The organism is Paenisporosarcina sp. P4_D4 (assembly GCF_056401835.1).
Window position 1 is genome coordinate 1 of sequence record NZ_JBFUIO010000014.1, and the last position, 48,306, is coordinate 48,306.

Consider the following 48,306-nt stretch of genomic DNA (forward strand, 5'->3'; position numbering starts at 1 on the left):
CGTGAAATACATGACGGTCCCGCCCAGATGATGGCCAATGTTTTAGTTCGATCAGATTTGATAGAACGGACTTACCGTGAAAAAGGTGTCGATCAAGCACTTGTGGAAATTTCAAGTTTAAAATTGATGGTACGAAATGCTCTGTCGGAAGTAAGACGAATTATTTATGACTTGCGACCAATGGCATTGGACGATTTAGGTTTAGTCCCTACCCTCAAAAAATACTTAATGACTATCGAAGAATATAATATGGGGTGCAAAATACACTTCCATTCAAATGGAGAACAGCGTCGACTTTTACCGAATTATGAAGTAGCGCTATTTCGCCTGATTCAGGAATCTGTGACGAATGCGACAAAACATGGCAAATGCCAAACAATTTGGGTAGAAGTTGTATGGAATAAGAACAAAGTAGCCGTTACGGTGAAAGATAACGGAATTGGTTTTGATCAGCGCCTTGTTCGGGATAGTTCATTTGGTTTACTTGGAATGCAAGAACGTGTCGATCTATTAAAAGGTGAAATGGTTGTGAAATCCTCACCTGGCAAAGGAACAACAATGATGTTTCGAATTCCTTTAATTGAGGAAAAAGAGAGATAAGGTCTGCTTATATTTAGGAGGAAATGACGATGACGAAAATTGTAATTATAGACGATCACCAATTATTCCGTGAAGGGGTAAAACGAATTCTAGACTTTGAAGATTCATTTGATGTAATTGCTGAAGGCGATGATGGAAGCGACGCTTTAAATTTGTACGAGCAATATGCACCGGAAGTTATATTGATGGATATCAACATGCCACGTAAAAATGGAGTAGAAGCAACAGGTGAGCTAATGGCGAAATATCCAGAAGCCAAAGTAATCATGTTATCTATCCACGACGATGAATCTTACGTTACGCACGCTCTGAAAACAGGTGCTCTTGGGTACATGTTGAAAGAAATGGATGCTGACGCAATTGTACAAGCCATTAAAGTGGTTGCAGCAGGTGGATCTTACTTACATCCAAAAGTAACACGTAATTTAGTGGCGGAATTCCGTCGTTTAAGTGAACGTGAAAATAAAGGAACGTTCCACCAATCTGAAATTCGTCGTCCTTTCCATTTACTAACAAAACGTGAATGTGAAGTTCTTCAATTATTAACAGATGGCCAAAGTAACCGCATGATCGGTGAAACATTGTTCATTTCTGAAAAAACAGTGAAAAATCACGTTTCAAGCATTCTTCAAAAAATGAACGTAAACGACCGTACACAAGCCGTCGTAACAGCTATTAAAAATGGCTGGGTTGAAGTACGCTAATTGACTAATTGGACCCCTCACAAATGTGAGGGGTTTTTTGATTTTTAGTGAGATGATTATGGGTCGAGTGTGTAGTTTAGTGTTCCAGGTAGACAGTTTTGGGTTCCAGGTTGACAGAATGGCCTTCCAGGTTGCACAAAATGATAAGTACCATGATATTCTCAAGTGAAACTGGTCCAGGTAGACAGAATGAGGATCCAGGTAGACAGTTTTGAATTCCAGGTAGTCAGAATGGCCATCCAGGTTGCACAAGATGAAAAGTATCATGATATTCTCAAGTGAAACTTGTCCAGGTAGACAGTTTTGGATTCCAGGTAGACAGAACTGGGTTCCAGGTTGCACAAAATGAAAATTTGACATGGTATTTTCATGTGAAACTTGTCATGGGACAGAATAGACGTCCAAGAAGCACAAACTCCTATTTTTTTTCAAGTGCTTCAGCTCGAATTGAAAAAGAACCCTCATAGTCATCATCAAATAATTTATAAAATCTATAGCGACCATTGTTTTTAGGTATCAATTTAGCTCTATTTAAAATATGTGATGCAGATGTTTTATCCCTTAGTTGCAAAAAATCCAGACATTCTCTTGTAGTAATAGTGCTTTTCATTAAATAGAACCAATCCTCGAGAGCATTCGCAATGATTACTTTCCTCGTAATTTTGCAAGTAGGACATTTATAAAGAGAGCCAATATTCATAGAGCATTGCGGGCAAAGTAATCCTTTGACAATTTCTGAATCTAGAATTGGGACAGTATTTACTAGTGGGGTGGGGGAATAATTCGTTTTAGCCTGTTGCAGGGAGTCGATTAATGAATTGAATTCTTTTTCTGTAAGTGCGGGAGGGAGATCAAATAGGTCTTCAATATAAGAACCGACATCACAGCCCATCACTATGTTGGAATACCTGGGCGGCAAATCTACAAGGGTGCTAGAAAATGCGAAAACAATAGCACTTCGTATGGGTAGATTTATTTGATTTGTATTCAACCATTTAACCAATCTTCTTTCATGACGTTTCAGTTGCTCCTCTGGACATTTCATTGAAGTTTTAACTCCGTCGACTTCTTTGACTAATTGGGCAGGAGTCTTTTGGAAAGAGATTCGACCTTTCAATGCTTTTATTTCTAATATACATACAAACTTTGGTGTAATGATTAATGTATCAAACTGGGCTTTTGTGTTTGCTGAAGTTTGAACATTAATGTCTTTAAAGATGACATATGGACATGGGAAATCAATATTCTTTAAAAAATTGTCCACATACGTTTCACCGCTGTACCCAGCACGAATCCGATTGATTCTCGATTCGATTTCCTTATAAAGCGGATGTTCTTTGGGTACTCTACTTAGTAAGCGAAGATAAACCGTTAACGATTTAGGTGTTTCTCGATTTCCGACAATAAAATATCACTCCTTCTAGTCTTTGGGATAATGTAAAAATAGCATTTTTATCCATCTAGTTGCAACTGAATTACTAGAAAAGATTTCCAAGTAGACAGAATGCCCATCCAGGTTGACAGTTTTGGATTCCAGGTTGACAGATTGGAGTTCCAGGTAGACAGTTTAGCCTTCTAGGTTGCACAAAATGGAAATAGCCCACTATAATCCGAAGCCATCCAACAATCCTACGCTTTAATACACGAAACTTTCACATGATGGGTGTCGTCTCTATTCTGATTGCGGCTATAATTATTGTAAGGGCAATCATTTTATGACAAAATAGCCGAGTAGGAGGGACGAATTATAATGAAATTCAAATATATGATAGTGTTAGCGCTAATTTCAATATTACTGTCTGCTTGTGCAAGTGAAGAAGATCGAGGCGGTGCAGGTTCCGTTTCCGATGGGGAAACTTCAAGTGAAAATAATGCATTGGAACATGGTGTGAAGAATCAGGATCAGGAACAATCTGATGTTGGCTTTGAGATGTCGGGTTCTGATATTGAAGAGGCACAAGATGTGCCAGCAGATGAAAAGAAGGCAATATTGGCTGCGTTTGATACCTATATGACTTCTTTTAATAACGAAGACTTTGAGACGTATATGTCTGTCATCGCTAAAGAACCTGAAGGGTTTGATTACAAGGAAGAAGAAGAGATGATTAAAAAAACGTTTAAAGAATATAAAGTTAAACGTACAGCTGAAGATGTGACGGTCATTAAGTATGACAAAAGCCAAGCTCAGGTCTTTGCGTCACTTGCGATCTCGCTTGAACAGGAGTCAACAGGTGCTAAACTTGACCGAACAGGTCGACAAGTAACCGTTTTTGCCAAAGAGGATGGAAACTGGCGTGTCAGCAGTGTCTACTTCATCGGTGATGTAGCGGAATAAAGAAGATGAGAACCTCGCATAAGTGCGAGGTTCTTATTATTTAGGCTCAGTTACATTAAACTGTAAATCAACGTATTTGAGCTATCTTCAAGTTTCCGCCAAATCTAACTAGTATGAAATCCGCTTAACACATGCTTCAAGCACTTGCGGCATGTAAGGTGCAAATACACTTCTTCATAATATCAACTTCTTTGTTAAAAATTTTCCCTCTCCATACACCAATATGCCCATCTTAAATTGGCGAGTTCCACAATTGGGGATTATGATTAAATGGTAGGAATGAGATATCCGTATAGGAGGGATGCTCATGAAAGAGATACAAACATTTTTAAGTGGCCGATTATGGTTGAAGGAACAAACCCCATTTCCTTTATCCGACATAGAAGATTTAATTGAAAAAGGATTTATTACCCCTCATCAAGGCATTTCATCAACTCATTTTTCACCATTACTAAAAACCAATCAACACCAATGTCGTCGTTGCGGATTTAACCAATTGACCTCTTTCCACTGTGCAAAATGTAAAGGTGTTTGCCTTTACTGCAGGCATTGCATTCGTATGGGCAGAGTGAGCAGTTGCACGGAGTTGATAACATGGACTGGACCTGTGATTGAACTAGTCCAGTCACATCGGTTTTCATGGTCTGGAACATTGACATCCCAACAAGAACGAGCTTCAAATGAATTACTAGCCAGCGTCCGTCGAAATCAAAGTCATTTAGTTCATGCCGTATGCGGGGCTGGAAAAACGGAATTATTGTTTCCTGCTGTATTTGATTTGCTTGAGCGGGGACAACGTGTATGTGTGGCTACTCCAAGGACAGATGTTGTACTGGAGCTTGCGCCGAGATTCCAGCAAGTTTTTCCGCAAACAGTTATTCATGCTTTATATGGTGGCTCTCCGGGTTACACGGACTACGCACAGCTCATCATCGCAACAACACATCAATTGTACAGATTTGAAGAAGCTTTTGATGTCGTGTTTGTTGATGAAGCGGATGCTTTCCCATATACAGTGGATAAATCTCTGCAATATGCAGTGCAAAAAGCGAAAAAGAAAGAAGCTGTTGTACATACTATTACAGCTACACCATCTGATGAACTTTTAAGACAAGCTGTTAATAAATCGGTCATATCTGTAAGGTTTCATGGTTTTCCTCTACCGATACCACGTTTTGTCGGGTTGTGGAATTATCAAAAGCACATTCAGAAAGGTAAACTTTCCCCAAAATTAAAGATGTGGACAATAAATTGTTTGAACCACTCCCGACCTTTTTTAATTTTCTTCCCTACAATTGAACTCATGGAAAAAGCTTTGMCCTTATTTCAGCTGTTGCACCCGGAAATTTTGTCAGTCCATGCAGAAGACAGTGATAGAAAAGATAAGGTCATTAAATTGCGTCAGAAAAAAGTTTGTGGCTTGCTGACAACGACCATTTTGGAGCGAGGAATTACGATTCCCAATGTTCAAGTAGCAGTAGTTGGTGCTGATGAGAAGATTTTTACGAGCAGTGMATTAATCCAAATAGGTGGTCGTGTCGGTCGAGCGATAGATTATCCTGATGGGGATCTGGTGTTTTTTCATCATGGAATTTCGTCTGCCATGGATACAGCCAAAGCTACTATAGAAGCACACAAAAAGCAGGGTGGATACAGGCAATGACGTGTTTACTCTGTTCAACACCATTTTTAGAAAGTGCTTCTTGRCAAAAACTATTCTTCTTAAAACAATCGGATGTTCTTTGTCATGGTTGCAGAGCAAAATTTGAAAAAGTACAAAATAATCAGATTGAAAATGAATGGTCGGGGACAATATATGAAGGTGTACTGGATACCGTCAGATCCATATACACTTACAATGACTGGATGAAGCATGTGTTTCAACAATACAAATTCCAGTTGGACGTGGAGCTGGCAACGATTTTTGCTGAAGATTTCAAACCGTTAAGAAATGTTCAGAAGTTGATAGTCCCTATTCCTCTACATCCGGAAAAGTTACAGGAGAGAACCTTTTCACAAGTGGATCAATTGCTCATGGCTGCACATGTTCCTTATACGCATGTGTTGGACAAAACTGTAAATCGTTCACAAGTCGGAAAAACAAGAAAAGATCGGATGTCCTCCGAATTAATTTTTTCCGTGTCCAAGAGTGTTCAAAATCAACACATTATATTGGTCGACGATTTATATACAACAGGCACCACACTGCATCATGCCGCATTTGTTTTGAAAAAAGCGGGGGCTGAATCAGTAGATGCAATTACATTGATTCGAGCATGATGCGACAGAAAAAGGCATTTATTCGACAAAATCCAGAAAAGTTTTTGGTTTGTAGCAGGAGTTTATAGGGGATATGTAGAATAAGGTTTACATAGCCTTAATTAAAGGAGGAGTTTACATGTTAAATTTTAATATCCGTGGTGAAAACGTCGAGGTAACTCCTGCGATTCGTGAGCACGTTGAAAGCAAAATCAATAAGGTAGAGCGCTATTTCAACGAAGATCTCCAAGCGAACGCAAATGTCAATTTAAAAGTGTATAACGACAGTCAAACGAAAGTGGAAGTAACAATTCCTTTGAAGAGTTTAACGCTTCGAGCTGAAGAACGTCACAATGATATGTATGCAGCGGTCGATTTAATCGTCGATAAACTTGAGCGTCAAATTCGTAAATATAAAACGAAAGTAAACCGTAAGTTCCGTGAACGTGAAGGAGTAGGTGCATACTTCGCAAACGTTGTTTCTCCTGAGCAAGCGGCATATCAGGACGAGAGTGAAGAAGAATTACACATCGTCCGTACAAAACAATTTGAATTGAAACCAATGGATCAGGAAGAAGCGGTTCTTCAAATGGATATGCTTGGACATAATTTTTACGTATTCACTGATGCAGAATCTAATGGAACAAATATCGTCTACAAGCGTAGAGACGGTAAATATGGTTTAATCGAAACAAATTAATCTTAATCAATAAATGAGAAAGCCCAGAAAGAATTGGGCTTTCTTTTTTTATTTATTAAGCAAAATAAAGCTGTTGATAAGAAAGAGTGTATTTGCGCCTGCATTCCAGGGGAAGAAGGTTAAAAACGCCTTGTCCTGAGTCTCCGGTTACTCGTTGCAAAATGCAATGCGAGAAATTTTGTGGCAACACCTTCATGACCCACTTCATGTTGGCTCATGCGGCTAGCGCGAATGGCGATAAACATCAGCATCATTTAACAGCAGTAAAAATTATGATTTGTATAAATGCAGTTGATGTTAAAAAATGATTTGCGCCAGAATGCCTAGTACAAACGGACAAAAGCAACAGTATTGCTGAACATAGCCTTTAAAATTGATTTATTTGTCGATTGAGGAGGAATTCACTCGAATGAAGCGAATTATTACATTATTAATTGCTAGGTACTTCACTTAAATAGGGGAGGGGATTGGATGAAGAAAAGTCGATTTTGGAAAAGACTTGGATTTCGTGGGAAAGTGTTATTTGCCATGAGTGCAATTGTCATCCCAATCCTCTTTGTGATGGCCTCTTTTTCATACAATTATTCAAAAAACTTATTTGAATCACAAATGGAAGAAGAATTGGCCCTTGAAAACGAATTGGTGGTTCAGCAAATCTCCACGTTGTTAAGTAGTAAAAGTGAAATTACAAAACAACTTGGAGAACTTGAAGATGTACGGGAACTTATGGAATCTTCAATTGAACGGGAAAATGTAAAGGAGTCAAATATATATCAGCAAGCAAATCAGCTTATGACAAGAGTACAAGAAAATACAGATGGTGTAGGTTTGGTATGGATGGCCTTCCTTGAGCCGAATTTTTTACTTGCAGATAATGGATATATTACCGATGCCGMTTATGATATACATAAACGACCGTGGATTAAAAAAGCGAATGAAGCAGAAGGCTTATCATACTCAGATCTTTATGTCGATTACACAACTAAGGAATTAACCGTGAGTGTCATTTATCCAGTCGAATCAGAGGGGAGACGTCTCGGTTATTTTGGTTTGGACATGCACCTGGATACGATTCCTAAATTGATAGGCTCATATGAAACAAAGGAAAACAAGCATATTTTACTGACGGAGACAGGGCAAACGTTATTTGACTCTGACAACATTAATAGTGAATTCGAAAACATTGCACTCGCTGAAAATGTATTCGAGTTAGTTAAAACATCAAAAGGAAACTTTTATGTGGAAACACGAAAAATTGATAGTACTGGGTGGCAAATGATTAGTTATGCACCCGAAAAAACAGTTACCCAACCACTTGCAGTTTTTGGGCGAATCATCGGTATATCATGGATCATCGCAGCAATTCTTATTTTAATCACCTTATCCTGGTTGCTTCGCTCCATGTTAAAAGACTTACCGACCATTGTGAAGCATGTCCGTCAAATGGAACAAGGTAATTTAGTCGCTAAAATGGGGATCAAAAGTAAGGACGAAATTGGTGAAATTGCACAATCTATCGAGCAGATGGGCAATTTGCTAAACCTACAAGTACAAGAAATTGACTATCAGGCAAGATTTGACTCATTAACGAACTTGCCAAACCGTTTTTCGATTGAACGTGAACTTGCTGGATGGATTGAAGAATTAACCGATTCCGATCAGATGATAACCGTGGCATTTATTGACCTTGATCATTTTAAACAAATCAATGATTCGAAAGGACATGCTTACGGGGATTCTCTATTAGTACAAGTAGCACATCGGATAAAAGACTTATTGCCAGAAAACAGCTGCTTTGGTCGCTTCAGTGGGGATGAATTCATTGTCTTGCTACATTCCAAAAAAGACAAATTCCCGGGTGTCCGAGCAACCCTTACTGCAATACATACTTCATTCGCAAAAGCATTTTATTTGAATGAACAAGCGTTTTTTGTGACTTCTTCCATAGGAGTTTCACTTTATCCCACGGATGCTCAATCATGTGAGCAATTACTAATCAATGCAGATACCGCACTTTATAAAGCAAAAGCAGTAGGAAGAAACAGAGTCCTCTATTTCAATTATGAAATGAAGGAAGCATTCGAAAAACAGCATATGATGGAGCAAGGTTTACGTGAGGCCATCAAGTACAATCAACTTTCACTCGTTTACCAACCACAGTTCAACCTAAAAACAGGCAATACCGAAAGTCTGGAAGCATTGCTGCGGTGGCGACATCCAGAATGGGGAATGATTTCTCCTGCCGAGTTTATTCCCGTGGCGGAAGAGTCTGGGAAAATTCAGGAGATAGGTGATTGGGTACTTGAAACAGCCATTCGCGAAATTAAGAGTATTCATAAGGAATACCCACATGTGTCGTCTGTAGCGATCAATGTCAGTACGATTCAACTACGGGAAACATCCTTCATTCATCTCTTGAAAACGTTGTTGAATAAATATCATGTAGATCCTGGCCTCATCGAAATCGAGATAACTGAGTCCATCTTTATTGAGGGTGGAGAAGAAGTGTTGGAAACGCTCGAAAAAATTCGAGAAATGGGCATTTCCATTGCGCTTGATGATTTCGGAACAGGTTATTCCTCATTAAATTATTTGCGTATTTTACCGATAAACCGTGTAAAAATTGACCGTTCATTTGTTCAGAAAATGGAGAATGATTCGCGTGTGCAGGCGATTATTAAGTCCGTCATTGACTTGTCCCACGATTTAGGGTTCAACGTAGTTGCAGAAGGGGTGGAAACACAAAAACAGCTCTTCTTAATAAAGGCTTTGAATGCAGATGTCATTCAAGGGTTTTATGGCAGCAAACCTTTGAACTGGACACAACTGCATGATTTTCTAAAAGATAGACAAACACTGTAGAGATATAGCCGTCATTTGCACCCCTATAGTTGCAGTGGTAAAATAAACCTTGAGACTATATAAAAAAACCTTGAGACTATATGGGAAGTGAATTTAAATGCTTGGAGTATTAAATAAAGTATTTGACTTAAATAAGCGTGATTTAAAAAGATTAGAAAAAGTTGCCGATCAAGTAGAGGCGTTTGCAAAAGACATGGAAGCATTAACTGATGATCAGTTACGTGCTAAGACTGATGAATTTATAGGGCGATTGGAAAGTGGTTCCGATTTATCGGAAATTCAAGCGGAGGCATTCGCAGTAGTTCGGGAAGCAGCCAAACGAGTTCTTGGTATGTATCCTTTCCGCGTTCAAATTATGGGTGCGGCTGCACTTCATGAAGGCAATATTTCAGAGATGAAAACCGGTGAAGGGAAGACGTTGACGTCCACTATGGCTGTTTATTTAAATGCCATCACTGGAAAAGGAGTTCATGTGGTTACGGTCAATGAGTACTTGGCAAGCCGTGATGCTGCCGAAATGGGTCAGTTGTATAATTTCTTAGGATTAACTGTTGGATTGAATTTAAACAGTTTGAATAAGGACGAGAAACGTGAAGCGTATGCAGCTGATATTACGTATTCAACAAACAACGAACTTGKATTCGACTACTTACGTGACAATATGGTGTTGTACAAAGAAGAACATGTTCAGCGACCACTCTATTATGCAGTAATCGATGAAGTCGATTCCATTTTAATTGATGAAGCACGGACGCCATTGATTATTTCAGGACAAGCAGCAAAATCTGCTCAACTTTACCAACAATCAAATGCTCTTGTCCGTGTACTTCGTAAGGAAGAAGACTTTTCATATGATGAGTCGACTAAAGGTGTCGTATTAACAGAGGCAGGAATTGAAAAGGTTGAAAAAGCGTTTGGAATCGACAATTTATTCGATTTAACACATGTTCGCTTAAACCATGCCATTAACCAGTCCTTGAAGGCACATGCAAGTATGCATAACGATGTTGATTATGTGGTTCAAGAAGGCAACGTCGTAATTGTTGACTCCTTTACAGGACGTCTGATGAAAGGTCGCCGTTATTCGGATGGACTTCATCAAGCGATTGAAGCGAAAGAAGGCCTTGAGATTCAAAATGAATCGATGACCATGGCAACCATTACATTCCAGAACTATTTCCGTATGTACGAAAAACTTTCTGGGATGACGGGTACAGCCAAAACCGAAGAAGAAGAATTCCGCAATATATACAATATGAATGTCATTGCCATTCCAACGAATCGTGTCATTGGACGTGATGATCGTGCTGATTTAATTTACGCTTCAATGGAAGGTAAATATAAAGCCGTAGCGGAAGATATTGCACAACGACACAAAGCTGGTCAACCAGTTCTTGTTGGTACAGTGGCTATCGAAACTTCTGAAATTATTTCGAACTTGTTGACAAAACATGGAATTCGCCACAATGTACTGAATGCGAAAAATCATGAACGTGAAGCTGAAATCATCACAACTGCTGGCCATAAAGGATCTGTAACGATTGCTACGAACATGGCTGGACGTGGAACAGACATCAAACTTGGTGAAGGTGTCATCGAAGTTGGTGGATTAGCTGTCATAGGTACAGAACGACATGAATCCCGTCGTATTGACAACCAGCTTCGTGGACGCTCAGGACGCCAAGGCGATCCTGGTGTGACTCAGTTCTATTTATCAATGGAAGATGATTTGATGCGCCGTTTCGGTTCGGACAATATGCGTGCTATGATGTCTCGATTGGGTATGGATGATTCTCAGCCAATCCAGTCGAAAATGGTGACACGTGCGGTTGAATCAGCACAAAAACGTGTCGAAGGAAATAACTTTGATGCACGTAAACGATTGCTTCAATATGATGATGTTTTACGTCAACAACGTGAAATCATTTATAAAGAACGTTTGGAAGTGCTGGAAACCGATAACATGCGTGGATTGGTAGAAACGATGATCGACGAAGTTATTGAACGATCAGTTGCAGCTCATACTGCTTCAGACAAGCACGAAGATTGGAACTATAAAGGTCTGGAAGATACAATTCAAGCAAATTTACTATCTGAAGGTGCCATAACTCGTGAGCAGTTGGAAGGTAAATCTGCGGACGAAATCACAGAATTTATTAAAGCGGAAGTTTACAAACGCTATGATGAAAAAGAAGAGGAAATGTCTCCTGAACGTATGCGTGAATTTGAAAAAGTTGTCCTGTTGCGTTCAATTGATTCAAAATGGATTGATCACATTGATGCGATGGATCAACTGCGCCAAGGAATTCACTTGCGTGCTTACGGACAAATCGATCCACTTCGTGAGTATCAAAATGAAGGATTTGCGATGTTCGAAGCGATGGTTGAGTCTGTACAGGATGATGTTGCGAAATATGCCATGAAGGCAGAAATACGCAATAACCTGGAACGTGAAGAAGTAGCGAAGGGCCAAGCGGTTAATCCGAAAGAAGAAGGCGGATCTGTCAAGAAAAAGCCAGTTCGTACAGAAGCTTCAGTAGGAAGAAATGAAATGTGCCCATGCGGCAGTGGCAAGAAATTCAAAAATTGCCATGGTGCTGTTGAAAGATAACGGAGGAATTTAGACATGATGGAATTATCAGATGTACGTAATGAATTAGACAGAACAGCTTCAAAATTATCCGACTTTAGGGGGTCTCTTTGACTTAGAAAACAAAGAGGCAAGAATTGCTGAGTTGGATGAAAATATGTCGATGCCTGACTTTTGGAATGATCAACAAGCAGCGCAAGTGGTCATTGGTGAGGCAAATGGATTAAAAGAAATTGTGAACGAATATAACGAATTGCTTGATACCCAGGAAAACTTAGAAATGACATTGGAATTGTTACGCGAAGAACCTGACGAGGAATTGCAAGAAGAACTCAGCAGTGAGATGAAAGAGTTTACTGCGAAATTGGGCGATTTTGAACTGCAATTATTACTGAGCGAACCGTATGACAAAAACAATGCCATTCTTGAACTTCATCCTGGAGCAGGAGGAACGGAGTCTCAGGATTGGGGCTCCATGCTACTGCGCATGTATACACGTTGGGGCGAGAAGCGTGGATTCAAAGTGGAGACACTCGATTATTTACCTGGTGACGAAGCTGGAATTAAGTCCGTCACACTAGGATTTAAAGGCCACAATGCATACGGCTATTTGAAAGCTGAAAAAGGGGTTCATCGTTTAGTACGAATTTCTCCTTTCGATTCTTCTGGCCGACGTCATACTTCTTTCGTATCCTGTGAAGTTATGCCTGAATTTAATGATGAAATCGAAATTGACATTCGTACGGAAGATTTGAAAATCGATACGTACCGTGCCAGTGGTGCAGGTGGTCAGCATATCAATACGACTGACTCCGCTGTCCGTATCACTCATTTACCTACAGGTGCAGTTGTTACGTGTCAACAAGAACGTTCTCAAATCAAGAACCGTGAAAAAGCAATGACGATGTTAAAAGCGAAATTGTATCAATTGAAAATCGAAGAACAAGAAGCTCAGATGCTCGAAATTCGAGGGGAGCAAAAGGAAATCGGTTGGGGATCTCAAATTCGTTCATATGTCTTCCATCCTTATTCAATGGTAAAAGATCACCGTACAAATGCTGAAAGTGGCAATGTGCAAGGTGTAATGGACGGCGATATCGATTTGTTCATCAATTCCTACTTGCGATCAAAAATGAATTAAGGCAAAAACGGACATCCTACAGAGGTGTCCGTTTTTTTATGGTTCTGTAAACTCTTACGAAGGATAAAAAAGCTCAGTTAATTTTTGCTGTTTTGCTCCATATCCCTAAACAACAACAAAGAAATAATACATAGCTTACTAAAATTAAGGGAAAACAATTAAGTAGGTGGTTTTCATACTTGTTAGCTCATGCGGAACATGCGGCCAGCGCAAATGTACGATAAATCAACGTATATATGCCAATTGTTACTTTGAAAGAAAATTTTCATACAGGCTCACTTTAACATGATGAAGTTCACACACTATATATCCTCTGCTATACTTCATTAGGGAAAAATGGACATAATAGAAAGAAGGGAATTTTATGAATAGAAAAACACGGGTAGAGCCACATCCTATTTTGGCTTCCGTTTTAGAATATATGTATATCATCGCCGGTGCTGCTATTATCGCTGTAGGTTTTAACGTTTTCTTATTGCCGAACGAAGTGGCATCTGGCGGAGTTAGTGGAATCAGTACGATTTTAAAAGGATTGTTCAATTGGAATCCAGGATATGTGCAATACGCATTTAATATTCCTTTATTTATTGCAGGAGTAATTTTTCTTGGTAAACAATTCGGCGCACGTTCACTAGTCGGAACACTTACGCTTCCCATGTTTGTCCTACTAACTGCAGGATGGGAACCCGCAACATTAAATCCGTTACTCGGGGCACTATTTGGCGGGATTTCAGTAGGAGTTGGATTGGGTATTGTCTTCCGAGGACATGCATCAACTGGCGGAACAGATTTAGCGGCTCAAATTTTAGCGAAGTACACCGGATTTACCCTTGGAACTAGCGTTATGCTGATTGACGGACTGATTGTTCTTTCTGCAGCCCTAGTTTTCGATATTGAAAAAGGATTATATGCTCTGATTGGTCTATTTGTGACAACCAAAACCATTGATATTATTCAACTTGGATTCAGCCAATCGAAAATGGTTTACATTATTACGAATAAACAGGAAGAATTACGGGATGCTATTTATACCGAAATAAATCGTGGTGTAACCAAGCTTCCGGCAGTTGGTGGCTATACCGAACAAGAACGACCAATGCTACTTGTTGTGGTTTATCAAACCGAATTCACGAAATTGAAACAATTAGTTAAAATGGTTGATCCATCAGCATTTGTCATTGTTTCAGATGCCTACGAAGTACTCGGTGAGGGTTTCAAACGTCCATAATTTAGGTATACTTAAAAAGTATATATAAACTATTTTGAGGGAGGGAACAAGATGAACAAAAAATTTCTTGCAGCTATTTTTGGTTCTGCACTAATGCTTGCCGCATGTGGTGGTGGAAATGATGAAAAACCGACGCCAACCAATGATGAAAATGGCGGAGAAGTAACTGATACACAGGATGCTGAAAAAATTGTACAGGGTAATTGCACAAGCTGTCACGGTGGTAATTTAGAAGGGCAAGGCAACTTCCCAAATCTGACAGATGTGGGATCCCGCCTTACTGAAGAGGAAATTTTACAGGTAATTCAAAAAGGCCGTGGTCAAATGCCTCCGAACATTATTGAAGGCGCAGAAGCTGAAGTAGTTGCCGAATGGTTGGCTAATAAAAAATAATTTGTAATAAACAAAGACCAATGACTGTTTATGTCATTGGTCTTTGTTTTTGTCAAAAAAGTGTCGAACTAAAAGGAGGATTTCAGGAACCTAATGCCGAATTTTAGTATTTAATAGGTCGAAATATCGTGTTGATTTTTAGGGATAAAGAACTAATGAGGAGGTATCACAAGGTTTCTGTCTAAATTTTGTAATAGTACTGTAATAAAATTTTGTCGACAAACTTGATATAATGAGCTTGTCGGAAAAAATTTCGAACAGCTAGGAAAAAACATAGGTGGTTACAAAAATATGATTTCAATGAAAAATGTCTACAAAAAATATCCAAACGGCATTGTTGCTGCAAACGGAATTAATGTAGAAATCAAACAAGGTGAATTTGTATATGTTGTAGGTCCAAGTGGGGCTGGTAAATCTACATTTATCAAAATGATGTACAGAGAAGAGCGTCCTACGAGTGGAGATATACTAGTAAATGGCATAAACTTGGCGACATTGAAGTCGAAAAAAGTTCCATATTTAAGAAGACAAATAGGTGTTGTCTTTCAAGATTTTAAATTATTACCGAGATTGAATGTTTTTGAAAATGTAGCATTTGCTTTAGAAGTAATTGAAGAATCGCCAAAAGTGATTCGTAAACGTGTTATGGAAGTTTTGGATTTGGTAGGGCTTAAACATAAAGCTCGTATGTTCCCAACTGAGCTGTCTGGTGGAGAACAACAGCGAGTATCGATTGCCCGGTCCATTGTCAACATCCCAAAAGTGATGATTGCGGACGAGCCAACTGGAAACTTAGATCCTGAAACTTCTTGGGATATCATGAATTTGTTCGAGGAAATCAATCGTCGTGGGACAACCATTATAATGGCCACCCATAATAAAGAAATTGTTAATACAATCAAACATCGAGTAATTGCAGTTGAAGGCGGACTCGTCGTACGTGATGAAGTCGGAGGTGACTACGGTTATGAAAGCTAGGACTGTAGGACGTCATTTCCGTGAAAGTTTTAAAAGTCTCGGCCGAAATAGCTGGATGACTTTTGCATCTGCCAGTGCAGTGACTGTCACGTTGTTGCTTGTCGGCGTATTCGTAATGATCATGATGAATTTAAGTAAAGTGGCTGATGATTTAGAAAAAGATGTTGAAATAAAAGTGTTGCTTGAACTTACTGCAGATGACAAAGCTGCAACGCAATTAGAAAAAGATATTAAAGAATTAGATGGTGTTGCAACAGTCGTCTATTCAACAAAAGAAGCTGAATTAAAAGATTTGATAAAAGATTTCGGAGCGACAATGGGATTGTCCGATCAAAATAACCCGCTTCGTGCAGCCTACTACGTGAAGGCTGAAAACCCTCAGGAAACTGAGAAAGTTGCTCAACGAATAGATCGTCTTAAAAACACCTATTCTGTCGAATATGGTGAAGGAAAGATTGAGAAACTATTCAGTTTCCTGAATGTTGCTAGAAATATAGGTTTAGTATTAATCCTAGCGTTACTATTTACTGCGATGTTCCTAATTTCGAATACAATCCGTATCACAATTGTTGCACGTCGACGTGAAATTGAAATTATGAAACTGGTAGGAGCGTCAAATTGGTTTGTTCGTATACCGTTCGTTTTAGAAGGAATGTGGATCGGAATCCTTGGTGCAATATTGCCAATAACTCTCGTCACTTTACTTTATTACAACTTATATCACGCTGTTCAACCTTATTTGAAAGGCGAATTGTTTAATTTATTACCACTTACTCCATTTTTGTATCAAGTTAACGGCCTCATTTTATTGATGGGCATTTTCATTGGTGTGTGGGGAAGTTTTATGTCAGTACGTAAGTTTTTACGCGTTTAAACGCGAGCTTGAAAGGGGCAGAACATGAGAAAGAAACAATCTAAATGGATGGCAGTTTCCATTGCAACAGTATTGGGGTGTTCATTATTTATGACACAACCTGCGGATGCATTGGCTAACTCCTTGAACGATTTGAAAAATGAACAGAAACAATTGGATCATAAAAAATCACAATTGAATTCGACTATTAATCAGAAAAAAGGCGATATTTCAGAAAATCAATCGGACCAAGAAAAATTGCTTGCTCAAATTCAAKCTCTCGATAGCAAAATTATTGAGACAAATAGCGAAATAGATCGTGTGCTTGGAGACATTAAACGCACGAACTTAGAAATTGAAAAATTGCATGAAAGTATTACGGTTTTAGAAAAGAAAATCGCTGATCGTGACGAGTTAATTAAAGAGCGTCTTCGCTCCGTTCAGGAAAGTGGCGGTTCCGTCAATTATCTTGATGTGTTACTTGGAGCTAGTAGTTTCTCAGATTTCATTGACCGTTTCTCAGCTGTAAATACGCTAATGGATGCAGACCGCAAGATTTTGGAAGAACAGGCTGCAGATAAAAAGTCATTGGAAGCGCAGAAATCTTCGGTTGAAGAAAAATTGGCTCAACAAAAGACAAGCCGTGATAAATTAGTAAGTCTTAAAGCAAATCTTGATTCCCAAAAAGCTTCAAAAGGTAGATTAGTAGACCAACTAGAAGCGGAACAAGGAAAATTAATCCAACAAAAGAATTCACTTGAAAAAGAATATTCTGAAACACTCGAAATCAGTAAAGCGGTAGAGAGTAAAATAGTAGCTGAACAAGAGAGATTAATCGAAGTTGCACGTCAAGCTGAAATCGCACGCAAGAAAAAAGATGCTGCTGAACGCAATAAACATAATTCTTCAAATTCAAATGGAACACCTCCACCAGTAGTATCTTCTGGTGATTGGACACGCCCTGCTGCAGGACGTTTCTCTTCCACTTTCGGTGGTCGTAATATCGGATCAGGCGCGGAATTCCATTACGGCAGTGACATTGCAAACAGCATCGGTACACCGATTGTCTCAGCAGCGGATGGCATTGTTTCCCATGCAGGGCCAATGGGAACATACGGAAATGTAATTATGGTTACACATTCTATTAATGGTCAAATTTTCACGACTGTCTACGCGCATTTAAGTGGATACAATGTAAGTTCAGGTCAATCAGTCTCTAAAGGACAAATGATAGGTAGAATGGGAAATACTGGTCGTTCGACTGGACCTCATTTACATTTTGAAGTTCATGAAGGACCTTGGAATAGTGAACGTTCAAATGCGGTCAATCCGATTCGTTATGTATCATTCTAAAGTAAGTCAATTGAGCTCACTCTCAGGTAAACTGAGTGTGAGCTTTTTTATTGACGTTCACAAGCATATTTCTCCACATATTAAGTAGTTTGATATACGATATAGGGTATATTTGGAATGTCTTGAGGAGTTGAAAAGTGTTGCCGGTAACGGATTGGTTTATTATCAAGTCTCTAACAATTCCTTCATCGTGGATAGCAATACTTTTGGCGTTATTTATTACGGGAATCGTATTAAGGATGAAATTTGGGAAAGATACAGTAGATTGGTTTTCGGATGCAGCAATACTCTTTTTAATTGTATGGAAATTTAGTGTAGTGTTTACTGATTTTGATATGATTGTTAAATACCCACTTGGGATTCTTTATTTCAATGGGGGTGAAACCGGCTTCTACATTGCATTGGTTATAGCACTTAGTCGTTTAGTATGGCAAATAAGAAGCAGAGGTTTGCCTGAACGCGAGTTTGGCGCGATGCTTATTGGGTTCGTTTTGTTGCAATCTTTGTATCAATTCCTTATGGTTGTTATGAATGAAGCGGAAATTTGGCAGAAACTGATGACAATTTTTATTTTTACTGGAATGACTACCTTAACCTGGAAGAAAGCATTTGCATCAAATGTTTGGAGATTACAATTGCTTACTCTCTTTTTATTTACACATATCCTTGCGGCCGTTTTACAGCCTGAAGGTGTGTTCCAAAGTCCGCTGATGGTCACGGTACTATTCGTGATTTGCGGTTTTACCGTTTCTATATTTTTGAATAAACAACAAATGGAGGAGAACAAATGACCAAAAAAGTATTTGGACTCGTGATACTTGCTGTTCTTATAACGATTGTCATCGCGACGATGGTGAAAAATAACATCGATGAGGCAAAGTCCTTTGAAAATGAACAATTAGGTATCGAAATGACAGGTGTTGCTGCATCCGAAGGATTGAATAAAGGCGATACAGCACCAGATTTTGAATTAACAACACTTGATGGGAAAAAAGTGAAGCTCTCTGACTATCAAGGGAAAAAAGTAATCGTTAATTTCTGGGCGACGTGGTGTCCTCCTTGTAAGGCAGAAATGCCTCATATGCAAAATTACTATGAAGATTTCGCAGAAGAAGAAAATGTGGAAATATTAGCTGTCAATCTAACAAGCGGAGACAGTGAAGAGAAAGTGAACGATTTTGTACGGGACTACGGGCTGACTTTTCCGATTCCTATGGATACTGAAGGTGCCGTTGGTCAAACCTTTGAAGCCATCACTATACCTACTTCATATATGATTGATACTAAAGGCCGCATTCAGAACAAGATTGTAGGACCGATGGATGACCAAATGATTAAAGATTTTGTGTCTAATTTAGAATAAAAATGCTCTGTTAATAGGTATGGATGTTTATCGTACATTTGCGCTTGCCGCACGTTCCGCCATGAGACCCACAAGTATGAAAAACATACTTGTGGGTCTCATTTTTCAAAAGTACTGCTCCTGCGGTTACTCGTCGCAAAGAATAAGGCTGCTCCTGCGGTTACTCGTCGCAAAGAATAAGGCTGCTCCTGCGGTTACTCGTCGCAAAATACAATTTTGTGTCAACGCCTTCGTGACCAACATCCTGTTGGCCCGAGGAGGCTTGCCAGTTCTTCCGTGGAAAGGCACAGATTCCTTCTTTCTTAAAATCAACATTGAAAAATAACATAGCCAATAAAAATAAATCTGGCTTATTCTTGTCCTATCGTCACCTATTCGTTCATACACTGAAACGAAGAAAGTAGGGGGCGATTTTTTGAGACGAAGCAGGGTTTTTTTGTTTGGTTTTTTAGTGATTTTGATTCTTCTATTCCTCATTTTTTGGGCGCCTTTTAAAAAGGACAAGGTGGCAAGTGTACCAATCAGCCAACTGTCACCGATAGATCAGGCTTATGAACGTATCTTGGCAAGTTCTGTTCATCCCGTCGAGGGGAAACAATTGATTGAAGGTGCTTTACGGGGAATGGCAGATACACTTGGAGATCCTTATAGCAAATACATGACCAAAGAGGAAGCAAAGGCTCACCGTGAATCCTTATCGGACGAACGCGTGGGAATAGGGCTGGAGATTGTAGAAAATAAAGGTCGATTTATAGTTGTGACACCGATGAAAGAATCACCTGCTGAAAAAGCAGGAGTTAAACCGTATGACGAAATTGTAAGAGTAGATGGGAAGCGAGTAGAGGGAAAAAGCTTATCTGATTTGCTGTCGGCCATAAAAGGAAAAAAAGGAACCAATGTCTCATTAACGGTCTTCAGAGAAACGGAAGATCGACACGTAGAATTAAAGATGACTAGAACCGCACTTCAGATACAAACGGTGACTAGTGAGATAATTGAACAAGATAGTTCTTCGATTGGCTATGTAAGCATCTCTATGTTTGGTGAAAAAACAGCAGAAGAATGGGAAACGCAAACCCGCACACTCGTAACACAGGGGATTGATGGATTATTGATAGACGTGCGTGGTAATCCCGGAGGATATTTACATAGTGTAGAACAAGTAATTGGCACCATGTTGAAAAGCGGGCAAATCTTTGCTTACATGCAAGATTCAAAAGGAGCACTCGAGCCATTGGCCGTAAAATCAACAAATGAAGATGACTATACAAAAGTTATGAAAAAGATTCCGATTGTATTATTGCAGAACGAGGGTAGCGCCTCTGCAAGTGAAGTGTTGAGTGGTGCTTTAAAATCCAACCAACGGGCACTAATCGCCGGTTCCAAGAGTTTTGGAAAAGGCACCGTGCAAGAAACATGGGAGTTAACAAATGGGGGAGAAATGAAGTTATCTTCGCACAAATGGTTAACACCTAAACAGCAGTGGATTCATGGAACTGGGATTAAGGCGGATTTTGAAGTGAAAGCAAGCGAACTTTACCAGCTCGAACCCCTTCCGATTAGTGGAACTTATCAAGTAGGAGATTTTAATGTAGATGTACAGTATGGGCAAAAGGTATTGAAGGCATTAGGATTCCCTGTAACAAGAGTCGATGGCTATTTCGATGAAGATACAGCAAGAGCCGTGAAATCTTTCAAGGAACAAAAGAAACTTAAGGCAGAAGCGAAAATGGATATCGTTTTTTATAAAGAAGTCAGAGAGACCATCATGACCTATAAATCAAGCAAGAAACATGATAATCAGCTTCAGATGTCTCTAGGCTATTTATTCCACTCTATTCAAAAGTAGAAAAAACCTATACGCATTCCATCAACGGTTTGTTACAATGGAAAGAAATGCACGAACCGTTGATTGGGTGGTGATTCGTAAATGTGGCAAGAAATTGGACTAGAATTGATTAAGGGGATTGGAAAATTATTTATTAATCCATTATTTTATGTAGCAATCTGTTTTGCGGTGCTTCTAGGATACGTACGCGTAAAGAGGGAACGACGTTCATTTCGTACACGGATTCTTTGGGGTTGGACAGAGGTTAAGAGAATGTTCACGGATATATGGATGTATGCACTGATTTTATCCTTACTCAGTACAGGTATTGGTCTGACGCTTACGACAGATTGGGTGGTAACGTTCAGTTTGATCAGTGCGATTATTGTCGTACTTTTTATGTATCAGATTGGATCACCCGTCATTTCTGCAGCGCTTGCAACTTCCGCATTGTGGATTGGCTATAAAATGAATACTAGTTTTTCAATTTTGAATTTCGAATGGGTCGGGGATCGCAATTGGATTGAACTGTCTTTGCCTGTCAGTCTGTTAATGGGGGCAGCGGTAATTGCAGAGGGGTTGCTAATCCGAAAAACAGGTGCTGAATCGGCATCTCCTATATTGGAAAAATCGGCACGTGGTTTGACATCTGCCAGTTATTTATCAAAACGATTGTGGATGTTGCCTGTATTGGGCATTGTACCTGGAAGTGTAGTACCGGATTTCATGACTTATTGGCCACAATTTACATTTGGAAATGAAACGTTTGCTTTTGTGTTATTTCCAATTGTAATCGGGTTCCAGCAAAAAGCACGCAGGACACTCCCTGTGAATTTATATCCGAAGTTAGGTAAAGCCGTCATCACTGTTGGGATGGCCACAATAGGTTTATCACTCATCGCTTATTGGCTACCAGTTGTCGCAGCTATTAGTTTAGCTCTAGGTGCTTTTGCAAGAATAGGGGTATGGATGTATTTTGCGATAAAGGAAAGACAAGGCAATTACGCCGTTTCTCCACAAGATTCAGGCGTGATGATTGCAGGCGTATTACCGGAATCTCCAGCGGATAAGATGGGACTTGTCATTGGTGAATGTATCCGCAGGGTTAACGGGCAGACGGTCACGAATGAACGGGAATTATATGAAGCGATTCAAATAAATGCTGCACATTGCCGACTTGAAGTATTGGATCATCAAGGTGAAGTCAGATTAAGACAACATGTTATTTATCGTCACGATCATCATCGACTCGGTTTATTGGTTGTAAGATAGGAGAGCAATAATGGAATCAATGTTTACAAAAATACTATTTGCATTATTTTTACCAGGACTGCTCGTCGTACTGTTTACAAGAATCACATTTTCACATATCGTTGCTTTAATTTTAACCGTAGCTCTTATAACCGCCTCCGTCTATGTCGGGTATACGCATACATGGCTGTTATTTATTGTTGATGCATTATCATTGACAATCGGATTTTGGTACGCGACACGTATGATGGAACGAGGAAAAAGACAGGATGATTAACAAAACGTCTTTACACTTATGTGTAGAGACGTTTTTTTTGTGGGAAACATTGTGAATACTAATTATTTGAACTTGTAGACCCCTAGTAGTATATTGTAAATAAAATGTGGATTTTCATAAAAACTGGAGGGAAATTAAATGTATTTTCAATCTCATTTTTTATGATAAATTAGCAAGACAAGCGAAAATATTAAACATTTAACTGGCAATTATGTTGCTTATAAAAAAGCATAATATCGGAGGTATACAAAATGAAACCACAAATTACTGTTTATTCAACCAACACATGTCCATATTGCGACATGATGAAAAGTTTCCTGAAACAAAATGAAATGGAGTTCACGGAAGTGAATGTTCAAGCAAATCCTATAGCAGCACAAAAATTAGTGGAAACAACTGGGCAAATGGGAGTTCCACAAACAAATATTAACGGTCAATGGGTTTTGGGATTCGATCCGGATCGAGTTCTGGAACTTGTAAAAGCTTAAAAAGGGGATTTGTTAAGGGACTGCCTAGTTTATCTTACATTTGCTCTAGCCGAACATATAATGAATTGAAGTATAATAAAAAGCGAATAGCTATGATGCTATTCGTTTTTTGTCATATAATCCAAGTATATTACATCAACCTATCAAACCATATATCGCCAGAACAGCAATGGACCCCATGACAACGATAATTACATTCGCTCCAGCAAATGCTAGTGTAAAAGCGGCAAGTGCACCAATAAGCCCGAATAACATATTTCCTTCCTGTACAAACAGCATAGCGGGAAAGATCAGTGCGCCCAAAACAGCGTAAGGAATATTACGCAGTATTCCGCTGACAATGGGAGGCAATTCTCGGCCTTCCAGAAATGTTAGTGGAAATGCGCGTGGTATATAGGTGACCACAGCCATTCCAAGTAACATCCACCAGTACGATTTTTCCATTAACTTGCACTTCCTTTCTTCGCATACAGCATTTCAACCAAAATGGCTGAACCGAGCGTCGCTACTAAAATGGACCATCCTGTTGAAAAGAGGCCGCTCCAATACAAAGCACTGTGAATCACAGCACCGAAGAAAGCCAGCAGGATCACTTTACGGTTACCTTTCATGGATGGAACGAGCAGTCCGACAAACATTGCGTATAAAGCAATCGACATTGCTGCTTGAAGGAACTCGGGTAAATTGGCACCAATGACATGACCTATAGCAGTGAAGACAACCCAGCTGCCGTAAGAAATCAGAATGACACCGGCTGCAAAAGGAGTCCGGATTTTGTCGGCTTTATTTGTTGCTAATACGGAGAACGTTTCATCCGTTACCCCAAACGCATATATGGCTTTTTTCCAACGTGCATCAGGTTGCATCTTTTCATTTAATGAGGCCGTCATAAGAAAGTGTCGGATATTGACAACAAACGTATTAAGAACAATTAAGATAGGGTCTACACCTGTTGATAATAAAGTTAACGATATGTATTGTGCAGCACCAGCAAAAACGAATATACTCATGGCTGTTGCTTCCCACATAGACAACCCGGTTGTTTTTGCTAGTAATCCAAAGGTTAATGCGATAGGAAAGTAGCCAATGGCAATGCTTAACCCAGCTCTTATTCCATTCATAAATGTCATTGGTCGAATTCCTCCCGCTTCAAAGTTTAATATATTATACATCTGTATGGTAAAGTAAACAATAAGAGGTGAAGAGATGGAACAGATGAGACGTAATTTAGGCCTACAATTAAAAATGATTCGACAACAACGCGGGATGAGTTTAGATGATATCGCCAAACTGACGGATGTAAGTAAAGCACAATTGGCGCAAATGGAAAAAGGTGAATCCAATCCTACGGTTTCTACCATTTGGAAAATTGCAGACGGACTTAAAATCAGCTTCTCATCTTTATTGCAACCACCGAGGCTGAATGCAAAAAAAATATCACCTACAGATATTCCTTTTTTAACAGAAGACGAAGGCCGTTACCGTGTATTTTCCATTATTCCGTATGATCCAAAACGGGGCTGGGAGTTTTATCGGATTGAAATGGATCCTTTATGTTCTTATGAAAGTGCCCCTCACCTGAAAGGTGTCGAGGAATCGCTTACAATAGTAGATGGACAACTGAAAGTCATCCTTGAAAGTGAACAAGTTGATTTACTAAAAGGAGACACACTTGTTTTTTCCGGAAATCAGACACATCGGTATGTGAATAATAGCGAAGAAACGACGGTCATTCATTTAATCATCCATTATCAGTATGTTTGATGTTGGCAGTCGACGGGGAAACTGAAGGATAACTATAATTTTTTTGAGGATGAGGAACATGTTCGATTGGTTAACAACTGAAAATTTATTGGAACTAACAAGGGACTATCGTTCACTGGGACCTCTCATTGGCTTCCTGTTACCATTTTTAGAAGCATTTTTACCGTTTTTACCCCTATTTGTATTCGTTTTTGCAAATGCTAGCGCATATGGTTTATGGATAGGGTTTTTATTATCGTGGGCGGGGACAGTTGTGGGTTCATATTTAGTTTTCTTACTGGTTCGAAAATATGGACGGGCGCGCTTTCTTCGTTTCATGACCAAACACGAGCGTGTTCAAAAATTAATCCATTGGGTTGAGACCCATGGTTTCGCTCCATTATTTTTGCTGTTATGTTTTCCTTTTACCCCGTCAGCATTAGTCAATTTGGTAGCAGGATTGTCTAACATGAAAAAGAATTCTTATTTATGGACATTGTTGGCTGGGAAATTTGTGATGATTTTGACAATCAGCTTCATCGGTTATGATATCAAAGCCCTAATTACACAGCCGATACGGACTGCTATTGTCATTGGCGTTATCATTTTGCTTTGGTTCATCGGAAAACAAATTGAACGTAGATTGAATGCACGGGTGGAAGCTAACTTTTTATTGGTTCAAAAAGAACGACAGGAAGGGAAGGGGCCAACGGTTTGACTTCAATGAAAAAAGAGGCATGGGAATGGTTAAAAGCGATTGTCATCGGAGTAATGATCATTGTCATCATTCGTTCATTTCTTATCACGAATTATGCCGTCTCTGGCCATTCGATGGAGCCTACACTCCACAATTTGGATAAAGTACTAGTGAGTAAAATTTCGTATTCCGTTGGTGATATTGATCGTCTGGATGTTTTGGTTTTTCATTCCGCTGACAATGAAGATTTTGTAAAACGAGTCATTGGAATACCAGGAGATGTCCTCACGTACAAGAACGACAAGCTCTTTATCAACAACCAAAGAGTGGAAGAACCGTATTTGCAGTCATATGATGCCTATCAAAACCCCGACGACCGATTAACAGAGAACTTTACGCTTGAAGGAATCACTGGGGCAGTACGTATTCCCCCTGATTCGTATTTTGTTCTTGGTGATAATCGCAGACAAAGTTTGGACAGTCGTTATTTTCAATTCGTCAACAAAGAAGATATCGTTGGAAAAGTAGTCGCAAGGTACTGGCCACTTGAATCAGCAACAATGAATTTCTCAGGTGAAAATCCCGAATAATTTCCCCCTCTTGCAGTAGTTCGGTACAATAGAGGGAAGGAAAATATTCGGGATTTTGTTTGTTTTTTATACATGATTTAATAGGGGGGCATGGATGTGTCATTACGATTAATTACCGGACGAGCTGGTGTAGGGAAATCTGAATTCATGCGGCATGAAGTAACTGAAAATGCCATGAGTAATCCACTGGGTGCGCCTATATTTTTTGTGGTACCTGACCAAATGTCCTTTTCCACTGAATTTGCACTYTCAGCAATGGATCATTCAAAAGGAATCATCCGTACACAAGTCACTACATTCAAACGACTGGCTTGGCGTGTATTACAGGAAACAGGAGGGATAAGCCGTCAGGAAATCAGTGGATTCGGCTACCGCATGTTAATCCGCCGATTGCTTGAAGAACACAAGGAAGAGTTCTCTCTTTTTAAGCAAGCCGCCAATAAACGAGGATTTACTAACCAGATGGAAATGTTGTTAAAGGAGTTCACCCGATACTGCCTTGACGGTACAACTTTAATTTCTCTTGAGGAATCTCTTAAACAACTGAATGCCCCGCGCACTTTACAAGATAAGTCACATGACTTGACGGTTTTGTTGCGTGCTTTGGAGGAACGGCTTGGAACTGCTTATATTGACAGCGAAGGTTACTATGCTTTGCTGTCCAAGCAAATTGTTCAATCGGAATTAATTGCTGAGGCGGACGTTTATATTGATGGTTTTGTGACGATGACAACCCGGGAATACGAAATTATCGGTGAACTGATTAAACATGCGAAACGCGTCACCATTGCACTGCCTTTGGATGATGAAAGCCTTGATTTGATGGATGAGCAGTCATTATTCCACAGTGCCGCTAAGACTGCAGAACGTTTAAAGGAAGTGGCACGTACTGAATCCATAGCAATTGAACCTTCAATCCATTTAAACGAAAACAAGCGTTTTATGACAAATGAGATTAAACATATTGAAGCGAACTTACATAGTTATCCCGTACCATCCATTGACGATCATAATCATGTACTTGTGGTGGAAGCGGACAGTAGAAGGGCAGAAATTCACGCAGTTGCAAGACGTATCCGAAGTCTTGTTCGTGACGATCAGCTTCGCTATCGTGATGTTGCGATTTTATATCGCCAACCCGAAGTGTACGATGAATTGATTGAAACCACATTTGCTCAATACGATATTCCTGTATTCATCAATCGGAAAAAGGCCATGCTTCATCATCCATTGGTCGAATTCAGTCGTTCTGTTTTTGAAGCAGTTTTAAATGATTTTCAATATGAGCCAATGTTCAGGGCCATCAAAACGGATTTGTTCTTCCCGCTACAAGCAAATAAAAGAGTATGGCGAGAACGCGCAGATCGTTTAGAGAATTTCGTGATTTCACAAGGGATTTACGGCGAACGCTGGACGGATGAACGACGCTGGCTCGTGAAAAAATACCGTGGACTTGAATTCCATTCAAAAGTTCAAACAGATGAAGAACGTGCTATCCAAGCTGACATAACCGCAGTGAAGAACATCGTTTTGACCCCTCTTCAGGAGTTTAGACGGAAAATAGAGGCATGCGGGACAGGAAGAGACGTCGCACAGGCACTATTTGAATTAATCGAAGAATTACAGATTTACGATAAGCTGCAAGTATTAAAAGATGAGGAAAATGAACAGGGGCGTCTTTTGCTAGCTACCGAGCATGACCAGGCCTGGTCACAGTGGGTAGATGTACTGGATCAATTTGTGTTGATGTTTGGTGATGAAAAACTGACGCCTAAAGAAAGCTTGCTACTATTGGAAGAAGGTTTTGACACGTTGGAGTTCTCCCGCATTCCACCGTCACTCGATCAAGTAACCGTAGCAACGGTTGATTTATCCCGATTGTCCGATATTCGGGCAGCATTTGTCATTGGCGTCAATGACGGGGTATTTCCAAAACGACTCGAACAGGAAGGGTTGCTTTCGGATACCGAGCGGGAATGGTTTATGCAAATTGGCTTTGAGCTGGCTCCGACGTCCAAAATGCGTCTGATGGACGAATCTTATATGGCGTACCGAGCGGTGACAACAGCTTCCGAAAAACTGTTTGTGTCATACGCTGTTGCGGATGAAGAAGGGAAAGCACTGCTTCCTTCGACATTCATCAAACGATTGCAACAATTGTTGCCGAAAATCGAAGTGGAACTGGCTGTCATTGATCCGGCTGTTTTGAAAGACAGTACAGATTACTATATCCAACATCCTCGGGCAACTTTGCCGTACCTTGCCACTAAATTAAAACAAGCGGTTGTTGAAGAAAATCTGGAGGAAGAATGGCAGGCGGTTGCTTCCTATTATGAAAATGATCCATTTTGGCATAGCGTTTTCGAACGGATTATTCGACCACTGACGAATCCAATAATCGCAGAGCGTCTGGACCGTGAAACGACCAATGCCTTGTATGGGGATACGTTTACATCTAGTGTGTCACGTGTCGAGAAATATTACAGTTGTCCTTTTGCACATTTCGCAACGTATGGTTTGCGCTTGGAAGAACGCGCAGAATATTTACTAGAAGCCCCGGCCATCGGAGATTTATTCCATGCCGCTTTGAAATGGATTTCTGACGAAACGAAGCGATTGGGGTTAACTTGGGCACAGCTTTCAACTACTCAGGCTTGGGAACTGGCGAGACAAGCAGTAGAAGAAATTTCGCCATTTTTTGTCCATCAAATTTTACTCAGCACAAAAAGATATACCTATATTCAACGTAAACTCGTCCAGATTTTGCAACGCACCATGACGACTTTACGGGATCATGCCAGTGTCTCTACTTTTGTTCCAATCGCGATAGAAACTGGTTTTGGTCCTGGAGAAGAATTGCCCACATTGGAAATCCCATTGAAAAATGGTCACGCCATGAAAATGCGTGGTCGTATAGACCGCGTGGACGCAGCTGTTGTGGATGGCCAACCATTTGTGCGAATCGTTGATTACAAATCGTCCGCCAAAGGACTCGATTTAAATGATGTGTATTATGGAATTTCCCTACAGATGCTTACGTACTTGGATGTGGCTGTCAGCAACTCGGCAATTTGGTTAGGTGAAGATGCCAGTCCGGCAGGTGTTTTATATATGCATGTTCATAATCCAATGTTGAAATTGGCTAAAGAGCTTTCTGACATGGACCTTGCGGAAGAAGTATTTAAGAAATATAAAATGCGCGGTTTATTGATAGACGATGCCAACGTCTTAAGCAAAATGGATACGGAAATAGCGGGCACTTCAAAAGTAATACCAGCCCGTATCAATAAAGACGGCTCCATATCCAAATCTTTTTCGAAAGTTGTGTCCACACAGGACATGGCGAATTTGCGGACATTTGTACGTAAAAAGCATCAGCAAGCCGGAGATGGGATGCTCGCTGGCGATACACGGGTACTGCCCTACAGGATGAAGGATAAAACAGCATGCGACTATTGTAATTTCCGTAGTGTATGTCAGTTTGATCCTACAGATCCTGACCAGCACTATCGTAAACTGTCGGTAGGTACACCAGAAGAAGTCACGCAACGAATTAAAGAGGAGGTCTCACCTGATGCTGATACCGATTAAACCACAAGATGTTACATGGACTGACGCTCAGTGGCGCGCCATTTTTGCAGAAGGACGTGACATACTCGTTTCAGCAGCAGCTGGCTCAGGAAAAACGGCTGTCCTGATTGAACGTCTAATCCAAAAGATGATTCGTGAAGATAATCCGATTGATGTGGATGAGCTTCTCGTTGTGACATTTACCAATGCATCGGCGGCCGAAATGCGACACCGGATGGCGGAAGCGCTGGAAAAAGCGCTTGTGAAAAATCCGAATTCCAGTCATTTAAGAAGACAATTGAGTCTATTGAATAAAGCGCAAATCTCGACACTTCACTCTTTTTGTTTATCCATCGTTAAGCAGTACGCTTACATCCTCGATTTGGATCCTGGATTCAGACTGGCAAACGAAGCGGAAGCAGCCCTAATTCGTGATGATGTATTGGCTGCGATATTGGAGTCGGCGCATAAAGCGGAAAATCCGGAATCGCTGTACAGACTTGTTGACAGTTTCACGACAGACCGGGACGATCAAATGATTGAAACGTTGATTGATAAATTATATGACACAGCAAGTGTACATCCGGAACCGAAGAAATGGTTACAGTCAATCCCACAAAGCTATAATGTGCCTGACGATATGGTAATCGATGATCTGCCTTTTATCGAAGCACTTAAACTGACCATCCAGCATGCTATGGAAGAAGCGTATGCGATGACGGAAGAGATTCGTCAATATGCGTTGCTGCCGGCAGGTCCAGCTCCTTACGGGACCACAGTGGAACAAGATCAACTCGTAATTGCAGAAGCAATTCGTCGTATTTCCACACAATCGTGGCAGTCGACTTTTGACTTTTTCCAAACGTTGAAATTTGCGACGGCTGCCCGTATCCCGAAAGATACGTTCGACGACGAACTCGTTCAAAAAGCGAAAGATAAACGTGATCAATTGAAGAAACGCGTCAATGGTGTGAAAGAAGCCTATTTCACACGAACACCAGCAAGATTATTGCAGGAAATGAGAATGATGCACCCTCTGCTAGTAACATTGGTGGAACTGACATTAACTTATGGTGACCAATATCGTTTGGCAAAAAGTGAGCGAGGGTTAGTCGATTTCTCGGATTTGGAGCATTTTGCCTTGCAAATATTGACGGAAGAAGAAGATGGCCAACTTGTTCCTTCAAGCACGGCACAGGACATCATGATGCAGTACAAAGAAGTTCTGGTGGATGAATATCAGGATACAAACCGTTTGCAAGAAACCATTTTACAGATTGTCAAAACCGGTACGGAAGCAAATGGCAATATGTTCATGGTAGGTGACGTCAAACAATCGATTTATCGTTTCCGCTTGGCTGAACCGATGTTGTTCCTGGAGAAGTACTTGAAGTTTACGACAGAAGCACAACATACAGGTGTGAAAATCGATTTGAATGCCAACTTCCGAAGTCGCGCGGAAGTTTTGGATGCAACCAATTTTATATTTTCTCAAATCATGGGGAAACGAGTTGGGGAAATTGATTACGATGAAGCGGCAGCCTTAAAAGCAGGAGCTCCGTATCCGGATCAGCCATCTGCAGTAGAGCTTACGATTCTGTCTCAGCAAACGGAAGATGTCGATGAAGCTGCGAGTGAAGACGAAGAAATCAATGAAGAAATCTTAGAAATTGACGAGTTGAAAAAATCCCAGTGGGAAGCTCGCTATATCATCCGAAAAATTCGCTCATTAATGGATCAGAAAACGATGGTCGTCGATGCGTGGACAAAAAAAGAACGTCCACTTGAATACCGGGATATAGTGATCCTGACGAGATCTATGACTTGGTCAGCTGATCTAACGGAAGAATTCAAGCAGGCGGGCATTCCGTTATATGCTAACCTTTCAAAAGGTTATTTTGATGCGCTTGAAGTGATGATTATGTTGAATACCCTGCGTATTGTCGATAATCCATATCAGGATATTCCCCTGGCTTCGGTGCTAAGGGCACCATTTGTCGGGTTAACAGAAGCAGAGCTTTCCCATATCCGTCTTTCCGCTCCTAAAGAACCATTTTATGAAGCGCTTAAAAACTTCGTCCGAATGGGTGGCAGTGGCATCGCTTCCGAAACAGCTGAAAAGCTGCAGCGATTCTTCCTTCATTATGAAGAATGGCGTGATTTGGCACGACGGGGATCATTGGCAGACTTAATATGGCGAATTTATATGGATACCCACTATTACGAAATGGTCGGCGCCATGCCAGGAGGAAAACAAAGACAAGCGAACTTGCGTGCGTTGCATGACCGTGCACTGTCTTATGAAAAATCGTCCTTCCGTGGACTTTTCCGCTTTTTGCGATTTATCGACCGAATGAAAAAGCGTGGAGACGACTTGGGAACAGCACGTGCAATGAGTGAAAAAGAAAACGTCGTCCGTTTAATGACAATCCATTCTTCCAAGGGACTTGAATTTCCTTATGTGTTCATTGCCGGTCTTGGCCGTGACTTCAATCAAATGGATTTCAATGAACTGTATTTATTTGATCAGACGTTCGGTTTGGCTGTAAAAGCAGTGGATCCGGATAAACGAATTTCCTTTACATCACTGCCATTTTTGGCCATGAAAGAAAAGAAACAGCTGGAGCTGAAGTCGGAAGAAATGCGGGTTTTATACGTAGCGATGACACGAGCAAAGGAAAAGTTAATGCTCGTCGGGACTGTTAAGGATGCACAAAAATCGATTGACAAGTGGCAGGATATTGCCGCTTCCAGTGGTGATATGTTACCGGAGTATGTACGTTCACGTGCGAAGGGGTTCCTGGATTGGATTGGTCCTGCCGTCGCTAGACATCATGACTTCGCGTTGTGGCAAGGACAGGTGGATTCAGATGCATTGCAACATCCATCAAAATGGTCGTTTGAAACGATTCATGTAGAAGAATTACGACAGGTCATTGCAATCGAGACTACTTCAGAGCCGTCTGATGCCACGAAGCAAAAAGGAATTTCCCCGGAAATAATGAGTGAAGTGGAACGTCGATTCAATACAGTCTATATTCACGAGCGTTCAACCGTCAAACGTTCCAAGCAATCGGTAAGTGAACTGAAACGAATTGATCAACTGCGAAAAGAAGAAGAACCCGAATTTTTCAGGACGAAAGAAGTTCAGCAAGCCATTACCAGTGTTCATAAACGACCTGCTTTTCTACAACAAGGGGAGCACAAACTGACAAGTGCAGAAATTGGTACAGCGATGCATACGGCCATGCAGCATCTCGATTTCAATTTACAGCCTGGCAAGGAAATGATTGAATCCTTTATTCAACTGCTTGCAGATCGTCAGTTGTTGACTACAAATGAAGCAAAAGCCATAAAAGTGAATGCCATCGAAAACTTCCTGCAATCACCGCTTGTGGACAGATTGCGTCATGCTTCCGAAGTCCTGCGTGAAGTACCTTTTACGTATGGTATGAAAGACGAGGATGGGGACATTCAAATTTTGCAGGGTATCGCAGATTGCTTATTCCAGGAAGAAGATGGACAGTGGGTATTACTCGACTATAAAACCGATCGAATTAGAGGTGTTTTCCATAACGAGACTTCGATTTTGCGGGAAATGCAGCATCGCTATGGTTTACAGCTGTCGCTGTATCAAAAAGCTATAGAAAATATTCTTTCCATCACCATCAAGGAAAAAATATTGTATTTGTTTGACTCGAATCAAATCTTTGTATTGGAGGATTTAAGGTGAATTTAAGACCTACAGAATTACAGGAACGGGTCGTTGCAATCGATATGATGCGCGGCTTCTCACTCCTAGGGATTTTTATCGTCAATATGCTGGCGTTTCATACTCCCTATTACTACATAAATCCGTACACTTGGTATACAGATCTGAGTGATAAAGAAACGTTTCAATGGATAGATATAGTGTTACAAGGAAGTGTATATCCTTTATTWTCCATGCTATTTGGCTATGGATTGATGATGCAATTCCTTAAATCAAAGCAACGAGGAGGATCTTTCCTACCACTTGCAATACGCAGGTTAAGCGTATTATTGATCATCGGAATTCTACATGCTTTCCTAATTTGGTCAGGTGACATATTGATCACATATGCACTGAGCGGGTTTATTGTCATTTTGTTGTTGCGACTTTCAAGTGGCTGGTTACTTGGAATTGCGCTTCCTCTTTATCTCATACCGAACTTAGGTTTCTCGTTTTTACTTTATTACGCAGCGCAAACTGGCCAAGAATTTTATGCCGGTGTACAGGAGATTGAATCTTCTATCCTGGCATTTGGTTCTGGAAGCTGGACTGATATTTTCATTCAGCGGGCAGCCGATTGGAGCTATGCCAATATTGAGTCGGGGACCATATTATTAATAGGTATAACGATTTTCCCTTACATGCTGATTGGTGCTGCGGCGGCTAAAGCGAAATTGATTGAACGCACATCAGAGAAGAAGATATTTTGGATTGGATTGACGGTACTATCATTGGGAGTGGGGTATTTCATCAAGTTCTTGCCTTTCACAAAAGAAGCGGACTTTTTCACAATGTATGTCCAAGATATATTTGGAGGTCCCTTGGTCGCTATTGGCTATGCAGGACTGATTGCACTGTTATGTCAATTAACTGTCTTCCGTAAGCTCTTCTCGCCTGTTGCTAAAGTTGGAAGAATGTCCATGACGACATATTTAACACAATCAGTCATTGCCACCACCATCTTTTATTCTTATGGGTTTGGCTTGTATGGCAAAGTGGATGTACTGACAGGTACTTGGCTCGCTGTCGGAATATTTATCGTCCAAATAATATTCGCAGAAATCTGGTTATCCAAGTTTAAGCAAGGACCGATTGAAATGCTCTGGAAAAGAGCGACGTATGGAAAATTAAATAAAAAAAATCGATGAAAAATTTGTCGAAGTATCGTAGACTGAATTAAACAAAAATTAATTCAGAGGGAGTGTCAGTGTATGAAAATCGTTTCTTTTCGCTATGAAGGTCAAATTCGTTTCGGTCCCAAGGTGAAGAAAGAAGAAGCCGTATGGGACGTGGTGGCGATACAACAGACGTTCCAAGTGTTGCCCGATTTCCCTCAGAACATTGTTGATGGAATTGAAAAAGGAATGGATTTTGTTGAGCAGATGCGTAAGCTCACAGATGCTGCTCTGAATTCTGAAGAGCCGAATCAATTCAAACGACCATTTTCAAGTATCGAATGGCTATCTCCGATTCCACGAACGCCGAAAAACATTTTTGGTGTGGGCCGAAACTATGCAGAGCATGCAAAAGAAATGGGTTCAGAAGCTGCACCAGAACATTTGATGATCTTCACAAAATCACCGACAACAATTGCAGCAGACGGAGAATCACTTTCAGTACATTCAGATACCACTTCTTCATATGACTATGAAGGTGAACTGGCCGTTGTGATCAGTAAAAAAGGAGAAAATATTCCTAAAAAACTTGCGTATGATCATGTGTTTGGCTATACAATCGCAAACGACTTAACAGCGCGTGATTTACAGAAGAAACACCAGCAATTTTTCCTTGGCAAAAGCTTGAAAGGATCTTGTCCGATGGGTCCATATTTGGTGACGAAAGACGAGTTACCAAATCCACAAAATCTATCCATTGTGACAAAAGTGAATGACGAAGTACGCCAAAATGGACATACAGATGATATGATTTTTTCTGTAGAAGAATTGATTGCACAAATTTCTGCATTGGTAACACTTGAACCTGGAGATGTAATTTTGACAGGAACTCCTTCTGGTGTGGGAAAAGGCTTTAATCCCCCAAAATTTTTGGTAGCCGGTGATACAGTGAAGGTGTCTGTTGAAGGAATTGGCACATTGGTAAACCAATTTGAATAAAGATTTATTTAGGCTTTGTAACATCATGTTATTGAATAAGAGAATCTTCGTGACTCCTGCTGAAAAATGGATTGCCAAAACTCTTCAGTGAGAATAAACGAACGAAATGCAATTTTGTGGCAACACCTTCGTGACCAACATCCTGTTGGCCAGAGGTGGCTTGTCAGTTCGTCCGCGGAAAGGGAGCAGAGATTCACACTTTTTTTATAAATTGAAACTAGTAGGTTAAAAAGTTTATTAGTCAGCGAGATATGATACGATAGAATTGAACGATTAATTAGATGAGGTGACGATTTTGGATTTTTTAGCTAACACGCACTTACACATTACAGCTTGGGTACTAGGTATTATCTTGTTCTTTGTCTCTGTTTTACTTAAGACAGGCAAAGGACAAAAAATCACACATATGGTGTTACGTTTAGTTTACGTATTCATCATTTTGACAGGTGTGGCATTGTTCATGGTTGGCATGGATTCCGATATGGGCATGCTTTATGGATTTAAGTTCCTTGGTGGAATTTTAGTCATCGGCATGATGGAAATGATTTTGGTTCGTATGAAAAAACAAAAACCAACAACGATGTTTTGGGTATTATTGTTCGTGTTCTTGTTTATCACAATGTTCCTAGGGTTCTCATTACCATTAGGCAGCAGCTTTTTAGCATAAACAAAGGAAGAAACCACTTTACTTCATTTATTTGGAGTGAAGTGGTTTTTTTATTGCGTGATTTGAAGGGCAGTGGATGGTTAGGTGGAAAAAAAACTTAGTTGGAATCGGACACTTACCAGGTTCCTTGAGGTATCCATGTTATTTTTCACAGTTTTGACGTAAATACTACTTAAATCTTTGCTAATCATGGCGTGGCAATGTTCCGTTTGATAAAATAACGTAGGAAGATTCGTTAGAGGAGGACCTCAATTGAAAATAGATAAATGGATTCGTGCAACAATTGCAGCAACATTACTTATGGGTTTGATTGCCCCGTTAACTACACAGGCGGCATCAAAACAATCCATTGAAAACGAAAGTATATACGACTTACTAGTCGACCGCTATTTCAATAAAACAATTGAAAATGATTTTGAAGTTGATGCGAGGGAGCCCAGTGCATTTGCAGGTGGCGATTTCGAAGGTGTGGCGGAAAAATTGGATCACATCCAAAAGATGGGCTTTACGATGGTGTCTTTAGGACCCGTCTTTTCAACAGAGACATATGACGGGAAACGTGTCATGGATTACGGGCAACTAGAACGTCATTTTGGGACATCCGAAGAGCTTACAGCTTTGATCAAAAAAGCGCATAAAAACAACATGAGCGTCATGATTGATTTCCCGCTTCAAAATGTAAGTGCGAAGCACGTTTGGGCAAAAGATAAGGACAAGGCTTCCTGGGTACAATCCAATGAAGATGGAACGATCTCATGGGATTTAACAAATGAAGATGCACAAAAAGCGATTGAACAGGCAGCGCTTGATTTTGTAAAAAAATATAAAGTAGATGCCGTGCGATTGACTGAAATTGAAGGAATCGATTCTGCGTTTTTAAATTCATTGATCGAGAGCCTTAAAAAAGACAATGAACATTTATCTGTGCTCAGTTCCGAATCTAGTGAAGCTAAATTCGATGCCACAGTAGTAAGTGGACAAGAAGATATGTATCGAAACATTTTCAAAAATGTAGATTTAGATTCAAAGGCATTGGAAGAAATATCGACTGAAAATCCAGTCATCCATCAAATTGATACGATCAATTCAAAACGATTCACCGCCAATGCGGCCGAAGAAAATATGTTTCCGCCTACACGTTGGAAAATGGCAATGGCTACTTTATTGTCAATGCCCGGTATACCAATGATGACTTACGGTTCGGAGATTGCAGTAAACGGAGAGAAGCCTCCAGCTTCTCACCCGATTATGGACTTTAAGACTGATGAAGAATTGATTGAATATATTGGAGATGTACAATCGCTTCGAAATGATTCAGCAGCATTTCGGACAGGTTCAATGGAAATGTTATATAACGAAGCCGGCTTGATGGTGTATGAACGTTCGAATGATGAGGAAACTTGGATTGTCGCCATCAACAATACAGGTGGTACTCAAAGCTTTGATATCCCACGAGAAGTGGTTGGCGATAATAAACAACTTCGTGGTTTAATTGAAGGGGATATTTTACGACAAAGAGATGATGGAAACTATCGTCTGGTAGTGGACAGAGAAATTGCCGAATTTTATCAAGTAACTGATGATAAAGGAATCAATAAAGGGTATTTAGCAGCTCTTGTTTTAGTCTACATTCTATTCATGTTCTTCATTTATCTTGTTTGGCGCAAAGGTAAGCAACGAAAATTAGATGAAAAGAAAAATATAGGATAGTTGTAATTCTATTGCATGGGGACTGTATACCACCAGCAGCAAAATCGTGTACCCAATGATCAAGCCGGTTTTCCTATTAAATGGAATAACCGGCTTTATTATAAGAGAGCCCTCGCTTCACCAAGCGAAAGTTTTTTCTATTCTTTTGCTTTTGTCCAATGGTTCTAAAAGAACATATTTATGTATAAACAGAAAGCATAACATCACTATCGTCTTATAATACTTCTAAAGAGGATAAGCTTATTCCAGCGGTATTGAATCCAACAAGATTGATTTTTCGTTTTTATTTTGATTGGTTTTCATCGGAAAAATCAAGTTCCTATCGTTCTTCTATTAATTGCTCTCCAGTCCATTCTTCATTTGGTTTTTCTTCGGTCAGCCTAAAATTATACTTTTTGTAAAGATATCGAGCGGTGTTGAGCGTGCTTACCGTCCATAAGAACACATGCTGATAATTTTGTGCCTTACAGAAATTAAGAGCATGCTCCATTAGTTTCTTTCCTAAGCCCATTCCTTGAAAGTTTTCATCTAAAACAAACCATCTTAGCTGTGCTACGTTTTCACTCGACTTAGTAATTGCAATCGAACCAACGATTTCACCATTCACTTCAGCAACCCATAGCTCTCCACCATCCGTATCGATCATAAATTCAGTTAAACCTTTCATGACGTAATATTCAAAGATTCGTCCGAATTTATATGTCTTGGCATATAACCTTCCATGTAGGTGGGCGACATATCCAATATCTCCGGGTTGAAATGGATGAATGGAGACAACCAGTGAGGAATCATTTTCATTTGAATAAATAGATTCGATTGATTCCATAGATTGGACTAGCTCTGACAGATGTTTCGCATAGCAATATTCCTCGAAAAACAAAAATCGCTTGAGACAACTTACAGTCCCAAGCGATTTTTTCAATTTCATTAAGAATGGATTCTACTGAAATATTAATTCTTTCAATAATCGCAATGTCTTGCTCCTGAGGTTACTCGTCGCAAAGGGAACCTTTCAAGCGCCGGCGTCGAGCTAAAGTGACGCTTTTCGCTTTTCTAATTAGCTCGGTAACCGACCATATTCACGGGATCTTTTGGTGATGAATAGGGAGGGGCATAGGCCAGTTCCAAAGCTTGTAAATCGTCCATTGTGAGACCGGCAAAAATGGCAGTGGAGAGGACATCAATTCGTTTATCGATACCTTTACCACCAACTGCTTGTGCACCCAATACTTTGCGGGTTACAGAATCATAATGAACTTTCAAGAATATGTTTGCATGGTCCGGATAATAGCCAGCATTGGATTTAGATTTTTGAATAATCGTTTCAAACTTCATCGGACTATCTTTCAATGTTCGCTCATTTAATCCAGTTAATGCCACATCCAGTGAGAAGACTTTGCAAATCGTTGTACCAAGTAATCCTTTGAAAGGGATCTTTTCCCCGGTTATATGTTTCGCGACAATAAATGCCTGACGGTGAGCTGGCCATGCTAGCGGAACGCGTTTGGCGCCGCCAGTGATGAAATCTTTATTTTCTGCAGCATCTCCGATTGCATATATATAAGCATCATTCGTCTGCAAATATTCGTTTGTGACAATCCCTCGCGTTTCGCCAATCGTTAAACCAGCGTCCTCAGCCAATTTCGTATTGGGCGATACACCGATGCTCATGAGAATGAAATCGGCTTGGATCGTTTCGCCAGAATCGAGAACCAGATTAGAACCCTTTACATTGGTAATAAAATCTTCCTTATATATGCGCACACCATGGTCACTTAGCTCTTTTTCCACAAGGGCAGAGCAGTCCACGTCCATGATGTTCATCACTTGAGGGGATTTTTCGACAATTGATACGTTCAAACCAATGTCAACAAGGTTTTCTGCCATTTCCACACCGATAAATCCAGCACCCACAATTACACAGCTTTTAGGTTTCTCAGTGGATATATATCCATTGATTTTTTTCATATCACTGAAGTTACGCAACGTGAACATGATCGCGCTTTCCAGACCGGTTGTTTCAGGCACAATCGGTGTACCACCTGGAGAGAGGATAAGAAAATCGTAAGTTTCTTTAAAGGATTGCTGTGACTCGAGATTCAAGACTTCTACCGTCTTAAACTGGCGATCAATTTTTGTCACACGATGTTTCAGAAAAACATTGATTTTCCGCTCGTTTTTAAACTCTTCAGGAGTTGCCGCAATCAAACGATTGGGCTCTGAAATTTTCCCTCCGATGACATACGGCATTCCGCACGCACCATACGACATCGTATCATCCTGATCGAACACAACAATCTCTGCGTTTTTGTCATAAAAACGAATTTGGGAAGCGACAGTCGCTCCTCCTGCAACAGCTCCAACGATGACGATTTTCTTCATGTTCACTCGCTCCGTTTCTTATGGCTGTATCTGATTTGAAAAGAACAAAGCTAATGCACCAGGACCAGTATGTGCACCTATCGCAGATCCGATAATATGAATTTCTACATGTTTTGGATGGAATGTTTCTTCAACCATTGCCTTCATTTCCATTGCAAATGCTTCATCGTCAGCATGACTGATTGCAATAGTTTGTTCATGTAAACGCTCACCGCGTTCTTCCATGAGTTCAATGATCCGTTTCATTACTTTTTTGCGTCCTCTTAATTTTTCAATCGGTACAAGCTTGCCGTTTTCCACGTGAAGAAGAGGTTTGATGTTTAATAATCCTCCAATAATAGCACTGGTCTTGGACACGCGTCCGCCTCGAGCCATATAATCTAAATCTTCAACTGTAAACAAATGTTCCATATGTAGTGCTTTAAAACGGATTATTTCGACAATACGTTCCATAGGTTCTCCAGATTTCATCAATCGGACGGCTTCTTTTATAAGCAAGCCATAACCAAGTGAAGCACATCGCGAATCAACGATTGTTAATTTAAGATCCGGATAGTCTTCCTTTACCTGTTCCCGAATCATAACTGCGGTATTATGTGTTCCTGAAAGTTCTGAAGAAAAGGCAATATACAAGCCTTCTTCTCCGGACTTCGCAAGTTCTTCAAAAAACGTCAAAAATTGTTCTGGTGAAGCTTGTGAAGTTTTTGGTTGTTTCCCTTGACGAATTTCCGCATAAACTTGTGTCGAATCGATTGTCATGACATCCAAGTATTCGGCATCATCAATATGTACACGTAATGGAATCAACGTGACCGGATTTGTTTCATAAAAAGATTTCGGTAAATCGCAAGCACTGTCTGCAAATATTCTCATTTGTATCCCCCTGAATCAACTATTTCTATAATTTTAAACGTTCTTGTAAGAAATCCGCAATCCCATCGTCATTATTTGAAGTTGTTACTTCATTTGCAATGTTTTTGAGTTTCGCAATGGCATTGCCCATAGCAACGCCGGTTCCAGCATATTCAATCATCTCTAAATCATTGTCTTCGTCACCAAATGCAATAATGCGTTCCTTTGGAATATTCAAGTGTTTCGATACATGCGAAATACCTACAGCTTTATTTAGGCCGCTGCGTACAATTTCAATTACATGCCATGGCGCGCCCCATCTTCTGTGATCAATCACTTCTGCATGTACATCATGTAAGTGTTGACGGATGGCAGGAACTTCATGCTCTTCTGCATGAATAAGCAAACTGGTAGGGTCGGTCTTTAAATAATTTCGAATATCACCTGTTGTTACTTGTGGTTTTCCGAAGCTGAAAATGTCGAGCAGTTTCTCATCATGATAGTGCAAGTAAACATCATCCATAACTTCGGCAATAATGTTATGAAATTTATAATCATGAATGGCATCAATCACTTCGTTTACAACTTTCAAATTAATGGGTTCATGAATCGAATTCCATGTATGGTCAGTGGGATGATGGACAAAGGCACCATTAAAATTGACAATGGGTGTTTGCATTTTTAACTGGTGGTAGTAAACTTCACTGGCACGATAAGGTCGTCCAGTCGCGATCATTATTTCATGACCTTTTTCTTTTGCTTTAAATAACGTATGTAAAGTCTTTTCAGAAATGACTTTTTCATCTGTTAATAATGTTCCATCAAGATCCAAAACGATTAAATGAGGTTGCATGTTAAATGACTCCTTTCCTATTAGAGTAAAGTGTATCGTCATGGACATCCATTAGTCAAAAAAATCCAACTTCATTTTTGAAGTTTTTGATTTGTTTTGCTACGATAACAAGTATTAGATACGAAGGAAGTGGAAAAGTGAACGTTGAAAATGAGCGGTGGGGACATATTCCACTATTACATGTATACAAAGAATCCCTACGGGAACAACAGGTACCAGTCGTGATTTTTCTTCATGGCTTCACAAGTGCTAAAGAACACAACTTACATTATGCCTACCAATTGGCCGAGAAAGGCTTTCGAGTGATACTGCCTGATGCCCATTTGCATGGAGAGAGACAAGAAAAGCTTGATGAAATTCAATTGTCACTGCGCTTCTGGGAAATAATTTTAACATCTATTGAAGAAGTAGCTATGTTAAGAGAACAATTAATTGAACAAAACTTAATAATGGACCATACGAAAATAGGACTAGCTGGGACATCAATGGGTGGCATTGAAACATTAGGGTGCCTGAATGTTTATCCGTGGATAGACACGGCTGCCGTAATGATGGGTTCTCCAGGATATGTCCATTTGGCGAAGGCACAAATGGCTCAGTATGAAGCACGTGGCTTTAAATTACCGATTACTGACGTGGAGCGTATGCATATGTTTGATACGTTAAGAAAATTCGATCTTACTTTAAACCCGAGTGCATTGAATGGCCGGCCAGTATTTTTCTGGCATGGGGTTCAAGATAATGTGGTTCCTTATGAACCTACCTTTAACTTTTTCAATGCGTTGAAAAAATCATATGTGCACGATCCTGAACGTTTCCAATTTATGACGGATAAATCGGCGGGTCATGCCGTTTCAAGAAAAGGGATGCTGGAATCAACCAGCTTCATCGCACACTATTTGTCTCAGTAAGCTGCATTTGTTATGATGAATATATACGTTAGTTAGAGAGGGGTATGAACATGGATCAAGATATGCGCGACAGCATGATGGGTGCACTAGAAAATGTTATTGACCCAGAACTTGGTATTGATATTGTAAACCTTGGACTTGTTTATGATGTGGATTTATCAGAAGATGGATTTGCAGTCGTGACTATGACATTAACTTCACTTGGTTGCCCAATGGGCCCAATGATTGTTGATCAAGTAAAAACTGCATTATACGAATTACCGGAAGTTAAAGAAGTCGATGTCAATATTGTGTGGACTCCAGGCTGGTCAAAAGACAATATGTCCCGCTACGCAAAAATGGCACTCGGTGTCAGATAAAATATTCCATTCATCCACTCACAGTTAAGTGAGTGGATTTTTTATGCCATTATTATAGAAAGTTGTGGATATTGAATTGAAAACAAGAGAGTACATTTGCGCCTAGCAAGCCGCAAGAGCGTGAAGTATCAGACCCTCAAGTATATGGTTTATATCCTTTTTGGCTCATGCGGTCAGCGTAAATGTACGATAAACCACTGTAAAGGTTAACATAGCATTTTAATTTCTAATGAATGCTTCCCCAATTAAACAACGAAATTCACCAAACAAACATTATGCGCCACAAAAATCCCATGCACATTTCTTTACAATATTCCTCCTAGCATCCTATAATAAAATCAATTAGTCAAAAAAGGTCAAACAAGGAGTGGCGTGAATATGCAACAGCAACAAGAACAGAAAAGACCACTGGAACTGTATGGTCGCAATTTAGTAGAACAGGCTCGTAATGGAAAAATGGATCCCGTTATCGGGCGAGATCAGGAAATCAGACACGTCATTCGAATTCTTTCTAGAAAAACTAAAAACAATCCGGTGCTGATAGGGGAACCGGGTGTTGGTAAAACAGCGATAGTTGAGGGATTGGCACAGCGAATCGTACGGAAGGATGTTCCTGAAGGATTGAAGGAACGTGATATTTATGAACTGGATATGGGTTCATTGATTGCAGGTGCTAAATACCGCGGTGAGTTTGAAGAACGATTAAAAGCGGTGCTAAAAGAAGTTAAAGATAGTGAAGGACGCATTATTCTTTTCATTGATGAGATTCACACTATTGTCGGTGCCGGAAAAACAGAAGGTGCGATGGATGCGGGCAATATGCTTAAACCTATGTTGGCACGTGGAGAATTGCATTGTATCGGTGCAACAACGCTTGATGAGTACCGAATGTATATCGAAAAGGACCCGGCACTGGAGAGACGTTTCCAACAAGTTTTGGTACGGGAACCTTCTGTTGAAGATACCGTGTCGATTTTACGTGGATTAAAAGAACGTTTTGAATTGCACCATGCTGTACGCATACATGACCGGGCGATTGTTGCAGCAGCACAATTGTCTGACCGTTATTTAACGGAACGATTTTTGCCGGATAAAGCAATTGATTTAGTGGATGAAGCATGTGCTATGATCCGAACAGAAATTGATTCCATGCCGCAGGAACTGGATGAAGTGACAAGAAGAATGATGCAATTGGAAATAGAAGAACAAGCATTGATGAAGGAAAAAGATCAGGCAAGTCAACAACGTTTATCTAAAATACGACAGGAACTCGATGAATTGAAAACGTCCACCGAGTCTATGCGTAATCAATGGTCCACAGAGAAAGAATCCCTTCAGCACATTCAAAAGAAACGTGAGCTAATGGATGGTTACCGACGAGATCTGGAACTGGCGGAAAATAGCTACGACTTAAATAAAGCAGCCGAGCTTCGACATGGCAAAATACCGACGCTCGAAAAAGAAATTGCTGAACTTGAGTCTGCGCTTGAATCAACTTCTGAAAATCGTTTACTTCGCGAAGAAGTGACTTCGGAGGAAATTGCTTCAATCGTTTCCCGATGGACAGGAATACCCGTGATGAAATTAGTTGAAGGAGAAAGAGATAAGCTTCTTAGACTGAAGGAAACATTACAGGAACGTGTAGTGGGGCAGGATCAAGCAGTCCAATTTGTAACGGAAGCTGTTGCTGTTTGGCGTGCACGTGCGGGTATTAAAGATCCTACAAAACCAATTGGTTCATTTTTATTCCTGGGGCCAACCGGTGTAGGAAAAACAGAGCTTGCCAAGGCATTAGCTGCCAATTTATTTGATTCCGAAGATCATTTCATCCGCATTGATATGTCCGAATATATGGAGAAACACAGCGTATCACGTCTTGTAGGAGCTCCTCCAGGATATATCGGCTATGAAGAAGGTGGGCAACTGACAGAAATGGTAAGACGTAATCCATATTCGGTCGTTTTGCTCGATGAAATAGAAAAAGCACATCCTGATGTCGCTAATATCTTACTCCAGCTTTTGGATGATGGAAGGATTACGGACAGTCAAGGGCGGGTCGTCAACTTCGCAAATACTGTAGTGATTCTGACTTCAAATATTGGATCACAATATTTGTTGGAAGATAGCGACCAAGCGGAGTCTTTGGTGATGACTGCACTTCGAACACATTTTAAACCAGAATTATTGAACCGAATGGATGAAATTGTTTTGTTTCATTCATTAAAAGGTTCTCACTTCACGTCAATTACGGAGAAGTATTTGGCGCAATTAGCAAATCGGTTGAAAGAGCAGGAAATCACAATTACTTTCACCCAGCCATTGATTGATTGGGTGGTTAGTGAGGGAACGGATGCAGCGTTTGGGGCACGCCCATTGCGTCGCTTTATTCAGCGACACGTTGAAACAGCTGTAGCAAAAGCGCTCCTTGGTGGGAACTTAACTCCCGGTAGTAATGTTGAAGTATCCCTTGAAAATGGCGAAGTTATAATCAATCAATAAAAAACGGTATCTCTGAAGTGGAAGCTTCGGAGATACCGTTTTTGTTTTGTTGAATTAGTGGTGTTCGTGTGTTGCTGGCTCATTAGGAATAATTGCAGAAATCAAGAAGATAAGTGCTGCAAACCCAAGTGAGATGATAGCACCCAAGTTAAAGTTGAATGGCACTGCTGCAACTGAACTTACTACATAGTTCAGCATTGTAACAAGTAGAAATGACCAAATTAATGTAATGACAAATTTCATGTTGTTTCACCTCTGGACAGACTATTTACTTCTACCATCATATCATATGAGCCGAATGTGACAAAGAATCTTTTATAGAACCTTCTCTAAGTTTGGCAAATTCGTGACGATGAGTTGAAATTTCATGCTTAATTCGTTATTATTATTACCAGGTACTAATAGAAGATAATAATTGAAATGAGGGTGTCATATGAGTGTGGGGATTATCGGCTTAGGAAGATATGTGCCAGAACGTGTTGTTACAAACTTTGATTTGGAAAAACAAATGGATACTACCGATGAATGGATTCGTACTCGTACTGGTATAGAAGAGAGAAGATATGCGGACGATGATGTTAATACTTCAGATATGGCTTTCGAAGCAGCTAAACAAGCGATAGAAGAGTCAGGGATCGAAGCTCATCAAATTGGCTTGATTTTGGTTGCTACGGTTACGCCTGATATGCCTTTTCCAACTGTTGCGACGATGATTCAGGAGAAACTCGGTGCAAAGAACGCAGCGGCAATGGACATTTCGGCGGCATGTGCAGGTTTTATGTACGGAGTGATTACAGCCAAACAATTTGTTGAGACGGGTGTCTATCCGTATGTTCTAGTTGTGGGCGTTGAAAAACTATCAAAAATTACGAACTTTGAAGACCGCAATACCGCTGTCTTATTTGGAGACGGTGCTGGAGCGGCCATCATTGGTCAGGTTTCGGAAGGCAGAGGTATTCTATCATTTGAACTTGGTGCAGACGGCTCCGGAGGAAAACACTTATTCCAAAACGGTCCCTTCCTTGAAATGAATGGTCGGGAAGTGTATAAATTTGCTGTCCGTCAAATGGGGGAATCAGCTGAAAATGTCATTGTCAAAGCTGGACTGACAAAAGATGAAGTCGATTTCTTGGTGCCTCATCAAGCGAATATTCGAATTATGGAAGCTTCAAGACAGCGATTAGAATTACCTGTAGAGAGAATGTCCAAAACAATTAATCAATACGGTAATACATCTGCTGCATCTATACCAATCTCATTAAAAGAAGATATTTTAGCGGGTAGAGTGAAAGACGATGATGTAGTGGTTCTTGTTGGATTTGGCGGCGGTTTAACATGGGGGGCCATTTGCTTAAAATGGGGAAGATAGAGTTATTCTGACAGAGTGTCCGTTGGAGACGATTGTCACCCAGTCAAGTAATGCAATGTTAAACAGTTATATAAAAATCAATTTTCACATGAAGGGAGAAAAAATCATGACAAAACGTCGTGTTGTAATAACGGGAGTAGGAGCGGTTTCACCGCTTGGAAATGATATTGAAACAACTTGGGCGGGGATTAAAGAAGGCAGATCGGGCATTGGACCAATGACTCGCGTCAACCCGGACGATTTTCCTGCAAAAGTTGCAGCAGAGGTTAAAGACTTTGATATCGAAACATATATCGAGCGTAAAGAAGCAAGAAAAATGGACCGCTTTACACATTTTGCACTGGCAGCATCCATTATGGCGATGAAAGATGCAAATTTGGAATTAACACCTGAACTGGGTCTTCGCACAGGCGTATGGATTGGGTCTGGAATTGGTGGAATGGAAACGTATGAAGCACAGTTCCGCACATTTCTTGACAGAGGCTATCGTCGAGTAAGTCCGTTTTTCGTCCCGATGATGATTCCGGACATGGCAGCGGGTCAAGTATCGATTCATTTCGGTGCAAAAGCAATGAATTCTTGTACCGTGACAGCTTGTGCATCAGGCACTAACTCAATCGGTGATGCATTTAAAGTGATTCAACGTGGAGAGGCTGATGTAATGATTTCTGGTGGAGCAGAAGCACCGATAACAAATATGTCAGTTGCAGGTTTCTGTTCGAATACTGCTCTTACTCTTAACCAAGATTCTAAGACCGCTTCACGTCCATTTGATGCAAACCGTGATGGATTTGTAATTGGAGAAGGCTCGGGTATTGTTATTTTGGAAGAGTATGAACACGCCATTGCACGTGGTGCGAAAATTTATGCGGAAATTATCGGCTACGGTTCAACTGGTGATGCACATCATATCACAGCCCCAGCTCCTGAGGGTGAAGGCGCTGCCCGTGCAATGCAACAAGCACTTACGGATGCTGGAATCTCTCCTACTGAYGTTGACTATATCAATGCACATGGAACGAGCRCACCATACAAC

The 48,306-nt window shown here is 40.3% G+C and carries 42 protein-coding genes; 34 read left to right on the forward strand and 8 right to left on the reverse strand.

Annotated features, from left to right (window positions below):
* Both AC1DSL_RS05870 and AC1DSL_RS05875 read left to right on the forward strand, forming a co-directional pair.
* Nucleotides 1-600 (forward strand): sensor histidine kinase (locus AC1DSL_RS05870; protein WP_477531521.1); only part of this gene is annotated, 600 nt, incomplete at its 5' end.
* A 29-nt stretch (nucleotides 601-629) separates the two neighbouring features.
* A complete protein-coding gene (locus AC1DSL_RS05875) occupies nucleotides 630-1,304 on the forward strand; it encodes a response regulator (protein WP_016428071.1) in 675 nt (224 codons plus the stop codon).
* 418 nt (nucleotides 1,305-1,722) lie between these two features.
* On the opposite strand, the gene AC1DSL_RS05880 is transcribed toward AC1DSL_RS05875, so the two are convergent.
* A complete protein-coding gene (locus tag AC1DSL_RS05880) occupies nucleotides 1,723-2,709 on the reverse strand; it encodes a nuclease-related domain-containing protein (protein ID WP_477531547.1) in 987 nt (328 codons plus the stop codon).
* Nucleotides 2,710-3,054: 345 nt separating this feature from the next.
* Here AC1DSL_RS05880 and AC1DSL_RS05885 point away from each other — a divergent pair, with 345 nt between their 5' ends.
* From AC1DSL_RS05885 to AC1DSL_RS05970, 18 genes are all read left to right on the forward strand, one after another.
* Complete coding sequence (locus tag AC1DSL_RS05885; protein WP_477531522.1) at nucleotides 3,055-3,639, forward strand: nuclear transport factor 2 family protein; 585 nt, start codon at nucleotides 3,055-3,057, stop codon at nucleotides 3,637-3,639.
* Nucleotides 3,640-3,946: 307 nt separating this feature from the next.
* A complete protein-coding gene (locus tag AC1DSL_RS05890) occupies nucleotides 3,947-5,302 on the forward strand; it encodes an ATP-dependent helicase ComFA (protein ID WP_477531523.1) in 1,356 nt (451 codons plus the stop codon).
* A complete protein-coding gene (locus AC1DSL_RS05895; RefSeq protein ID WP_477531524.1) occupies nucleotides 5,299-5,919 on the forward strand; it encodes a ComF family protein in 621 nt (206 codons plus the stop codon). The genes AC1DSL_RS05890 and AC1DSL_RS05895 overlap by 4 nt, the downstream gene beginning before the upstream one ends.
* Before the next feature lie 118 nt (nucleotides 5,920-6,037).
* Nucleotides 6,038-6,598 carry a ribosome hibernation-promoting factor, HPF/YfiA family gene (gene hpf, locus AC1DSL_RS05900; protein ID WP_016428061.1) on the forward strand — a complete coding sequence of 187 codons (561 nt, stop codon included), beginning with the start codon at nucleotides 6,038-6,040 and terminating at the stop codon, nucleotides 6,596-6,598.
* A 471-nt stretch (nucleotides 6,599-7,069) separates the two neighbouring features.
* Nucleotides 7,070-9,460 carry an EAL domain-containing protein gene (locus tag AC1DSL_RS05905; RefSeq protein ID WP_477531525.1) on the forward strand — a complete coding sequence of 797 codons (2,391 nt, stop codon included), beginning with the start codon at nucleotides 7,070-7,072 and terminating at the stop codon, nucleotides 9,458-9,460.
* Between the two features lie 97 nt (nucleotides 9,461-9,557).
* Complete coding sequence (gene secA / locus AC1DSL_RS05910) at nucleotides 9,558-12,071, forward strand: preprotein translocase subunit SecA (RefSeq protein WP_477531526.1); 2,514 nt, start codon at nucleotides 9,558-9,560, stop codon at nucleotides 12,069-12,071.
* 18 nt (nucleotides 12,072-12,089) lie between these two features.
* A protein-coding gene (gene prfB, locus AC1DSL_RS05915) for a peptide chain release factor 2 (RefSeq protein WP_147640335.1) occupies nucleotides 12,090-13,191 on the forward strand; the annotation gives its coding sequence in 2 pieces (ribosomal slippage) (nucleotides 12,090-12,161 and nucleotides 12,163-13,191; 1,101 coding nt in all).
* Between the two features lie 364 nt (nucleotides 13,192-13,555).
* Complete coding sequence (locus tag AC1DSL_RS05920; protein WP_016428057.1) at nucleotides 13,556-14,419, forward strand: YitT family protein; 864 nt, start codon at nucleotides 13,556-13,558, stop codon at nucleotides 14,417-14,419.
* A gap of 51 nt (nucleotides 14,420-14,470) precedes the next feature.
* A complete protein-coding gene (gene cccB, locus AC1DSL_RS05925) occupies nucleotides 14,471-14,812 on the forward strand; it encodes a cytochrome c551 (protein WP_016428056.1) in 342 nt (113 codons plus the stop codon).
* Between the two features lie 291 nt (nucleotides 14,813-15,103).
* Nucleotides 15,104-15,790, forward strand: a complete 687-nt coding sequence (gene ftsE, locus AC1DSL_RS05930) for a cell division ATP-binding protein FtsE (protein ID WP_016428055.1) — start codon at nucleotides 15,104-15,106, stop codon at nucleotides 15,788-15,790.
* Nucleotides 15,780-16,664, forward strand: coding sequence for a permease-like cell division protein FtsX (gene ftsX / locus AC1DSL_RS05935; RefSeq protein ID WP_016428054.1), 885 nt, complete (start codon nucleotides 15,780-15,782; stop codon nucleotides 16,662-16,664). The genes ftsE and ftsX overlap by 11 nt, the downstream gene beginning before the upstream one ends.
* Before the next feature lie 24 nt (nucleotides 16,665-16,688).
* A complete protein-coding gene (locus AC1DSL_RS05940; RefSeq protein WP_477531527.1) occupies nucleotides 16,689-17,996 on the forward strand; it encodes a murein hydrolase activator EnvC family protein in 1,308 nt (435 codons plus the stop codon).
* Nucleotides 17,997-18,133: 137 nt separating this feature from the next.
* Nucleotides 18,134-18,787, forward strand: a complete 654-nt coding sequence (locus AC1DSL_RS05945) for a hypothetical protein (protein ID WP_477531528.1) — start codon at nucleotides 18,134-18,136, stop codon at nucleotides 18,785-18,787.
* Nucleotides 18,784-19,359 carry a redoxin domain-containing protein gene (locus tag AC1DSL_RS05950; protein WP_016428051.1) on the forward strand — a complete coding sequence of 192 codons (576 nt, stop codon included), beginning with the start codon at nucleotides 18,784-18,786 and terminating at the stop codon, nucleotides 19,357-19,359. The genes AC1DSL_RS05945 and AC1DSL_RS05950 overlap by 4 nt, the downstream gene beginning before the upstream one ends.
* A 415-nt stretch (nucleotides 19,360-19,774) precedes the next feature.
* The gene (locus AC1DSL_RS05955) at nucleotides 19,775-21,208 is read left to right on the forward strand and encodes a S41 family peptidase (protein ID WP_477531529.1); all 1,434 of its coding nucleotides are present in this window, start codon (nucleotides 19,775-19,777) and stop codon (nucleotides 21,206-21,208) included.
* Between the two features lie 81 nt (nucleotides 21,209-21,289).
* Nucleotides 21,290-22,459 (forward strand): PDZ domain-containing protein, encoded by a 1,170-nt coding sequence (locus tag AC1DSL_RS05960; protein WP_477531530.1) that lies wholly within the window; start codon nucleotides 21,290-21,292, stop codon nucleotides 22,457-22,459.
* A 10-nt stretch (nucleotides 22,460-22,469) separates the two neighbouring features.
* Entirely contained in the window at nucleotides 22,470-22,715 is a 246-nt protein-coding gene (locus AC1DSL_RS05965) for a CsbA family protein (protein WP_016428048.1), read from the forward strand.
* A gap of 251 nt (nucleotides 22,716-22,966) precedes the next feature.
* Entirely contained in the window at nucleotides 22,967-23,203 is a 237-nt protein-coding gene (locus tag AC1DSL_RS05970; RefSeq protein ID WP_477531531.1) for a glutaredoxin family protein, read from the forward strand.
* Between the two features lie 135 nt (nucleotides 23,204-23,338).
* Here the strand turns inward: AC1DSL_RS05970 and AC1DSL_RS05975 are convergent, their stop codons facing one another.
* Nucleotides 23,339-23,647 (reverse strand): AzlD domain-containing protein, encoded by a 309-nt coding sequence (locus AC1DSL_RS05975; RefSeq protein WP_016428046.1) that lies wholly within the window; start codon nucleotides 23,645-23,647, stop codon nucleotides 23,339-23,341.
* Nucleotides 23,647-24,333, reverse strand: a complete 687-nt coding sequence (locus AC1DSL_RS05980) for an AzlC family ABC transporter permease (RefSeq protein ID WP_477531532.1) — start codon at nucleotides 24,331-24,333, stop codon at nucleotides 23,647-23,649. Before AC1DSL_RS05980 ends, AC1DSL_RS05975 begins: the two co-directional genes overlap by 1 nt.
* 76 nt (nucleotides 24,334-24,409) lie before the next feature.
* On the opposite strand from AC1DSL_RS05980, the gene AC1DSL_RS05985 reads away from it, so the two are divergent.
* The 9 genes from AC1DSL_RS05985 to AC1DSL_RS06025 all read left to right on the forward strand — a co-directional run bounded on the left by AC1DSL_RS05985 (nucleotide 24,410) and on the right by AC1DSL_RS06025 (nucleotide 38,045).
* Nucleotides 24,410-24,967 (forward strand): helix-turn-helix domain-containing protein, encoded by a 558-nt coding sequence (locus AC1DSL_RS05985; protein WP_016428044.1) that lies wholly within the window; start codon nucleotides 24,410-24,412, stop codon nucleotides 24,965-24,967.
* A gap of 58 nt (nucleotides 24,968-25,025) precedes the next feature.
* Complete coding sequence (locus AC1DSL_RS05990) at nucleotides 25,026-25,664, forward strand: TVP38/TMEM64 family protein (RefSeq protein ID WP_342542020.1); 639 nt, start codon at nucleotides 25,026-25,028, stop codon at nucleotides 25,662-25,664.
* Nucleotides 25,661-26,233 carry a signal peptidase I gene (gene lepB, locus AC1DSL_RS05995; RefSeq protein WP_016428042.1) on the forward strand — a complete coding sequence of 191 codons (573 nt, stop codon included), beginning with the start codon at nucleotides 25,661-25,663 and terminating at the stop codon, nucleotides 26,231-26,233. Before AC1DSL_RS05990 ends, lepB begins: the two co-directional genes overlap by 4 nt.
* A 96-nt stretch (nucleotides 26,234-26,329) precedes the next feature.
* Nucleotides 26,330-29,824, forward strand: coding sequence for a helicase-exonuclease AddAB subunit AddB (gene addB / locus AC1DSL_RS06000; RefSeq protein WP_477531533.1), 3,495 nt, complete (start codon nucleotides 26,330-26,332; stop codon nucleotides 29,822-29,824).
* Nucleotides 29,808-33,536 (forward strand): helicase-exonuclease AddAB subunit AddA, encoded by a 3,729-nt coding sequence (gene addA / locus AC1DSL_RS06005; RefSeq protein ID WP_477531534.1) that lies wholly within the window; start codon nucleotides 29,808-29,810, stop codon nucleotides 33,534-33,536. Before addB ends, addA begins: the two co-directional genes overlap by 17 nt.
* Nucleotides 33,533-34,702: a DUF418 domain-containing protein gene (locus AC1DSL_RS06010; RefSeq protein ID WP_477531535.1), complete on the forward strand. Its 1,170-nt coding sequence runs from the start codon at nucleotides 33,533-33,535 to the stop codon at nucleotides 34,700-34,702. Before addA ends, AC1DSL_RS06010 begins: the two co-directional genes overlap by 4 nt.
* Before the next feature lie 63 nt (nucleotides 34,703-34,765).
* Nucleotides 34,766-35,668, forward strand: a complete 903-nt coding sequence (locus tag AC1DSL_RS06015; protein ID WP_477531536.1) for a fumarylacetoacetate hydrolase family protein — start codon at nucleotides 34,766-34,768, stop codon at nucleotides 35,666-35,668.
* Nucleotides 35,669-35,963: 295 nt separating this feature from the next.
* Entirely contained in the window at nucleotides 35,964-36,335 is a 372-nt protein-coding gene (locus AC1DSL_RS06020) for a YisL family protein (RefSeq protein WP_342542016.1), read from the forward strand.
* 252 nt (nucleotides 36,336-36,587) lie between these two features.
* The gene (locus AC1DSL_RS06025) at nucleotides 36,588-38,045 is read left to right on the forward strand and encodes an alpha-amylase family glycosyl hydrolase (RefSeq protein ID WP_477531537.1); all 1,458 of its coding nucleotides are present in this window, start codon (nucleotides 36,588-36,590) and stop codon (nucleotides 38,043-38,045) included.
* A gap of 319 nt (nucleotides 38,046-38,364) precedes the next feature.
* On the opposite strand, the gene AC1DSL_RS06030 is transcribed toward AC1DSL_RS06025, so the two are convergent.
* The 4 genes from AC1DSL_RS06030 to AC1DSL_RS06045 form a co-directional block, all read right to left on the reverse strand.
* On the reverse strand, nucleotides 38,365-38,871 hold the full coding sequence (locus AC1DSL_RS06030; protein WP_477531538.1) for a GNAT family N-acetyltransferase: 507 nt from the start codon (nucleotides 38,869-38,871) through the stop codon (nucleotides 38,365-38,367).
* Between the two features lie 227 nt (nucleotides 38,872-39,098).
* Complete coding sequence (locus AC1DSL_RS06035) at nucleotides 39,099-40,427, reverse strand: CoA-disulfide reductase (protein WP_477531539.1); 1,329 nt, start codon at nucleotides 40,425-40,427, stop codon at nucleotides 39,099-39,101.
* Between the two features lie 18 nt (nucleotides 40,428-40,445).
* Nucleotides 40,446-41,300 (reverse strand): DegV family protein, encoded by an 855-nt coding sequence (locus AC1DSL_RS06040; protein WP_477531540.1) that lies wholly within the window; start codon nucleotides 41,298-41,300, stop codon nucleotides 40,446-40,448.
* Nucleotides 41,301-41,325: 25 nt separating this feature from the next.
* Nucleotides 41,326-42,132 carry a Cof-type HAD-IIB family hydrolase gene (locus AC1DSL_RS06045; protein ID WP_477531541.1) on the reverse strand — a complete coding sequence of 269 codons (807 nt, stop codon included), beginning with the start codon at nucleotides 42,130-42,132 and terminating at the stop codon, nucleotides 41,326-41,328.
* 137 nt (nucleotides 42,133-42,269) lie between these two features.
* Between AC1DSL_RS06045 and AC1DSL_RS06050 the strand changes: the two genes are divergently transcribed.
* The 3 genes from AC1DSL_RS06050 to AC1DSL_RS06060 all read left to right on the forward strand — a co-directional run bounded on the left by AC1DSL_RS06050 (nucleotide 42,270) and on the right by AC1DSL_RS06060 (nucleotide 45,901).
* Nucleotides 42,270-43,043, forward strand: coding sequence for a prolyl oligopeptidase family serine peptidase (locus AC1DSL_RS06050; RefSeq protein WP_477531542.1), 774 nt, complete (start codon nucleotides 42,270-42,272; stop codon nucleotides 43,041-43,043).
* Nucleotides 43,044-43,093: 50 nt separating this feature from the next.
* On the forward strand, nucleotides 43,094-43,402 hold the full coding sequence (locus AC1DSL_RS06055; protein ID WP_016428030.1) for a metal-sulfur cluster assembly factor: 309 nt from the start codon (nucleotides 43,094-43,096) through the stop codon (nucleotides 43,400-43,402).
* A 378-nt stretch (nucleotides 43,403-43,780) separates the two neighbouring features.
* Entirely contained in the window at nucleotides 43,781-45,901 is a 2,121-nt protein-coding gene (locus AC1DSL_RS06060; protein WP_477531543.1) for an ATP-dependent Clp protease ATP-binding subunit, read from the forward strand.
* Between the two features lie 54 nt (nucleotides 45,902-45,955).
* Here the strand turns inward: AC1DSL_RS06060 and AC1DSL_RS06065 are convergent, their stop codons facing one another.
* On the reverse strand, nucleotides 45,956-46,144 hold the full coding sequence (locus tag AC1DSL_RS06065) for a YjzD family protein (protein WP_477531544.1): 189 nt from the start codon (nucleotides 46,142-46,144) through the stop codon (nucleotides 45,956-45,958).
* Nucleotides 46,145-46,334: 190 nt separating this feature from the next.
* Here AC1DSL_RS06065 and AC1DSL_RS06070 point away from each other — a divergent pair, with 190 nt between their 5' ends.
* A complete protein-coding gene (locus AC1DSL_RS06070; RefSeq protein ID WP_477531545.1) occupies nucleotides 46,335-47,270 on the forward strand; it encodes a beta-ketoacyl-ACP synthase III in 936 nt (311 codons plus the stop codon).
* A gap of 106 nt (nucleotides 47,271-47,376) precedes the next feature.
* The coding region (locus tag AC1DSL_RS06075) for a beta-ketoacyl-[acyl-carrier-protein] synthase II (RefSeq protein WP_477531546.1) at nucleotides 47,377-48,306 on the forward strand (930 nt) is incomplete at its 3' end.

Excerpts from the sequence above, each read along its gene's own strand:
- AC1DSL_RS05975 (WP_016428046.1), bottom strand. The coding sequence starts at position 23,647 with ATGGAAAAATCGTACTGGTGGATGTTACTTGGAATGGCTGTGGTCACC.
- AC1DSL_RS05920 (WP_016428057.1), top strand. The coding sequence starts at position 13,556 with ATGAATAGAAAAACACGGGTAGAGCCACATCCTATTTTGGCTTCCGTT.
- addA (WP_477531534.1), top strand. The coding sequence starts at position 29,808 with ATGCTGATACCGATTAAACCACAAGATGTTACATGGACTGACGCTCAG.
- AC1DSL_RS05980 (WP_477531532.1), bottom strand. The coding sequence starts at position 24,333 with ATGACATTTATGAATGGAATAAGAGCTGGGTTAAGCATTGCCATTGGC.
- AC1DSL_RS05990 (WP_342542020.1), top strand. The coding sequence starts at position 25,026 with ATGTTCGATTGGTTAACAACTGAAAATTTATTGGAACTAACAAGGGAC.
- AC1DSL_RS06070 (WP_477531545.1), top strand. The coding sequence starts at position 46,335 with ATGAGTGTGGGGATTATCGGCTTAGGAAGATATGTGCCAGAACGTGTT.
- AC1DSL_RS05970 (WP_477531531.1), top strand. The coding sequence starts at position 22,967 with ATGAAACCACAAATTACTGTTTATTCAACCAACACATGTCCATATTGC.
- AC1DSL_RS05875 (WP_016428071.1), top strand. The coding sequence starts at position 630 with ATGACGAAAATTGTAATTATAGACGATCACCAATTATTCCGTGAAGGG.
- AC1DSL_RS06030 (WP_477531538.1), bottom strand. The coding sequence starts at position 38,871 with ATGGAATCAATCGAATCTATTTATTCAAATGAAAATGATTCCTCACTG.
- ftsX (WP_016428054.1), top strand. The coding sequence starts at position 15,780 with ATGAAAGCTAGGACTGTAGGACGTCATTTCCGTGAAAGTTTTAAAAGT.
- AC1DSL_RS05965 (WP_016428048.1), top strand. The coding sequence starts at position 22,470 with ATGGAATCAATGTTTACAAAAATACTATTTGCATTATTTTTACCAGGA.
- AC1DSL_RS05960 (WP_477531530.1), top strand. The coding sequence starts at position 21,290 with ATGTGGCAAGAAATTGGACTAGAATTGATTAAGGGGATTGGAAAATTA.
- ftsE (WP_016428055.1), top strand. The coding sequence starts at position 15,104 with ATGATTTCAATGAAAAATGTCTACAAAAAATATCCAAACGGCATTGTT.
- AC1DSL_RS05950 (WP_016428051.1), top strand. The coding sequence starts at position 18,784 with ATGACCAAAAAAGTATTTGGACTCGTGATACTTGCTGTTCTTATAACG.
- AC1DSL_RS06065 (WP_477531544.1), bottom strand. The coding sequence starts at position 46,144 with ATGAAATTTGTCATTACATTAATTTGGTCATTTCTACTTGTTACAATG.
- AC1DSL_RS06015 (WP_477531536.1), top strand. The coding sequence starts at position 34,766 with ATGAAAATCGTTTCTTTTCGCTATGAAGGTCAAATTCGTTTCGGTCCC.
- AC1DSL_RS05885 (WP_477531522.1), top strand. The coding sequence starts at position 3,055 with ATGAAATTCAAATATATGATAGTGTTAGCGCTAATTTCAATATTACTG.
- AC1DSL_RS06055 (WP_016428030.1), top strand. The coding sequence starts at position 43,094 with ATGGATCAAGATATGCGCGACAGCATGATGGGTGCACTAGAAAATGTT.
- AC1DSL_RS06060 (WP_477531543.1), top strand. The coding sequence starts at position 43,781 with ATGCAACAGCAACAAGAACAGAAAAGACCACTGGAACTGTATGGTCGC.
- AC1DSL_RS06045 (WP_477531541.1), bottom strand. The coding sequence starts at position 42,132 with ATGCAACCTCATTTAATCGTTTTGGATCTTGATGGAACATTATTAACA.
- AC1DSL_RS06040 (WP_477531540.1), bottom strand. The coding sequence starts at position 41,300 with ATGAGAATATTTGCAGACAGTGCTTGCGATTTACCGAAATCTTTTTAT.
- hpf (WP_016428061.1), top strand. The coding sequence starts at position 6,038 with ATGTTAAATTTTAATATCCGTGGTGAAAACGTCGAGGTAACTCCTGCG.
- AC1DSL_RS05985 (WP_016428044.1), top strand. The coding sequence starts at position 24,410 with ATGGAACAGATGAGACGTAATTTAGGCCTACAATTAAAAATGATTCGA.
- cccB (WP_016428056.1), top strand. The coding sequence starts at position 14,471 with ATGAACAAAAAATTTCTTGCAGCTATTTTTGGTTCTGCACTAATGCTT.
- AC1DSL_RS06035 (WP_477531539.1), bottom strand. The coding sequence starts at position 40,427 with ATGAAGAAAATCGTCATCGTTGGAGCTGTTGCAGGAGGAGCGACTGTC.